The sequence below is a fragment of the Streptomyces auratus genome, assembly GCF_050433025.1.
Lineage (GTDB): Bacteria > Actinomycetota > Actinomycetes > Streptomycetales > Streptomycetaceae > Streptomyces > Streptomyces sioyaensis.
In genome coordinates this window covers 3,369,784-3,427,454 of sequence record NZ_JBNGCB010000003.1, presented here as the reverse complement: position 1 = coordinate 3,427,454, position 57,671 = coordinate 3,369,784, and the positions used below count along the sequence as shown (strand labels likewise).

Below are 57,671 nucleotides of genomic sequence, written 5' to 3'. Positions count from 1 at the left end.
CTGCTGCGCGAGGCGGGTGTCCCCGTCGTCACCGCGGGCGGCGCCGCGGGAACGGACGGGCTCAACGCCGTACGGGCCACAGCGGAAGGCCTGCGCGCGGCGCACCGGATATCCCGCGTCGCCGTGGGGTGAGAACGTGCGGGAGTGGGGCACGCGAACGGAGCGGACTCCGCTCCCCCACACTCCCGGACGGGTCGGACTCAGCCGCTCTGTTCGAGGGCCATGAACCCGGTGGAGAACTTGTCCAGCAGGTCCTCGCGATGCTGCACGCGGAGCTTGCGGTAGATGCGCGTCAGGTGCTGCTCCACCGTGCTGGCGGTGATGAACAGTTTCCCGGAGATCTCCCGATTCGTGTGTCCCAGGATCGCCAGGACCGCCACGCGCCGTTCGGCGGAACTCAGTTCGGCGAGCTCCGGGTGGTGGCAGACCGGCTGCATGTCCCGTCCGGGCCCATGGGCGTCCGCGGTGACAAGCGCGAGCAATCGGCCCGCCTCGCACTGCTCGGCCATGCGCCGGGCCCGCTTCGACGTGGTCCGGGCGAGGTTCAGTCGCGAGGTCTCCCGGTAGGCGGCGGCGAGTTCGGTCAGCGTGTAGGCGAGCTGCAGCCTGCTGCCATCGCGTTCCAGTGTGTCCGCGGAGTTCTTCAGCAGGGAGAGCCGCCGGGCGTCGTCCTCGGTGGTCTTGGCGAGGAGGCGCAGCGTGGTCCCGTGGACGGACGTCTCCTCCTTGGGCAGCTGTTGCAGCTGTTGCCGAAGAGCGTCCCGGGCACCCGCCACGTCCCCGAGGGCCAGATACGCCTCCGCCATCCCGCAGCGCCAGGGCACCATCAGATGGGTCTGGCTGGCGCGCGCGGGCGTCTCGATCCACAGGGAGGCACTCATGTCCCTGCACGACTCGAAGTCGGCCAGCGCCGCGTGCAGCCGATCGGTCGCCAGGTGATACCTGCCGCGAGCGTAGACGTACTTCAGACCGCCACATCCCTGGTACGCCGCCGGGGGAATGGGCCGGTCGAGTACCTCCGCGGCCTCCTGCGTCCTGCCCATCTCCGTCAGGGTCTGGACCAGCAGCGCGGCGATACTGGCGATCGGCGCACCCCATTCGTGCCAGGGCTTGCGCGCGAGCGCTTTCTGGATCCACCGGTACGCGGAGCCGAGGTCACCGAGCTCCAACGAGATCTTCGCCTGCACGACCGACACCAGGGCCTCCCACAGCGGCGACGGATGCGCTTCGAGCGCCTCCGACAGCTGGGTGAACCACGGCCGCGCGGCGCGCAGTGAGCCCAGGCTCTCCAGCACGGTGTAGGCGAACAACAGGGTTTCCACCGCCGAGGACTGGACCCGGATGCCCTGGAGTATCTGCTCGGCCCAGAAGATCGCCTGGGCCCGGTCTCCCTCATTGGCCGGGGCATGGATCTTGCGCAGACCGGTGAGCAGAGAATGCACGTCGGCACCCGGCCCATAACGCTCGTCGGCCTCACTCGACGAGGACAATTCCAGCGTCGCCCAGTCCATCGGCATGCCGCTCCACAGGCTGTAGAGCGCTTCCGCGAGACCGACCTCGGCCGGATAGGGGGACCGCGGAGCCTTCTCACGCATCAGGGGCATCAGCTCTGCGGCCAGCTCCGTCAGACCGTGCCACAGTGCCGCTCGCACCAGGAACGCCAGGTCCGTGGCGTTCAGGACACCGCGGAAGGCAGCGCGGCCCAGCGTCGGCAGCAGGGAGGCCACCAGCCCGGGGTCGGTCAGCCAGGTGGTGCGCAGCAGCATCATCTCCACGGCGGAGCGCTCTTCGGGGCCGACGGCGGAGCCCTTGGCCAGCTTGAGCAGCCTGCCGGCCACGTCCGTACTGCCACTCTTCAGGGCCTGGGTGACCAGGCCCAGGACGAGTGGCAGATCCCATGGCGCGCCGATCATCCCCACCGCGGTGAGATGCTCCACGACCTGTGTCAGGGGCGCGCTGTCCTCGAAAAGCACATGTGCTGCCCGCAGATGCAGCTCTCCGCGCGCGGTGAAGCTCTCGTCCTGGAGCAGCGCCCGGCGCATGTCGGGCCGCAGGCAGTCGCCGGCCAGCATGCCGAGGTCGTTGAGCGCGCCGAAGATCCTGCTGGCCCTGGTGATGCCGATCCCGAGCAGTCGGGCCAACCGTGGCAGGGAGGCGAAGTCGCCGAGGACGGCCACCGCGTGGGCGCCGCTGAGCATGCCGGGCATGTCCGTGTCGCTGATCATGCCCCGGACGCAGTCGTGGAAGGCCGTGTCGACGGTCAGTTCCTTCGGCATCGGATCGGCCGACGTGAGCCACGTCCGCAGCAGAGCGTCGACGAGGAGCAGGTTGCCGCCGGTCAGGTCATGGAGGTCATCGGCCACGCGGTTCACTGCCGAGCACGGGAAGGACCCGCGGAATTGCGGGAGGTGCTCGGTGAGGGACCGGGCGATCTGCTTGCGTCCCAGGAGCCGCATCCGGACCAGGCTGGTGTACGGCAGTCGCAGGATGTCCGTGCGCAGGTCGTCGCAGAACGAGAGGGCGCATCCTGTTCGCTCGGCCATGGCCAGCCGGATGGGCGTCCCCTTCAGCCGTCGCGCCACGAAGCGCAGGAACAACTGCGAGGGGCCGTCGACGTAGTTGATGTCGTCGACGACTATGAGCAGGGGACGTCTCGCCGCGATCTTCAACAGTCGGGCGTACACCCACTCAAAGGTCAGGTCGGACGGGGTCCGTGGACCATCCGCGACGGACGACGAGGGGCCGGCGCCGTTCGGCTGGTCCCCGCCCTCCTCGGCCGCGTCCAACTGGTCCAGGATCTGCTGCAGGACCCCGAACGGGGAACCGTACTCGTTCAGCCAGCCCGTCGCCCACAGGCTCAGCGCTCCGGAGTCTGCTTCCGATGCGCAGATCCGGTTGAGCGTGGTGGTCTTCCCTACGCACTTCGGCCCACGAAGGAAGAGGAGTCCCCCATTTTTGTGCCAGTTCTTGAACTCCGGGGCCGCATGGTTCGACAGGACTAATTCAAGGATGTCGCTCACGGGGGTCCTCTCGCAAGACACAACTGCAAGTCAGCAGCGCACTATTGGCTTGGATGCGCGTGATGATGTATGCGCATCGAGGAATGAACATCCGACATTGACGACGGACCGTATCAACCGACCTGTCGCCCCTGGAATGCCTCAATGGCTGGATACCGAGGTCGAGTTCGGAAATGTCGCCCCCCCGAGCCGTCAACCTGTGGTTCGTACTCTGCCGTTCGCCGCCCTCCACCCGGTCGGACACCACCCGGTGCCCGCACCTGTGACCCTTGCCGACCCGCGCCGGCACACGGCTCACGGACGGAGCGTCACGGGCGTCGGAGGCGTCCGGCCGACATGGCGCCTACGGTGCGAGGAGGTGGCGGCACCCCGCCCCGCTCCTGCGCCCTTCGACTCCCCCTCGCGGACCCGGCCGTCGGCACCTCCAGGTCCGGGAGCGTGTGCGAGGATGGCGCGTTCCGGACGACGCGGCTCCCCCGACGGCTCCGGTCCGAACCGCTCCACCAGTTCGCCCGAGGTGCCCGAAAACTGACAGCACGTCGGTCCGCCGGCCGCACCGGTGGAGCGCCGGCATCAGCCGACCGCTCAGCCGCTCACCCAGCGGGCACTCGGCGACGACAGGTGAGCAGCCGGCGTTCTCTCAGACCACCGAGCGGCGACATCGCCCCGTCCACGCCTGTCTGAGAAGTGCCCTGTACGCGTAAGTGCACGTCAACCTCATTTCTCTCTTCCCCCGCCTTTCATCGTTCCTGACGGCCGGTCGGCCGCGGAGACCTCACCACGCAAGCGGTGGCGAGAATTCACCGCGGGTGCGGCGGTGACGGGAACGGAGCCACGCTGAGCCCAGTGTCAGCACGCCCACTCTCCATCCCCCTCTGCTCATCGCTACGGATTCGGCTGGAATTCTGGAGATCTGCGTCGCCACGGAGGACTCGGAAAGAAAGGATGTCCGGATACTGGCGGCATCCGAACTTCTGTGGATGACTGACTTCCTCGGATCCGGAATGGACCGGACGGACGGTTCGGCGGATCTCGCTCTGTCACATTGCATGGACGCCCGGTCCGGAGTCCAGCTTCCCAGAAGATCTTTGCCCTTTTGAACATGCCGGCGCTCCCCGCGAGGGAGAGGCACGGCAGGCGGCAGCGGACGACCGTAGTGTCGCCCCGCGGGCCTGAGCGGCGAGCGACCGGGCGGCCGGAAGGCCCGCACCAGGGCGGCGGCCAGGACCCGGGTATGACCGGGAAATTCCTACGTCGCAACAAGGAAGACCTCACCGAAGACTAACCCACCCCCCTCCATGCCGAGTTGGACCGGATGGGGACCTACGGACGGCAGATCCAGACAGGCCGGCAGGCCGAAGAGCGCCTGCGCTCCCACCATGAAACCACTCGGCGGAGCCTACGGAAGGCACACCCCCACTCATTTCGAAGGCCCGGTTTACTCACCCCTAATATTTAGGTTTCCCCCCTATTTCCCCGCACCACCCCCCTGTTTTCGCCAGCGCGCGAGGTGCGCCATTCGCGGGCTGATTATAGTCAAGTCAGCCTGTACCGGTGTTCCCCATCAGGCATTCCGGGAGCAGGGCTGATTCATGGCACTTCGGGATGTTCTTCGAGGCGAGTGCCGGCTGGTTAACCGTCGAGGCCGCTCCGCCCGTTTCTCTGCATTCCCTACGTTCCCTTCCCGACACTCTGGAGGCTGTGGTGGGTAGCTCCGTCACGCAGACACGCAATCCCGCCAGGCAGCAGCCCGAATGGGCCGACCCCTTCCAGGCGGAGCGGGTACGGACGATCCTCGCCGAGCGGCCTCCTCTGGTGAGGGCTGAGGACGTCCGCGGACTCGGTGACCAGTTGGCGGGGGTGGCGCGAGGAGAGGCTCACGTCCTCCAGGCCGGTGACTGCGCGGAGCACCCCGACGAATGCACGGCGGGACATGTCTCGCGCAAGTCCGCCCTGCTTCACCTGCTCGGCGACACCCTGCAGGCCGCGACCGGCAAACCGGTTGTGCGCGTGGGGCGCATCGCCGGCCAGTTCGCCAAGCCCCGCTCGCACCCGGTCGAACCGGTCGATGGTGTCGACCTGCCCGTCTATCGCGGACACATGGTCAACGCCCCCACTCGCGACCTCGCCGCCCGCCGCCACGACCCCCTGCGGATGCTGATGGCCTACCGGGCGGCTCACGACGTCATGGAGCATCTCGGCTGGCGCGGCCCCGCCGGCGACTCACACCACCCCGGTACCGGTACCTCCCTTCCGACCTGGACCAGCCACGAAGCACTTGTCCTGGACTACGAATTCCCCCTGGTCCGTGACCTGGACGACGGACAACGTCTCCTCGGCTCCACCCATTGGCCCTGGATCGGCAAGCGCACCCATCAGCTCGACGGTGCCCATATCGACCTGATCTCCGAGGTGCTCAACCCCGTTGCGGTGAAGGTCGGTCCCACGACCACCCCGGCCGACCTCACCGCGCTGTGTGCCCGCCTCGACCCACAGCGCCGTCCGGGCCGCCTCACGCTCATCGCCCGCATGGGGGCCGATGCGGCACGCTCCTGCCTCGCCCCGCTCGTCCGGACCGTCCACCGTGCCGGCCACCCGGTGATCTGGCTGTGCGACCCCATGCACGGCAACACCGTCACCGCCCCCGACGGCCACAAGACCCGCTTGCTGCCCACCATGGCGGAGGAAGTGCAGGCCTTCTGCCGGGCCGTCACCTTCGCCGGTGGCATCGCCGGCGGACTCCACCTGGAGGCCACACCCGACGACGTCACCGAATGCGCCCCCGACTTCCGCGCCCTCGACTCCCCCACCGTCAGCCGTACCACGCTGTGCGACCCGCGCCTCAACCCTGAACAGGCCGTCTCACTCGTCTCCCGGTGGCGCCAAGACCCGTGAACACGTACGGCGGGCAAGGCCTTCACCTTGCCGAGCCCCCGGGACCGTAGGTGCCGCTCGGTCGTGAGCAGTGGTTTCCGCGGAACGCTGGAATCCGCGTCTGATGCGCGATCGCGCGGGTTGGTCGGCGATCGGAAGGCTGCTGTGTCGGCGGCGCGGAAGCCCAGGCGTGCGGATGGGCGTGCGACGGCGAGTCCTTCATACCCCGCTGATCCCACGGCGGTGCCCTGCTCGGCGAAAGCGAGGCGGGGGCGATGTCGGCGGCGGTCACGGCCGAGGCTCCGTCTGCGGTGGGTCGGGCATGCCCGGGGCCGCCGTGACGGGGCGTCTGGTTTCCTTCGCACGAACGGCCGTGACGAACCGAAGCCCTCAGCATCGGCGGATCGCCCGCTTTACGCGCGGAGCCGAGGTCGACCGCCCGCTTGTGCACCGTCCACGTCGCCCACCCGGACGACCGGGCCGGTTCAGCGTGCGGGAACGCTCACCAACGCACCGGCAGACTGCGTACACCCCGGACTCTGATGCCCGGCAGCCAGTCGAGACCGGCCGGATCGACGTCGAGCGCCAGGTCGGGACAGCGGCGCAGCAGGGTCAGGATCGCGACCCGGCTCTCCATCCGTGCCAGCCCGGCACCCAGGCAGAAGTGGATGCCGTGGCCGAAGGCGACGTGGCCACTGCGGGTGCCGGTCCTACCGCGGTGGATGTCGAACGTGTCGGGTCGCTCGAACTGCGCAGGGTCACGCCCCGCCGCCGCGATGCTGACCAGAACCGTCTCCCCTGGCGGGATCTTCGTGGCGCCGTAGCTGACGGCCTCAAGGGTGAACCGCTTGGTCGACGTCTCCACCGGGCCGTCGTAGCGCAGCATCTCCTCGACCGCCTGGTCGATCAGTCCCTCCGGGTCGGTACGCAGCGCCGCCAGTTGTTCGGGGTGTGCCAGGAGCGCGCGTACGCCGTTGGTGATCAGGTTGGCCGTGGTCTCGTGGCCCGCAACGATCAGGATGAACACCATCGAGTGCAGCTCGGCGGCCGACAGGCGGTCGTTGTCCTCCGCGGTTGTCCGCAACAGCGAGGAGATCAGGTCGCCGGTGGGCGTAGAGCGGCGCTTGTCCTCGATCATGTTCTTCAGGTAGTCCGTCAGGGCCATCCCGGCCTGCGCGAATCCCCGGCTCTTCCACCAGGCGATGGTGTCCGGTTCGGCCGGCACCAGAACCCGCTCCGTCCAGCCGCGGAAGTCCTCCCGGTCGGCGAACGGGACCCCGAGCAGTTCGCAGAGCACGGTGATCGGCAGCGGGGACCCCAGCGACGGGACCAGGTCGGCTCGCCGCCGCCCGGCCACCATCTCGTCGAGGAGACCGTCGGTGATCTCCTGGACGCGCGGGCGCATCGCCTCCACCCGGCGCGCGGTGAACTCCCGCGAGACGAGCCGTCGCAGCCGCGTATGGTCCGGCGGATCGGTGATCAGGACGTGCCGCTCGTCCTCGCTCGGCGGTTCGAGGGACTTGGCCAGACGTGGATCGGCCAGGGCCGCCCGGGCCTCGTCGTGGCCGACGATCAGCCAGAACCGGTCCCCGTCGGCCAAGACGATCTCGTGCACCGGCCCGGCCTCGCGCAGCCGGGCGTAGTAGGGGTACGGATCGGTGAAGAAACCGGGGCCGTACGCGCTCAGGTCGACGGTCACCATACGGAGGACGCCGTCTCTTCGTGCTCGGGGCGACCGGCCGGATGTTCCAGGCCGGTGAGGTAGTCGAGGCCGGCCAGCGGCTGGTCGGTGAAGAACCGCAGCACCAGGTCGGCCCAGTCGGCATTGCGTTCCAGGAAGGACACGTGGCAGGTCTCGCGAATGGTCGTGAACGCCGCGCCGTCGATGTCGGCGGCCATCCTCCGCGCCAGGTCGGGGGGAGCGAGGTCGTCGTGCTCCCCGGTCACGCACAGGGCGGGTATCCCGGAGATCCGGCCCGGTAGCGTCGCCGGATGGTCGACCAACCGCTGGGCGACGGCGAGGTACCGCACCATTTCAGCCTCCGACGCCGTGCTCAGATGGTCGAGCAGAGCGCGCCGGACGGCCTCCCGATTGCGTACGGTCCGGGTCGGGTCCCCGTTCACGCACAGTTCCACCATCGTGCGGCCGAATTCGTCCGCCCGGCGCAGCCCCAGCCAGTGTTCGAGTTCGGCGGCCCCGCGACGTGCGGTGTCGCCCCACGCCGCGCCGGTGAGCATCAGCCGCGCGAGCCGCTCCGGGTACTCCTGGGCGAACCGGTGCGTGGGCGCGGCGCCCAGGCTGACGCCGAGCAGATTGATGCGGGGCAGATCCAGTTCGTCGAGCAGATAGGCCAGCGCGCCGGCGTCGAAGTCGTACCCGACGGTCCGCGGCACCGGATCGGGCGAGTACGAGCCCGGCGGCTCCATGCAGATGACGGTGGCCGAGTCGTGCCAGTACTTGTCGTAGCGATGGTAGCTGCGGATGTTCTGGAACGCCCCGCACAAGACGACTATCGGCTCGGTGACCGGTGTCGGGCACTCAACGATCCGGCAGGCGAATTCGTAGCCCTGGTACGAGAATTGCCTGACCTCTTCGGCCGCAAAGCTGTCGGCCATGGTTGCGTTCTCCGATCCGCCGGTGGCCCGGCACGGTGAGGGAATTGCCGGCCCGCGGGCGGGTCCACGCCAACCTGCTCGACCGTCTTCCGGGCGTACGTCGGCAGGTGGACCAACGGATGCCGGTCGGCCAGTGGAATACGGGGTGATGGGGGGCGAGGCCGGATCATGCGGTGACTTCTTCGACAGTTTCGGCCGACGGTGCGCGCGGTTTGCGGCCGAATACGGTCAGCACCAGTGCGACGACGACGAGCGCCGCACCGGCGGCGACGGGCAGCGCAGGCCCGGAGAAGTCGAGCAGCACCCCGGTCAGTGCCGCACTCAGCGCGCCGCCGCCCGCGGTTGCCGTCGCCATCCAGCCGAACGCCTCCGCCCTGCGGTCCTCCGGGGACGCCTCGGCGATCTGCTCGTAGGTGGCCGCCAGAGTCGGCGCGATGGCCGTCCCGCCGAGGAACAGCACCACGACGACCAGCCAGAGGGGCACCGTGCCCAGAACCGGCGGGAGCAGGACAGCGAGAGCGGCCATCCCGACAGCCATCCCGGCCACCCGCAGCGCCCGGGGCAGTTCCCGGGCAAAGGTGCTCAGTGCGAACCCGCCGGCCAGCGAGCCGGCCGTCCAACAGGCGGTCAGCACCCCGGCCAAGGCGGGACGGCCGATGTTCTGCGTCCAGGCCACCACCGACAGGTTGACGGCGAAGATCGCGGCCGTGACCAGCATCGAGATGGCGACCACCCGGACGAAGGGCCCCTCGGTCAGCAGGGACCGCTGGGCGAGCCGCTCGCCGCGCTGCGGCAACGGCTCACCGCCCACGCCGGCGCGGCCGAGCGCGGCGGCGAAGACGAGGGCCGAGACCAGGGCCAGCAGCCCCGTGACACCGACCGCCCAATACGGCCCGGCGACGGCGATGACCAGGGAGGCGAGCAGCGGCCCGGTGGTGGTGATCACCTCCGACGCGGTCGCCTCAGCCGTGTAGAGCGTGGAGGTCAGCTCCGAGCCGACGATCTTGGGCCACACCGCCCGGCTGATCTGTGACACCGGCACGGCACTGAGCCCGGTCACCAGCGCGACGACCACGACCACCGGCCACCATGACGCGGGCGCCCTCGCCGCGAGCGTCACGATCACGGCCAAGCCCGTCGTGTAGCCGACGCCCGTGATCACCAGCAGCCGGACGGTCGAACCGCGGTCCGCCGCCCGTCCGCGCAGGGGCCCGGCCGCGCCCTGTCCCAGGGTCAGTGCGCAGCCGACCAGGCCGACGACGACGTACGAGTTGCTCCAGCGCACCAGCATCAGCGACAGCGCGATCGGTAGAGCCGACACGTTGAGCCGGCCCAGCATCGACCAGAGGAACAGCTGGGGCAGACCGGGAACCCTCATCAGGTCCTTGACGCCGCTCATCGGTTGAGCCACGTGGAGTCCTTCCTGGAGGGTCAACGTGGGGGCCCCTGACTCAACCAGAGCCAGCGACGGGGCCAAAACCCCTACGAGCCCCTAGTAGGGCTTGGTCGGGTTGGTGTGGCGGCGGCGTGTCTTCTTGATCGGTGGTGTCGTCGATCGGGTGTGCTGGGTGGGGAGTTGGCCGCAGTCCGGTGTGATCTGGAGGACTTCGCGGCGGAGATGTTCGAGCCGTTCGGGCGGGTGGATCAGCGCCGGTGGGGTGCGGTCTATCTGCGGGGGCTGCTGCTGGGGGTGCCTGTTCACCGGGACCGTGCATCTGGACCAAGTCCGGCTGGAGGGCACCTGCTCCTTCAACCAGGTCCCGTCCGGCACGCACTGGCGTCGCTGGCACCCTGTGCGGTTCACCCAGCGCCGCACCCTCGCTGAAGAGCACCACTGGCGCGCGAGCCAACCGACAGCAGTCCGGGGCTGGAACGTGTCGGTGTTCGGCGCCGGACACGAGCTTCCCTGCGGAGTGGGACGGGGAAACCCGGCGAGCAATTCGATGTCCTCGCCCAGCTCGTACGCGCGGACGCCCCTTCGTGCGTCGGCGGTTCTCCCGGGAGCGTTCCTGCCGGCGTACGTGTCCGGACAGACGGCCAGCCGGACGCACGCACGGACCGCCGGGGCCGCGGGCCACAGCGTAGACCCGCCCGGTGGCGGGCAGAGTTCGACGAGGTCATGGCTCGATTGCGGGCAGGTTCAGACGGGTTGAGCCCCGGGCTGCGTCACGTGCGGACCTGCTCGGGCTGCTGTCGGGCGTCGAGCGGAGAAGTTGCCGGCAATGGGCCGAGCAGGCGGGCGTTGCAGCACTTCGAGGAGGTGCTGCAGAAACTGACGGAGCGGGAGGGATGTCAGGCACGGGCGCTGGAGCGGCTAGTTTGTGTGCAGGACTGGTACTCAGGCTCGTGGTGGCAGGGGTACACGGGGGACGAGAGGTCGGGAAGAGTGTCGCTGCGCGAAGGTGATCCAGCCGAGATCGGTGGTTATCCACTTGAGGCCCGGCTCGGCTCGGGTGGCATGGGCACGGTCTTTCTGGCCCGTACGAGTTCAGGGCGACCTGTCGCGATCAAACTGATCCACCCGCAGTTCGCGGCGGACGACGAGTTCCGCACCCGCTTCCGGCAGGAGGTGGCGGCGGCGAGGCGGGTGAGCGGCGCGTTCACCGCCGCCGTGGTCGACGCTGCCCCTGAGGCCGAGCAGCCGTGGATGGCGACGAGCTATATCCAGGGGCACACGCTCTCCCGGCGCATCGCCACGAAGGGCCCGCTGAGCGGAGCGGAGCTGAGGAGGCTCGGCATCGGGCTGGCGGAGGCGCTGCGGGACATCCACCGGGTGGGGGTCGTCCACCGTGACCTGAAGCCCTCGAACGTCGTGCTCTCACCCGAGGGCCCACGCGTCATCGACTTCGGCATTTCGCGCGCCGTGGACCAGCAGACGCTGACGGTGACAGGGCGGGTCATCGGTACGCCGCCCTTCATGTCCCCGGAGCAGTTGCAGGCGCCGCGTGATGTGGGACCGCGGTCCGATGTCTTCTCGCTGGGGACGCTGCTGGCGTACGCGGCGACGGGCCACGGGCCCTTCGACGCGGAGAGCCCATACATCGTTGCGTATCAGGTGGTGCACGGGGTGCCGTCGCTGGAGGACGTGCCGGTGGCCTTGCGCACGGTCGTCGAGTTGTGCCTGGCCAAGGAGCCCGATGCGCGCCCCTCGGCGGACGAACTCCTCGTGCTGTTACGGGACCTGCCGGCCGACCTCGGCCAGACCGACGCGAGGGAAGTTGGTGCGGGCCGCACCCGCGACATGATCACCCAGCATCACTTCGCGGCGCCGGCCACCCCGGCGCCGACTGCCCCGACCGCCACCCCGGCCGGTCCCGGTACGGGGAGCGTCGACACCTCCCTCGGCCGCCGACCGCGTGGCCGATGGCGTCCCGCGCTCGCGGCTGCGGTCGCGGTCACGGTGGCAGCGATCGGTGGAGGAGTCGCGGCACTGACGGCGGGCGGCTTTGGGGGGAACAGCGGCGGCGACCAGGGCAACAGCCTTGCGGCCCCGGTTGCCGCACTTCCGGACGGCTTCAAGCCGTGGCACCGGACCGTGCCGGGCGGTCGCGAGGACCTACCCGACGAGCTGCGTTGCGTCGCGCACGGCGACGCGCTGTTCTGCGGGGGCGGCGGTGTTGTCGCGGCCCGTATCAGGGCCAAGGACGGCTCGCGGGTGTGGACGGCGAAGAGCCCCGGCGTCCCCGTCAATGGCATGTACCTGGTGGGCGCCACCGACGACACGGTGCTCGGTTACCGCTTCGCCGCCCAGGGCGCCCCGCAGGACCCTCGCAGCGAGGTGGTGGCCATCGACGCGAACAGCGGCCGGGAGCTGTGGTCCGTGCCGTCCGGCGCCCAGTCGACGGCCGTCACGGGTCGGACTCAGGACGCCATTGTGATCGGCTCCGACGTCGTGACGGTCGACGCTTCCCACTCCCGCTTCGAGGCCCGCAATGCGCACAGCGGTCAGGTCACATGGAGGTCGCCATTCCCTGCGGGTAAGCAGTGCGCTCCCGTCCCGGTGGGCCCCCAGCTCGTCGCGATGTGCGCGACGGATGCGGAGGTGGATGCCTTGGCGGTGCGCCACCCCACCCTGTACCCGGTCGACCGCGCCTCGGGGACACTGGGCAGGCCCATCACGGTCAACGGCCCCGCCGTGCCGATGGGCGTCGCCAACGGCAGGCTCGTACTCCTGCACGTGCACATGGGGGGAACGGAGCTGGACCGCTTCAACGGGGTGGCACGGGTCGACCCGGCCTCGCAGAAGGTCACGTACTCCCGCCTGGCCACGACGTACACGGGGACGCCCGGCATGGCGGGCAGCACCGTCTACGTGAGCGGGCAGACCGGTCTCGTCACGGCACTCGACCCCGCGACCGGCCGGAAGAAGTGGTCGCGGCAGACTGGCGTGGAGGGCGCGTCGGGTCCTGTCGCGGGAGCCGACGCACTGTATTTCAGCTCGGCCACCGGACGGGTGGTCGCGCTGTCGCCGCACGATGGCAAACCCCTGTGGACAACAGATCCGCAGGCCGATGGGTTGACGGGCGAGCAGGGCGCAACCCCGCGGGTGACTCTTTCGGGGCGTGCGGTGATCGTGGCCGCGGCCAAGAACACTCTCTTCGCTTTCGACGCGCAGAAGCCGCCAAAGTCGGGCTGACCCCGGTGGCTGGACCGCGGCTGCCACATCGCCAGGCAGTACCGCGGGGACCTCCGCCGCTGGCACCACGTACCAAGATCCGGGCCAGGTGCGGACCAACTCGGCTTCAGATCGGGCATTTTGACCCGTTGCAGCACCACTATGAGCGCTGTACCACCAGCAGACGAAGAATCTGTTGGTGAGCTACTCGGCGAAGAAGCTGGGGTTCTTCTAGACGCAAAGAAAGGGCGCCTGACCAGGGCAGATGCCCGGCAGGCGCCCTTGTCGGGATGCACCTGGGCCGCCAGACGAAATTTGGCCTTACTCCCGGTTCCTCCCACCCCTGGCCCACGTCTGACCAGCTCTTCCGGGGCATTTCCGGGCCAACTCCGCCCTCAGGGACCCGCTGGCGCGTCCTCGCACTCGTCCCACCGCTGCATGGAGTCCTCGATCAGGCGGTTCGCATGATGGCGTGCTTCGGCGAGGAACTTGGCGTAGTAGCGGAAAAGAACCTGGATGCTCTGCCCGGCCCTACGCGCGCACTCGGCCGGGTCGACCCCGGAGGCCAGCCAAAAGGAGATGCCCGCATGACGCAGGTCGTAAGGCCGCTGCACCAGTTCAAGGGCAAGCTCATCGAGGGTGAGCGCGGCCTCACGTGCTCGGCGCCACGTTATGCCGTACGCCGAGGCATCGATGTAGTTCCCCGCCGCGTTACGAAACACGCGTCCATCCGGTGCCACGCCAAAGCGTTCTAGGTGTTCGCGGAGCATGCGGACGAGGACAGGCGGAATCGGGACCGGTCGTGTGGCCTTGGCCGCACGTCGCTTCAAGGAGTGGATCTCATGAACGGCGCCGTTGTCGGTCCACTCCTTTCCCGCTGTCACGACACCGCCCTTGAGGTTCAGCAGGCCCCAGCCAGCGGCAGGAAGGCGGCACTGGGACTTCTGCAGGTAAATGACTTCGGCGGGGCGCATCGCCGCGTAGTACATGCAGCCGAAGAAGGCATACAGATGTGGGCCTCGACCAGAGAGCGCGTTGACTGCGGCGAGCAGCCGGGCGACCTGGGCAGGGTTCGGAACGCATTCCGGATCGACTTCGTCGGCAACCGCGGGAGGAGTCCAGCGCAGTCCGGCAAGTGGGTTTTGCCCGAAGTAACCTCGCTCGACGGCAACACCGAACACTTCGTTGATGGCCGCCTTCTTCCACTTCACGGTCTTCGCCGCTGCGGCGCTCCCGTCGACCTTGCGGCACAAAGCATCAAGCCCTCGGCGCAGTACGTCGGGCTCCTCGAGCTCGCTGACCGGTAGGGAGTGCCGTTCCAGCCAGTCCAGTGCCGCCTTCCATTCCTCCCGCGGATCGGAGTTCCACGCCTTCTTGTTGAAGGCCCACGAATAGAGGGCACGGCGCAGTACTCGCGGCGGCCTGTAACCGGCTCCCGGGTCCACGAGGGCCGGCGTAATAGTGGCCAGAGCATCGGCGAGTGTCCGGCGAGTATTTCCAGGGGTGCGGTCCCAACGCTGCTCGATGTACTCGCGCGCTAGGACATACCACGTGGTCCGCTGCTTCAGAGCACGCAGCTCGGATGCCGGCAGGCCGGTCCGGGTATCAAACGGCTCACCGTCGCGAGCCGCTGTCATCAACTTGGCGCGTCGGCTCTCTGCAAGCCCCTTAGTGAGGAAGGACTCAGACTTTTCTCGGCCGTTGACCGTCCAGCGTATTTCAAATCCCTTGCGGCGGTCTTGACGCTCGCGTATTTCCCAGAAGCGAACCTTGTAGCTCATCGCCATGCAGGCGTATCCCTTTCACACGCTTCCCACCACGCGTCCAAGTCGGCGCGGCGACAGCGTAGTTCTCCATTGGGCAACTTGATCATCCGTGGCGCCATACCTCGGGCCCGAAGGCGATAGAACGCGGACGGGCTCATACGGATCTCTGCAAGAACCTCGGCAAGTTTGAGCGCAGGGGGGCGTGGCATCGAAGTCTTTCTCAAGTGACGTGTGAAGAACGCGTCAAGCGCAGCGGTCAGCAGCCCCTCGCGCCCCTTCACGTGGGACGGACAGGCACCCCGTCCTTGACAAGCGAGGAAACACCTACCGCGTCCGCTACGGCTCCACCACCAAGCACAGCCGCTGCGAACACCACAATGTTCTTCACGATCGCCGGTTTGGCCAACCGGCGATCGTGGTCTATGTTCCGCTTGCATCTCGCTGGGAGGTTCCTCGACCGCCAGCCACGGCACCAAACGGTAGGACCTCAATTGCTCGATCCCCTTCTGGCCTGCGACCAGTAGCTCTTACTCGCAGAGGTACTGGAGCCTCGCGGCAACAAAACGCCCGACCGACCGGTTCTGCCATCACACGGCTTACCGATCCGGTTTGCCTGGCCGCAAGGCAAGAACGCGGTGGTCGAGGCGGTACCCCCGCTGCGCCAAGTCCTGTCCGAAAATGCCAGTCGCGCAGACGCACAAACAGACAGCCGACGAGAGCGCCTGTAGTTGGATTGGATGGTCACGGCCCACGCGTTACCTACGCCCAGGTTGAAGAGAGTCGCTGCGGTAGCTGGACGGATCGGAGCGCGTGCATCGGCAGAAGAGAATCCTCATCGGGTCACCCGGTAAGCCGCTCACCGGCCTTATGTTTCCGAGGTGTTGTACGTTGACATAGCCCCGGAGAGGGTTCCAGTCTTTCGAGATTCTTTCGCGTCTGCCGTGGGCGGAATACCAACACGGAACCGGATGTGGGCAGCACAATCCACCGTAGCGGAGCCGCGGACCGGACTCAGAGCGCCGCCCGCCTCGTCCCAGTTGGCTGCGGCTCTTGACGCCAGGCCGCTGTACGTCATCGCTCTCCTCCGATCGCGGGGATGGGCGAAGTTGGCCGCGTTCTCGAGTGCCGGCGCGGCGCGCTCCAACGGGCTGTTCAAAGCAGATCCCGTCAACTGGTATTGGTCCGGCCCGTCGGCGCCTGGACGGCGCGCTCCTCCGCGCTGGAGGCTGAGTCATCACGACCCATCAGCACGCTCACGAGCGCACGAGGGAACTACCGGATGGGGCGACCGAAGGCCCTACATCACCGCTGGGTGGGCTGCCGCTCGTGGCGCAGGATCGTGTGCACGACGGAGTCGCGCCACTGCCCGCCCTTCTGAATGTGCTCGCGGATCGTGTAATCCTCTCGCATGCCAGCCGTGATCATCGTCTTGGCAGACGCGGAGTTGTGCGGGGCTCGGGCGCCCCAGATTCGGTGCAGCTTCAGCTCGTCGAAGCCTACTTCGAGCAAGAGCTGCACAGTTTCGGCTCCGTAGCCAACCCCCCAGGTCTCCGGACGCAGGGCGAAGCCGATCGTGGCGGCCTGATGCTGGTGCGGGTCGAGGGCGAGGCGAGCGAACCCGATCAGTCCGGCCGTGTCCCGTTCGATGACGGCCAGCGCGTACTCGTCTCGCGGAGTCGCCGTGGCTGCGGCGATCGACCGAGCGACGATCAGCCCGACTTGGTCACGCGAGCGCGGCTCGAAAGACAGGTGCTCGGTCGCTTCCGCGCTGCCGTAGATCGCGTGAACCGCATCCACGTCGTCGACAGTGAGCTCACGGAGCTCCAGACGTGGGCCGCGACGACTGATCGGGTACATGGTTGTGGACTCTACCGGTGCTCAGCTCGGCAGAGCAGGGCGCGCGGGCCGGTACATCTCGATCTCCGCGCGCAGGTCGCGGGCTACGGCCGCGTCGTGGACAGGGCCACGGTACAAGGCAGCGCGGACGCGGTCGGTCGAGACGACGATGCCGTTGTTGCGGTGGCTGGGCGCAAGCTCCAGGACGGGACGGACGGCTTCGGCAGCACCGTCCAGGTCGTCGCCGTACAGACGCACCAGGGCAAGATTGCACTGGGCTCCGGCCTGGTCTCCGAATGCCCAGTTCGGATCGGAAGGGTCGCTGAATCCATCGACGGCTTCCTGAGCGGCACGGGCGACACGGGCATCCCCGTGACCAAGCAGGACGTCAGCCTCGACGGCGTAGTACCGCTGCTTGATCTCCGGGTAGGTGAAGAGACCGCCAAGCGCGTCCAGTTCGTCTGGCACGACCTGTTCGCGCAGGGCGAGGGCCCGCTGGTTGGCCGTGCGGACGGTGTCTTCGACGCCGAGCAAGGCGGCGGCGCGGGCTTGGAGTCCGTACAGCCACGGGGTCACGGTGCCCCGCAGAGCCTCCGCTGCTGCTGCGCCCTGCTGGGCGTAGTGAAGTGCGTCTTCGGGGCGATTGGCCCAGTAGGCGATGAGGGACTTCAGGCCGTCGGCCAGGGCTGTGAGGCCGGTGTGCTCGGCCTGGCGGGCGAGGAAGCTCGCGGTGCGAGCCTGCATCATGGCAGCCTTGGGGTCGCCGATGTCGTGGGAGCCCTTGGCCATCATGAAGCTCAGCACGCCGGCCATGAACAGCAAGTCACGGGCCTGGGAGGGCCTGGCTCGGCCGCTTTCCAGGAGCCGGAAGGCTTCCTCCTGGCTTTGTGCCAGGTCGTCCCAGATTTCCGACAGCGGGACCTTGGGGTATGCCTCCGCGAGCCGGGACACCTCGTCACCGAGGAATCCGAGGGTGTCCTCGCCTACCAGCTCGCGTTCCGCCCCCATGGCGAAATCCATTGCACGCCTTGCAGCCATTACGCCCGTCCTTCTCATATCGCGCAGATCCACGCCGGTTTCGGCATGGGTAGCGGCCGTACCAAACTGCGAGGCCGGTTCCTGGGGCCCCGGGTCTTCTGGCACCGGTGTCCACAACTGCTTGATGGTGTGGCCGAGCAGGTGCACCAGGACTCGTCGCGCATCGACATTGGGTTGGCGATCGCCGTAGTACCACCCTTGGAAGGTCCGCTTGGCCGGCTCCAGCCTCGCCAGGGATTCAGGGCCCTCACGCTCTGCAACTTCCCGCGCTGCCTGCTGGAAACGAGGCAGGAACACGTCGTAGTCGTGCCACTCGCGCTCGTCGAGCAGGTGCCGGAGCAGTGTGCGCATGGTGCTCCCCTTCTCCCTGACGTTCAGTACGTCACCACCGCTGACGGTAGAGCGCCGTCTGGTTCAACCTGCCCCGGATCGACGGTACTTAGCGAAGCCGGCACTGATCTGGCGAATGAGCGGCGAAAGTCCGGCGACCGGCGTTCCGATCCGGCGAAAGTCCGGCGTCGAAATGGGGCTAGGTATGACCAGGTTCCGCTTGCCAGGCTCGTAACGCTCCTCGCTGAGAGTGCACAAGCGGCCACCGAGGTGGCATCTGCACTGCTCCGGCAGGCATCAGGAGGAGACTCCCCCACCCTGTCCACCTGGGAGGCACACAATGAGCCCCGCCACAGCCGTCGCGCGGGCCGCTGCAGACACACTGCCGCAGTCCTCGACCTCGCGTTCCTTCGAGGTGTCCTTCGCCCCAGCTCCGGCCTGCGTCGCCTGCATGCGCCGCATCACCGCCGCCTTCCTGGATTTGTGGAACGTGCCCGGGCCGCTGGCCGAGAACATCGTGCTCGCCGTCTCCGAGCTGGTCACTAACGCCGTCGAGCACGGCAAAGGAGGTGTCGGGCTGCGGGTCCGGTACCCCGACAACGAGCTGCGCATCGAGGTCACCGACGGCAACCCGACACCGGCCAAGATGCGCCGCGCCGCCGACAACGACGCGTCGGGCCGCGGCCTGCTCCTCGTCACCGTCCTCGCGCACGAGTGGGGCGTCAGCGACGGCGGCACGACGACGTGGTGCGTCTTCCGTGCCCCCGCTGGGAGGTCATGATGGTCGCTTTCGGCATCGCAGCCACCACCGAGTTGCGGGGGCGACCGGTTTCCAAAAGGGACGTGGGGAAGCGCAGACTTGCCCATTTCCTCTCCCGCTCCCTCGCTGACGAGGGTATCCCCGACGACTTGATCGCCACCCTTGAAGAAATCCTCAGCGGCCGACCTGGCGTCGCCACCCCGGCCCGGCAGGTCGACGGCCTCTTAGTCAAGCTCGGCTTGCCTGCACCACGCCGACGGCCACCTGAGGTCGCTCCACTGAGCCCGGAGGATGCGGCGCGGATCGCCGACCGGTTCCGCCGGTCCACGCGCCTGCTTATGCAGGTCGCCCCGCACCGCGTCGCGTTCTACCCCACTGAGGAGCTGCGCCTCCTGATCGCCTTGCGCAACGAACGGCCGTCTCCAGGCGAGGCGCTGTCGCACCTGCGTCGATACGCCCTCGCGATCGTGGCTCTGCTCGACCTGATGGGAGACGACGAGGAATGACGACTCTGCTGGAGGTCATCACGGCCGCGGTGCACGGGGATGAGCATCAGATGGTGCGCGAGGATGCCCGGCAGGTGATTCTCGCGGCGCGCGAATGCCTGGATGGTGTCGACACCGCGCTCTATGCCAGCGTTCATGTGCCGGCAGTGGAGGCGATGATCGCCAATCTCCTGCCGATCTGCACAGGACGCGCCGGGCAATCCTCATCGGCTCTGGCCGCAGTCGAACATGCCCGCGTTCTCATCGATGGCACCCACGTCAGCAAGAGCTACCCGGCACGACAGCGGCTGCGCGTCCTCCTCCACTCTGCGCACCGCCTCCTGACGATCAGCCAGGCCAAGCCCCGTCGCCTTCGGTGGAGGCGACGCCTCAACTCCTCCTGGCGCCGGTGGATGGCCGGCAGCCGCGAGGGACCAGACCGGCACCCCCACCCCAGGTGCCCGGGGCTGCTGGCCAGCCTGCCACGACCTGCCCTGAAGTGGGTCGGCCGGAAGCGACAGCCCAGCTCACCCCGACGGCGTAACCAGACCCCCGATCCCGGAGTTCTCCCATGTGCCAGCATCAGCCCCCGTGCCCGTCAGCCGACGCCACTGATCGGGACGCCGCGCACCTGGTGGCGCACCACCCGGAGCAGGGCTGGTTTGTTAACTGCACCTTCTGGCACTCGTTGGGCGAGACGACATTCGTCTGCTCAAGGAGGCCCGCGTGACGGGGAGCCTGCACCACCAGCTGATCGAGGGGCGGACCGACGTGCCTCGGATCGGCTCGGTGATCCAGCTGGAGACTCAGCACCCGCCGTACATGGTGATGGACGAGGCTGGGGATCCTGTCGATCCGGTAGTGCCCTACCTGCGGGATCTATCGCTCAGCGACAACAGCCCCTGACGGGGAGAAGTTACGCATACGACCTGCTGCGGTGGTTTCGCATCCTTTGGTTCCTCGGCGTCCCGTGGGAGAAAGCGGTGGAGGCGGAGGTAGCCGCCATAGTGGGATGGCTGCGCACGGCAGCGAATCCTCAGCGCCGCCGGAGCAACCCGGCTTCGCCCCCGCCTGGCTCAGTCAACCCACGCACCGGCAAGCGGTACCTTCAGGTTGGCTACCAGCCCACCACGATCAACCATTCAGCAGCTTCTACGACTTCCACCAGGAGCACGGCCGCGGACCGGTTCTCAACCCGGTGCCGCAGTCCGCCGCCCGCAGGCAGGCTCTTGCCCATCACAGTCCGGATGAGCCGGGCGGCCCTTCCGCCGCGCCCGGCTGAGGCAGCGGGTGCCCAAGGGCGACCCGCGGGCGATCCCGGACGCAATGTGGGACGAATTCTTTGCGGCGATGAACCACGACCGAGACAGGGCCGCTGTGCTGCTCTATGTCTCCAGCGGGGCCCGCGCCGCCGAGCTGCTTGGGATCACGCCGGAGGACATCGACTGGCAAGGGCAGATCGTCTACGTCACCTCCAAGGGCACCAAGCTGCGCGAGCCGATCCCCGTCAGCTCACAGTCCCTGGTGGTGCTTGCCGCCTATCTCGACTCGGCCGGGCTGCCGCCGGCCCATGATCCGGTGTTCCGGGCCCGGTGTGGGCCGGAGAAGCCGCTCAGCTACTGGGCGATGCGCCGTGTCATCCAGCGGGCCAACGCCAATCTGAAGACCAACTGGGCATTACATGACCTGCGGCATACGGCAGCCGAGCGCATGGCCAACGACCCGAACCTGACACTGGTCGAAGTGCGAGCCGTGCTCCGCCACAGCGACCTTGCCACCACCGGGCGCTATCTGCGGGCCCGTGTCGAGGACCTCTTCGATGCCCTGCAAGCCCACTACAACCGGCCGCGCGTCCGACCGAGCATCGCCCCGGGCTACGACCCCGAGGACTTCAAGGTGGTGTTCGGTGGCTGACATCTCGACGGCTCAGGACACCTACACCAGCCGCAACCGGCGCACGAACTACCGCGAGGAGCCGTTCATCCCGGCTCCCGCCTCCCGCTTCGACACCTCGATCAAGGCCGCCCCGGCGCCTCCGCCCAAGGTCCACCCGGGGCCGTTCGGCGACCTGTCCCGGGCCCCGATCACGGAGGTCTGCCGATTGGTGAAGCGGGACGTCCGGCCGTCGAACTGCCCCCGCCGTCTGCGAGGGCTGGAGCGGCTGCTCGGGCACCTCCAGCAGCATGCCGGCGACACCTGGCAGCAGCGATGGAAGGCCGCCGGCTTCGACGCCGACCATGCCCCGTCCGTCACGGGCTTGCGAGCCAACAGATTCCAGGACTACCCGAGCCCCTTCCGCAAGATCCATAACGATCGCTATCTGGACGAGTTCTTCGAGACGGTCGAGGCGGCCAAGCACTTCCGGGACGTCCACAAGTCCAAGGCGAGGTTCGATGTCGTGGCCGCGCTGACCACGCAGGGTATTGCCCTGAAGGACCTGACGCCTTCGGCCCTGCTGCACTACTCGGTGGAGTGCCGGCGCTTGGGCGTCGTCCCCAGCTCCACCGGACGCACTGGCCGGTTCGCCGCCCTCGGGGCCTGGCAGGTGCTGCACGCCATGGAGCACTTCCCGCTGGGGACGCCGCCAACGTTGCGCGCGTTCATCTACACCGGCCAGCGAACCGTCACCCAGCTTGTCGACCGCTATTCGATCAGCCACCAAGGCGTCCGCCAGCTCCTGATCGACTACCTCACCCGGCGGCAGCCGGAGATGGACTACGTCTCACTCGAAGCGCTGTCCCGCCGCCTGGCGAGCCAGTTCTGGGCGAAGATCGAGAAGATCAACCCAGGCCAGCAAGACTTCGTGATCGGCCCGGACCTTTACGACCAGTGGCGGGCTGAGATCCAGGTCTGGGACAAGCATCGGACCAAGCAGCGCATGGACACCTCCGGCATCCTCCTCGCGGTCCGTTCGTTCTACATGGACCTGCACACCTGGTCGATCGGCGAGCCCGAGCAGGCCGTGAAAACCTGCCTGCAAAACCGACAGCGCCTCGGCGGCGTAGGCAGCCGTGTCGGGCAGGAACATGGAGCTGGCGTAGGTGGGCACCCGGTCGCGCGCAGGTCCGAGCAGCTTGTACACCGGTAGTCCAGCCTGCTTGCCAACGATGTCCCAGCAGGCGTTGTCGTAGGGCCCGTAGGCGTAGATCGGGACGTGGTTCCATTTGCGGTTGAACTTGCGGAACTCCTGCCAGTTGCGTTCCCGGTCGAATGGGTCGCGTCCGAGGAAGAACGGCTTCACGGTGGGGAGCACGGCGCCGTTAGCGACGGCATTCAAGCCGCCGAAGCCGAAGGATGTGCCCATGAAGCCGTCGTGCGTACGCAGTGTCACCACGAGGAAGTCCGGTGTGGATCCACCGGGAAGCGTCGCGGCGAGGACCGGGTCCGCAGCGTCAGCACGGCAGGCGCGGATCTCGATGTGCTTGATCTGGGGCATGGCGCTCCAATAGCAGCACGGCCGGCCACGGCGGTCTGGCAGGCCGGGATCGGCGAGGTGACGCCCACGCCGGCCCATTGAAGAGGATACGAAATATAGAACCTCCGACTTCATGTACGATTTTAGCGGAGGCTTCCGCAGCGTCAAGGCCGCCGCCGTGGGAAACCCGATGCGTCCTGCCGAGAAGGGCATTGTCACCGCCGGCTTTCTTGCCGACCGGCACGGAGGGATGCCGGCGCAGGGCGCGGCAGGTGCCAGCAGCCGGCCTGCATTCAGGTGCGCTGCCCGGCGCCGCGCAGGCGGATGCGGCCGGGGTGCCGCAGGCTTCGCAGTGTGCCGGAGGCAGTCTCGGCCGGGGCGCTCAGGGCGGTGGCACGGTCGACGAACTCGCCGTCGAATGCGCCGCCTTCGAAACGGTTGGCGACTTTGTCCCGCTCAGCCTCCGCGAGGTCGGGGAGTTCATGCTCCAGCGCGGTGTGACCGTCTCCTCCGAGACAGTGCGGCTGCGGTGTCTGAAGTTCGGGCAGAGCTACGCCAACGCGCTACGCCGCCGGCAGCCCGGGCCTGGCGGCACGTGGCACCCGGACGAGGTCGGCAGGGCCGGTGGACAAGCAGCGAGCCGGGCACCGCGGCCATCCGCCTGCATGCTTCCACCGCATCGCGGCCACGCGATCTGCTCAAGATATTGACACCAAGTGTCGTGCATGTAACATCCGGCATCAAACACGATCCGCGGAGGATACACCGTGGGAAAGCGAAGCAGCACTGCGTTAACGCGTCATGAACTGGTTGGTGCAGGCTCCGGCAGCCCTGACGGGCTTGGTTACCGCCTTGGCAGCCCCGTAGCGCATCGACGAGCCCAGTAGAACCTCTGGGTCGACCTCGGAGCCCTTGTCTCCGGCACCCCGCCGCTCAACCCCGGCAGGAGCGATGGCCAAGCTGCCGCTCTACGCCCCAACGTGGCCCTCGCAGGTCTGATCGCCACGATCTCCGTATCTCCCTTCTCTCAGCGCCCTGGTCAAGAGTCTGCTCGAAGCGCCCTCAAGGGCCGATCACGAGCGCGATTCTGTGCGGCGGCATCACCGGCCTTGTGTATCGAATGTCCGTGCGGGGCGCAGCTGCCCCGCACAGCGGTCCACGGTGGCGGGATCGTCGCCACCCACCTGTGTATGGCGGTCCCGAACACCACGTCCTGCGAGTCCTTCACCCTGGCCAATCCCGTGCAGCGAGAAGCGGCCGTCGACTCTTGGGGTCTCGTTCCACGCGTGCACGGCACCGGGATCGGCCACGAGGGACGCGGGAACGCGTCGGTGCTCCCCCCCCCCGCCGGACGCGGACGCTTCATCGCCTGAGCCATTGCATGCACCACCCCGCACACCCGCTCCACAATTCAGCAGCACAGGAGAGTGATCCACATGACAAGACGCAAGGTTCCGCGGGCTCGCCGGGCGATAGCCCGGCTGTCCGCGGTACTGATCGGGCTGACGGCATGCTGGGGTCTGCAACCCACCCCGGCGACCGCGGCTGTGCAGGCGACGTACTACGCCTCACCCAACGGCAGCGGCACGACCTGTACGCAGGCGGCCCCCTGCACCCTGGCGCAGGCGAAATCGACTGTCCGGTCGCTGACAGCGGCCATGACCGGAGACCTCGTCGTCGAGTTGGCGGGCGGGACCTACGACCTCAGCTCCACCCTCACCTTCGATGCATCCGACTCGGGCAAGAACGGCTACGACGTCATCTACCGGGCGAAGGCAGGCCAGAACGTCGTACTCAGCGGCGGCACCGCCATCACCGGGTGGAGCGAGACCGACGCCACCAAGCACATCTACACGGCCGCTATGCCGGCCGCCCTCACCAACACCCGGCAGCTCTGGGTCAACGGCCAGCGCGCCGACCTCGCCAGCGCAGCGGCCAGCTCCGTCTTCGGCGCGATGACGAATGACACAACAAATAAGGTATTCACCTTCACCGGTAACGGGACCGACAGCTGGGCACACCCCGAAACGGCCAACCTCGTTTACTCGGGAGTCGGCAATCCGTGGAGGCATTCGGTCTGCCCGATTGAATCGATCTCCAACAAGACTGTCGCCGCGAAGAAGCCCTGCCAAGACAACGCGTACAATGGCAGTAACTGGGGCGCCCTCGGTTTGCCCACGGCCGTGGAGAACCACAAAGAGCTGCTGAGCTCGAAGGGCCAGTTCGCCATCGACCCGGTCGCCCGCGAGATCTACTACATCCCGCGCGACGGTCAGAACATGACCACCGCCACGGCCGTCGCAGGCAAGCTGGACACCCTCGTGAACCTGGCAGGGACCCCGACCAGCCCTGTGCAGCACATCCAGTTCACCGGCCTCGGTTTCAAGTACGCCACCTGGCTCCTGGACAACTATGGCCTGGTGGACGCGCAGGCCAACGTGCGCTTCACGAACAACGCGGCGGACAGGACGTCTACGAGTACGACGTTCGGCAAGGATAACGTTGGCTTGCTCCCGGCGAACGTCACCTGCCACTCCTGCGAAAACGTCACGTTCGGCGGGAACACCTTTGAGCACCTCGGCGGCAGTGGGCTCGGCTTTGACGGGGGCGGCAAGAACAACTCGGTGACCGGCAATGTGATCACCGATGTTTCAGGCAATGGCGTCCAGATCGGGGCCGGCGACATCTACAAGCAACCCGCCGCGATCGAATCCGACTACACGGTGAAGAACAACTACGTCCACAACGTGGCCAACGAATACATCAGCGGCGTCGGCATCCTGGCCACGTGGGTAAAAGGCACCCACATCGAGCACAACGACGTCTTCAACGTCCCCTACACCGGCATCTCCCTGGGCTGGGGCTGGGGCATTTACCCTGCGACCAGCACCATGGTCGACAACCACGTCGACAACAACCACATCCACAACGTGCAGACCTCAGCGATGAGGGACGGCGGCGCGATCTATGTCCTGGGGACTCAGGGGTCGTCCCCGCGCTCGACCATGAACGGCAACTACGTCGAGCAGGACTCCCAAGACTTCGCCTCGCTGTACCTGGACAACGGATCCAGCTACTGGGACGTGAAGAACAACGTCGTCGGCGGCTACACACCGCACTGGGCTTTTGTCCAGAACGGAGCTCCAGCCGCGCATGACAACGACGTGCAGAACAATTACGCCGGCTCTGACGCAGGGCGCTCCCACAACTCGACCGTGCCGGACAACCAGAGCACCCCGCCGGGCAACAACACCGTCGGCCTGACGACCTGGCCGACAGCGGCACTGAACATCATCTCCAACGCCGGACTCGAGCCCGCGTACGTCGGGCTCCTGAACGGTCTGGTACAGACGAACCTCGCGTACAAGACGACGGCCACCTCCTCCACCGACTACTCATCCGGCTATTCGGCCTCCAAGGCGAATGATGAGAGCGCCGGAACCCTGTGGAGCTCGACCTCCGTTGACGCCAATGCCTATTGGCAGACCGACCTCGGCGCCTCACACACCCTGTCGGTCGTGCAGATCCTCTTCCGCCAGGACTACGACTACGCGACCCATCGGCAGAACTTCGAAGTCTGGGTGTCGAACAACAGTGACATGTCGGGGAAGACCGTTGCATGCACCGTCGGCGGGACACCACTGGCCCACAGGAGCACCTACAACTGCCCGGTGTCCGCAGGGTCCTGGCGGTACGTCAGAGTGGCCAAGACCGACGGAACGTCGTTTGCCCTGGGGGAGGTAAGGGTGTTCGGCGCAGAGAACAACGTCGCCCAGGGCAAGACGGCGACGGCCTTTTCGACGTGGTCGCCCAGCTTCCCGGCATCCAGCGCCGTCGACGGCAACTCCGGCACCATCTTCGCCAGCCAAAACGGCGCGACCCAGTGGTGGCAGGTAGACCTGTCGCAGCAGTACACCCTGTCGCAGGCACAGATCGTCTTCCGCCAGGACGCCTACGACTACCCAACCGAGCGGCAGAACTTCGAAGTCTGGGTGTCGAACAACAGTGACATGTCGGGGAAGACCGTTGCATGCACCGTCGGCGGGACATCGCTACCCTACAAGAGCACCTACAGTTGCGCGCTGCCCGCAGGGCCCTGGAGGTACGTCAAAGTGACCAAGACCGACGCCACCGCGCTTGTCATGGCGGAGGTGAGGCTGTTCGGTCACTGAGCCGCCGCAGCGGCTGAGCGGGCGCAGGATGCTTCGTTGGCGACGACGAAGCATCCTGCGCCCACGCCCGGCGACGCGCGGCAGTCCCGGCGTCAAGCGGTCCGCCGAAACCGTCGACACCGAGCGCCAGGCGCCGCTGACCAAGTGCGGCGGTCAGCGGCACCGCGACGGTACCGGCGCCGCCGGATACGCAGCCAAGGCCGAGACCGTGCGGTTCGCCTGTCAGTACGGCGCCGACGGCCTCGAAGATCCTGGAAAGGGCCGCCTCACCCTGCGGATTGGCGTACTCCTCCCGCGCCAACCGCGCCTACACGCGCAGACGCAAAATCAAGGCGGTGATCCCGGAGAAGACCCACCAGGCCGCCAACCGCAAGAAGAAGGCGCCCGATCAGCCACGACGCCATGCTCTACAAAGCCCGCAACACCGTCGCGCGGCCATCGACAAGTTCCAGGAATGGCAGAGGCTGGCCACGCGCTACGACAAGACACCCGAGAGCTACGCCGCAGGACTGCACCTGCGCGGATCCATCCTGCGGCTGCGCAGCCTGCCAACACCCCGTGATCCGGACTCAGCTTGACGTTTATCCTCGGCGGGCTTGGTGTTCCTTGATCGACTCGGATCGTTTGACGGTCTTGCAGACGTCGTGGCGCTTGGCCCGGTGCTTGTTCTTCGAGCCGGGAGGCCGTCCCGGGCCCGGCTTGGGCGGTTTCGGTGCGGTGCCGGACGGGCCGCCGCCGCACGGACGTTGCGAAATCCCCGGCGGACGCGTGCGGGAGTGAGGCGGCAGGGCTTGGCGGGTCGCTCCCAGGGACGGCGAAGGTCCTCGGCGAGGGGGCGGGCCAGGCGGAGCTGAGTGTGGGCGGCGACGATGAGCCAGGTCCACAGATCGGCGCTGTCGGCGTGGCGGACCTTCGGGGCAGTCCAGCCGAGCGTCTGCTTCAGGAGCCTGAAGGTGTGCTCAAGATCGAATCTGCGGAGGAACGACTGCCACCAGCGTTCCACGTCCACCGGCGTCGCGGCGGTGGCTGAGCACCACAGCCAGAGCGGTTTCGGGTCGCGGTCGCCCGGCAGACGCTCGACCTTCAGACGCGCCAACGTGCTGTGCAGGACGGGCAGTTCCTTCTCGGCGTGGTCCAGCCATGGGCCGCGGTGGGTGAGTCTGGGATGCATCCGGTCCCAGGCCATCGCTCGGCCTTGCCATAGCGAGTGGTGTCCGTGCCGGTGGTGACGTCGGGCTGGTGCCAGCTGTCGGGCTTGGCGAAGGTGAGGACGCCGCCGTGCCGGCGGGGCCGCCCGCCCTTCGGGCCGGAACGCGCGGGGCCTGCGTCGCGGAGCATGACCCGGTCCGGGCGCGGGCGCCCGACCAGCACGACCGGCAGGTCGGCCAGGACGTGGGAGAGGTAGGTGACGTCGTAGCCGGCGTCCATGACGATCAGGATCTCGGGATCTCCTGGCTCCCACGCTCCAGGGGCAGTGGGGGGCTCCCGCCACGGTCATGTGCCCCTGCGGGTACCAATGGCCACTCGCACCCCGCCATAGCTCGGCTCGGCCGAGGCGTGGCTTTGAGGCGCCGTAGGCGTAGTCGCGCCTGGCTAATGGATATGCGGAGTCCGTCCCAGCCAGAAGGCGGCGACCGATGGCTGCTCGATACCGCTGGTGGACCCGTCGTGGGGCAGGAACTCGGTCGGCGCGATGTAGCCCTCGCCTGGCTTGAGGCGGATGCGTAGGCAGCGCAGAGGGCGGCCTTCAGCGACGTACCGGCGGATGTCCTCGGTGTGGGGGTAGTGGCGCTGAACGTCGGCGCCGAGGTCTTGGCAGATCTGTTGGATGTCTCTGTCGGCGAGCAGGAGGTAGCGCGGGCCGGGGCCGAGGTTGAGGCAGAGGCGTCGGCGGCTCTCGTGGCGCCGGGAGTACGGGAGCCGCTCGAATTGGTCGACGTGCATGCCGATGCGGAGGCCGTTGGCGGAGTCCTGTGTGGTGGTGTCCGAGTCCGCAGGGCTGGCAGTGCAGCCCAGGAGTTCGGTGGGCCAGCCGCGGGGCAGCGAGTCGAGGCGGGCGGCGGCGTCCATGCGGCCGTCCTCGTCGTCCGTGGCGAAATGTGGAAGGGGCCGATGTATCAGCTCGATCTGGACGCTGTCCGGGGTGGCGTCGTCGGCTTGTAGGCATTCGGCATCGTCGCGGGTGAGGGGCTGCCAGGGCCCGTGTGGGACGACGGATCCGTCGTCGTATCCCTCCTCGTCGCTGGTCAGCCGGACGGAGGCGACCCAGCACCGGCCGACGAGTTTCTCGGACTCACTGAACGCGAGCCGTATACCCATAACCGCCCCTTTGGTTGCTTCTATTCCGGGATGTTCTCTCCGTAGGTGACATTCAGCTCGGCTGCAAGGGCCTCGGCGAGCTGGAGCGTCTGGGCGTGGTCGATGACGACCTTCTGGAGTGAGGAGAGGCCACGGAGCTGTGAGAGGTCGTTGCCCCGGAGGTCGAGGCCGCCGTATTTACCGCCGTCGAACTCGGTCAGCCGAAGGTCGCAGTCGTCGATCAGGGCGGTACGCAGATCGGCGGCGACGAACGTGGTCTCGCGCAGCGAGCACTTGGAGAAGATTACGGATCCGGCGGCCTTGATACGGGTGAAGGTGCTGTAGTCGAGCTTGCAGTTCTCGAACAGGACGTTGTCGAGCGTGACCTCTTCGAGTACAGCGCCCATCAGCTTGCAGTCGCGGAAGACGGCACGGGAGACCTTGCTGTCGGACCACTGCAGGGAGGAAAGGTCGCAGCCGGAGATTTCGACGGAGTCCACGCGGAGCTTGTCGAAGCGGGTGCGTTGGGTCTTGAGCCCGGTGATCCGGCCGTGCATCAGGTGAGTGTCGGCAAGGTCGAGGTCACGCAGCTCGGCGTCGGCGTAGTTGAACTCTGCCACCCGTCCGCGGCCCCCCTCCAGCGAGGTGACGTTGGAGAGGTAGAGGCCCGGCTCGTTCAGGGCGGGAAGCGTGACGCTCGTGCGGCGGATCCTGCGGGTGTCCATCAACAGCCTTTCAGCGCGGTCGTTCGGTCGCCGCCGCTGCTGGCACGCCGGGGAAGGGCGCACCAGCAGCGGCACGGCTTACCTCTTGTTCCAGTTATCCCAGGTTGGGCGGTTATCAAACGGTGCCGGACTCTTCGCCCAGTTATCCCATGTAGGTCGGTTGTCCCATGTTGCTTCAACGACCCTCTGGGGTTGGGCGTCCTGCGTGGCTGTCAACTCCATCACGATGGGGGCGTCGGAGGTGGCGAGTCTTTCCAGGAACGTCATGCAGTTGCCTCCTTCGTTGCGAGGGTGGACAGGGCCGTGACCAGGGCCTGCCGTGAGGTCCGGCAGTAGTTGGTTTCGGTGGTGGTGAGGCTGCCGTTTTCGAAAAAGCGGTTGGAAGCCTGAGCGCCGCGGCAGAAGTCGAAGAATTCGCATTCGGCCTGGCAGCGGTCCAGGCCGGTGAGGAAGTCGCGCACGTAGCGCAGCCGGCAGGCGCCGCGGAGGATCTCGGTCAGGGGCTGGTCGAGGATGCTGCCGGCCACGAAGTTGCCGTATTCGGGCGCCTGGGCGTCCGCGAGTTCGGGTGAGAGCAAGACCACGTCACCCTTCCAGGAGATGGTGGGGGTGGGGTCGAGGCGGCGCTGGTCCCAGTCGGCCCTCTGCCCGGTGCGGATCAGCTGGAGGTACTCGGCCAGACGCTCGACTTCCCGCACGGTGAAGGTGCCGCCATGCTCCCGGGTCCAGGCGAGGGTACGGCGCCAGAAATCCTCGGCCTGGACGGGGGTGGGGGCCTCCCGGTCGGTGTTGACTCCTTCGATCTCCTCGATGTTGAAGCCCACCGAGTGGCACCCCAGGGTGGCCAGGAACTCCAGCAGCTCCTCCGGCATCGTGATGCCGTCGGTGCCGACCACGGAGATCACGGAAAAGGGGATGCCGTGCTCGCGCAGGTGCTTGATGCCGCGCAACGTCCGGTCGAAGGCCGGCTTGCCCCGAAGGTCGACGCGGGCGCTGTTCACGACGGCCGGGCCGTCGATGCTCACCCCGACGCGGACGTCGTATGCGGCCAGAAGGTCGCACCAGGTATCGGTGAGGAGCGTCGCGTTGGTCTGCACATAGTGGTGGATTCGCCCCTCGCGGCGCAGCGCCTCGAACGGCGCGAGCAGGGCGGCGAACTTCTGCTGCCCCACTGCGAGCGGTTCGCCGCCGTGCCAGACGATGCCGATCGGGTGATCGATGTCCTCGAACTGGGCCACCTGCTGCGCCAAGGCGTCGGCTACCTCCTCGGGCATCTGGTGTGTGAGTTTGCGGAAGGGCAGGTAGCAGTACCGGCAGTCCAGGTTGCACCAGGTCGTGGGCTGCACCACGACGGTGTGTGGGGAGGCGAAACGCTGCTGGTACCGGGAACGCCACTGGAGCGAATGAGAGAGCATCGTGGTCCTCTCTGCAACGGACAGGGGCATCGCCACCCCGGCGCAAAGGGCCGGCGAGCGGGATGCGACCACCATCCAGCCCACCGTGACGTGCGGACGATGACATCTCGCTGTCACTGCCGATGACATGTCATCGGCCGCGCAATGACACTGATCAGAAGTCGCCGTATTTGCATGTGAGTTCAAGCAGAGCCCGTGGGCTATCGTGGCGGACGTGTCTCGCTCGATTCTGATCCACGACGGCCGCACCTCCCGCGATGTCGGTCTGGTGTACATCTGCTCGGGCTACCTCGTCGAGCAGGGCAAAGTCCTGCTCGTGCACCACAACCGCTTCGACAAATGGGTGCCGCCCGGCGGCCATATCGAGCCCGGCGAGTCCTTCGCCGGTACGGCGGTGCGTGAGTTCAAGGAGGAGACGGGGCTGTTGGTGGAGGCGATCTCCAGCCAGCCGGAGATCCACCCCGCGGATGGGAACGCCACCCCCGAGCCTGTGCCGTTCTACGTCGACGTGGAACGCGAAGGGTTCGCCACCCCCGCGCTGGTCCAGTTCTTCTTCATCCAGCGCCAGCCCGGCACCCAGGGGCAGGCAGTCGAAGCGCAGCTCGAAGAGGTGCACGGGGCCGCGTGGTTCGGCCTGGAGGACCTGGATGACCTCAAGACCTTCGACCAGGTCCGCTCCCTGGCTCGGTTCGCGCTGCTCAACTACCCGGTGGTCAGCGAACGTGCCGAGTAGACGGCTGCTCTATCGACCCGCGAGCCGGTAGCCGCCGGCGCCGTCCACCGTGGCGGCGAGCAGCAGCCGGATCGGAGCACTCCCGAAAGCGGCGGACACCGCGTGGTTCAGTCGCTGGACGTACTTGGGAACCGAGGACGGGGCAACGTAGAGCGCTCCCGCGATCCGCTCGGTCGACAGCCAGCCGTCGGGAGCCTCGTACACGATCTTGACCAGGTCGAAGAGGCGCTCAGACACCTCGCACTCCACCGTTCCCTCGCTGGAGCGGGCTTTGGCAAGGATCATCCGGCCCGAACCGAGTGCCACGCTCTCGACGACCACTTCGGCCGAAGCGTCGCTGGCCCCCTCTGGGGTGCTGTCGTCGAAGCCCATACGGGTCAGGTGGCGCAGTGCTTCCTCGTAGGCCGACACCGTGTAGTACGCGGCCCGGATGGTGGCACGCTTGCCGGAGGCTCCCGGCTCGTTCCATAGTCCGGCCTGCGGATCCCACAGGTCATTCATCAACTCCCACGCCTTGGCGAGCCGGGGGTCACCTGGATTGGCGCCGGCCCGGATGGTGGCCTGCGTGCACAGCGCGTAGGCCATGTGTTCCCATGCGGTGCCCTGCACGTCCTTGTCGTCCTCGACGAAGATCTCCCAGCGGTGACGGTTGCGCAGCAGCCACAGACCCGCGTCGGCTACCACCTCGCGCAGCCGCTTCACCTGCCCCGCGCCATGTACGCCTCCGGTCTCCCGCGGGTCGTCCCGGTAGGCGGGCGCGCCGTCGGGCCCTGTTCCCGAACAGACGGCTGACAGGGCGAGCAGGCACAGCGCAGTCTTGCTGGGGCTCGGATCTGTATCGACGTACGTGCGCCACCCCCATGCCCCGCTGGAGCGCCGGTGGTAGAGCAAGCCGCGGACACCGTGCTCGATCAGCGGCTCAACGCGCTTCAGCAGGCTGCTGGTCTCCACCCCGCCGGGCAGGAGGAGTCGGGGACCCAGGTCGTGGAGCGTACCTCTGAGCTGAGCGAGCCCGTGAACGGTGAGGGCGGTCTGGTGCAGCGAGGTGTCGTCAAGCCCCAGCACTTCCGGCCAGCCGTGGTCGACATGGTGATCCTCAAGCCATCCGACACACCAGGCCGCGACTTCTGCGACACCGGCGCGGTGGAAGAACCGCGGGTGGGACAGCAGTCCGGCCAGACCGAAGGCGATGAACCGGGTGTGCTCACCACGGCCGCCCTTGTGACGGGGCTGACAATGCTCCGAGATGGCGCAGGTCAGGAAATCGAGCGCCCGACGTGCCGGCTGGCCGGCGATACCAGCGGCGCGCAGGATCGGCAGAACCTCGCTGGTATTGACGATCGACGAGACCGACGTGAGCGTTAGGCCCCATCCCCCGTCGTAGCCCTGGTTTTGCAGAAGTGTCCGGGCAGCCTGGCCCGCTCTTCCCTCGAATGCCGCGAGCCCCACACGCGCCGACTTCATGGTCCCCCTCCGCCGTCGGATACGGATCGCCCGGCCGAATTTACCCAACTCACCTGCCAGGGAAGCACGTTCGAGGGGTCGCCTTAAGGGCGCCCGCCAAGCGCCCCACCGAGAGCCTCGCCATGGGCCTCCTGGTCACCGGCGGCGGGACGCCGGACGCCGAGGCGCTCAGCTCATCAGCGTCAGTACGTCACCGGGGTCAGTACATCACCGTGATCCGCCGGGCCGGCCCGTCCATTCGCACCGTGCCGCCGTAGCGGATCACCACCTGGGGATCGGTGTGGCCCAGGTCCACGTCGAAGACCGCCATCGTCTGCGGGGCGTACGCCGCCAACGCGCGCAGGACCGCCTCGCGCTGCTCGACGACGTAACGGCGCTTGGCCTCCGGGCCGTTCGGCCGGTCGAAGGACCAAGCCTTGGCGCGCCCCATCAGCAGGGCGGGGAAGCGGGCGAGCAGCCCGCGCTCGCCCATGCTGCGCAGGATGTGGAAGACCTCCTCCGCCGCGGGCAGCTCCTCCGAGGTCTCCAGGAACAGGACGCCGCCGTCGTACGCGGCCGGGTCGCGTTCAACCTCGCGGTCGGCCATCAGCAGCCAGGACAGGATTTCGATGTTGCCGCCCCAGGAGGGGCCCTCGACGACCCGCTCGGGCCGGTGCCAGATCCACCCGTCGGCGGGCTCCGAGTCCCGCTCGACGCGGAAAGTCTCGGGGTCCCCGCCCAGTCGCGGTCCGTGTCCCCGAAGCGCTCGGCGGCCCGGAGCTCGTAGGGGCCGGACGTGAACAGTGCCGCGCGCACCGAATCCGCGGACATCGGGTGGAGGGCGTAGGGGCGGCCGAGCTCGGTCATCAGGCAGGCTCCGTGATAGCCGACCAGGCCGAGATTGCGCAGGAACATCAGCAGGTTGGTGTTATCACTGGTCCCGAAGAACGGCTTGGGGTGGGCGCGGATCAACTCCCGGTCCAGCAGCGGCAGCACGGTGATCTGATCGCTACCGCCGATGCTGGCCATCACCGCCTTGACGGTCGGATCGGCGAACGCCGCGTGGATGTCGTCGGCCCGCTCCTGGGGCGTGGACCCCATCCGCCGCGTGGCCGGATACTCCACGGGCTCCAGCCCGAAGTCCTCCCGCAGCCGCCGGAGCCCCAGCTCGTAGGGAAGCGGAAGCACTCCCGGCAGACCGGACGACGGCGAGATCACCGCGATCCGGTCACCGGGCACGGGCTTGGGCGGATACACAGACGTCTTCATACACAGGAGGCTAAGGCGCCAACTTGGCTTCCCTCACCTGCATTTCACCACGTCGTGATCCAATTAAGGCGCTCTCGCCGTCTCCCACCTGGCAGAGGTGAACGCCGACCTCGCCCTCTCACCCTGCCGTCGAACGAGTGGGCCCACCGAGAGGGAGGCGTGACCGAAACCTCAGACAGCGATCGTCAGCTCCACGCCAGCATCAGTGGCGCATGTGGTGACTGCCGACAGATCCGCTATCACCACGTCGGCATCAAGGGCACTGGCGGCGTGGGTCGTTGTGACAGCCACCGTTGCCATCCCCGCCGCACGCGCAGACGCAAGTCCCACCGGGGCATCTTCGAATGCCACGCAGCGCTTGGGATCGACACCCAGGCGCTGCGCCGCGAGAAGAAATGGCTCCGGGTCGGGCTTGTGATGGGTGATGTCATCCACCGTAACGACGTGAACCGCGCGCACTCCTGCGGCTGCTAGGCGCGCGTCGGCGACCCTGCGCGTGCCGGAAGTAACCACCGCCCAGCGGTCTACTGGCAACGACGCCAATAGCTCCCGTGAACCGGGGACGGGGACAACCCCTCCGGCGATGGCGTCGTCGACCTCCGCCTGTTCGAGAAGAGCCACTGCCGAAGCCACTTCTTCGGCCGGCAGAAGGTCGGCCACGATGGCTGCGGCTGGCCTGCCGTGGGGCTGGACCTCCATGATCTCCGCGATTGTGAGGCCATGAGCGTCCGCCCATTGCGACCAGCAACGGAAAACCGACTTCATAGACGAAACGAGCGTTTCGTCACTGTCAAACAAGAGCGCATCGGCCGAAAACTTCATGGTGCTTGAAGATACCGCGCCACTCATCCCCCCTCGACACCGCCAACTAGCCCAACAGGGCACTCCTCCCACATCGGACTTTAGAGCGGCAAATCCACCACAGGGGCAAGTAGATGACGCGTAAACCAAGTGAGGCGTGGAGCACATTTTCAGCCACCGGGATGACCCGCGACGGGCCGCGGATTCACCAACTCCCCCCAGAAGAGCGGCAGTCCAACCCCGGACTGCTCGCGACGCAGCAGGGATCCCAGCGGGTGCGTTCACTCGCGTGCTCTATGATCATCCACGCATCCCGAGGCGGAATGCTGCATTCCGCTTTCGACTTCAAGGCGAACAGGGAGTTCAACCTTGGAAGCCCAGGGGTTGCGTTGCTCTAGTCCGTCGAAAGGTGCAGTGATGGGTCCCTTGCGCCGGACCAGCGAGATGCGTCTGCTGCGCAAGCGATGCGAACGTCAGCTGGCTGACCTGCCCATCCCCTCCCCTTTCAGCCTCACGGGCCTCGTTGCCGAGATCGAAGCGGCGCGCGGATGTCAGATCCACCTCGTTCCCGTGTCGGATGCACACGGAGATATGCGGACGGCTTGCGGGCTGCGCGTCACCGTAGAGCGTTTGAACTCGACATTCATCCTCTACAGGCCACGCCCCACCCCCAACCAGACTGAGCACGTCATCATCCACGAGATTGCTCACCTCTGGTTCGGCCATGGCAAATCCCTGACCCCGGAAGAGGAAAATCAGCTCCTCCCTCCTCTATTCCAAGCGTTCCTCGCCGACGTGCGAGGGGACAGTCCGGTGGTCCAAGCGCGAGCGCACTACGAAAGCCACGAGGAACGCCAGGCAGAGTTTTCCGCCTCCCTCATCAAGCGCCTGGCGCGACGGCAAGCAGCACCTGGCACCGATCTCATCAGCGTGATGGAGGCCAGCCTCACGCACCCGATAGCACCGCCGCGTAGGCGCCTGCCGTAGGGGGCTTCCTTGGATTCCCTGATCCTCGCCGTTTCCGTTGCGATGACTGCAGTAGCGCTATGGCGTCTGCCTGGTGCCCGCTATGGCGATCCCCTCCGACGCACATTGTGGGGCTGCAGTGCCGGCTTTGCCGTCACACTATGGATCCGATTCCCTCCGATCAAGGAGGCATTGGGGCAAGTTGGCATAGTCGACTTCGATGCCCTGGTGAAGTATCTGGTATCGATCGCAGCTTGCCTGTCTATGCTCAACTACTCCGTTACCAGCTATCTACTCGTGCTTGCTGGGGACGATGCCCCGAGGCATATCGCCATCTCGCGGAAGGTAGCCCGAATCGCACGGCGCTCGATTCCCGCTGTCGTTCCCGTGATGATCTTGCTGTTTTTCCTCGCCGTTGACCGGAGGCACACCAGTAGCGACTTCGCTGCCGACCACGCCGGCGAGTGGGGGGCTGCGGCCTTCATGGCGTGCTACTACCTCTACCTTGGCGCGTCCGCTTGGACCGTCGCGTACCAGTGGACGCACGTCAGCCGCAGTGCCGACTCCCTCGTGTTGCGCACCGGATTGGCGCTGGGCGCTGCCTCAACCTGGCTCTACACCCTGTACGCGGTGCTACGCCTGACGTACATGTGGATCGCGATGCTCGCACCCACCCCTGCCAACGTCGACCACATCGTTGAAAACCTGGGCAGCGCATTTAACGTGTTGGCGGCAACTCTGTTCGCTCTTGGGGCCAGCCTGCCCACCACCCATGTCGCAGCCGATCGTTGGCGCACATGGCGCTCCCTGTGGCGAATGCATTCCCTTCGGTGCGACTTGACTAAAGCGTTCCCCGAGGTCACCTTTCAGCCTGCTGGTACCCGCCTTCGGGAGATGACCCGTTGGTCTCCCCCGCTGGATGTGCGACAGGACGGGTGGATCCAGGAAATCGGCGACGCCGTCGACCTCTTGCGCCATCACGCGACACCCGAACTCTGGCCAGCCGCGGAAGAGGCTGCACGCAGGCATCGTGACGCTGAACCGGCCGCGGAGGCTCACTGGATCAAAGCCGCGCTCACCTCAGCCACCCGCGGCTGTCGCTCCAAGGTGCCGGCAGAGCCCCTGCCGGAAAAGCCTTTCGGCACCGCCAGCGGCGAGGCTGCCTGGCTCCATCGAGTACAGGCCGTCTACGCCAGGATCCGCCCGCACGAGACGGAAGAGCTGGTTGCCGAGGCCGGCCTGCCCTGCTGGCGTCAGCTGGGCAGGTGCGAGGCTCACTCGCCCTAACCAGCATCAGGAGCTACACCGTCAGCTGGCCGGGATTCGATCGGGCAGGGGTAGCCGCCAGGGCCAGCAGCCAGCCGAAGCCATCATCGTCCAGGACGATCTTGCAGGTCTTCGTTTCAGGCGATCCGGGGGTCAGGCTGCGGCCGTTGTTTGGACACCTGAGCCCAGTCGGCTCCAGCGCCGACCAACGAGCTTAACGCTCGCCTTCTTCGGGGCGGTGTGCGTTCTCGTGGCGTACAAGGACCTCGCTGAGCGTCGCCAACATGGCGGCCGAGACTCCCTTGCTGGCGCCGCGGGCGGCCACGCTGACGCCGTCACTGCGCATGAGGCTCAGGAATTCCAGCCGGTCCAGAATCTGCCGTTCGACCTCTTCCCCAGGCGCGAAGTACCACGGCTGGACGTTGAATGCCGCCCCCAGCCCCGCGAGCAGGCTGTCGGACGGCAGGCCGGCCTGAACTTCAGCGGACCCCCGACTATCGGTCCGCAGTGCCTCGATACCCGCCGCGTCCACGGCAGCGAAGCCTGCTGCGGCATTGACAGCGTCCGCGATTTCACCGTCCGATAGCGGCTTCCGCTGAAGCAAGGCCGTGATCTTCTCACCGAGGCTCTGAGGCGGCCGATCTTCTGGGTTGGGGGCGCTGGATTTACCGAAGGACCTCTCCTGCGCCTTCTCCAGCTCTTCACGGCTCACCCCGTAGAGGTCAGCAAGGGGCTCGACATAGTCGGCGTTAAGCGGCCGTGTTCCTGCTTCAGCATTGGACAGGGGAAGACGACTGATGCCGAGGGCCCGCGCCGCCTCTGCCTGGGTGAATCCGGCATCGCAGCGCAGATCCTTCAGATCCGGCGGCCCGAGCCGTGGGAAGAGCACATCAAGGTCTTGCCCCAAAGCCTCGGCAAGGGCCGGCAAGCGCTCGGGGGAGGGTGCGGTGTCGGACCGTTCCCAGCCACCGATCGCATCCTTGCTCACATCGAGTAGCCGCGCCAGCTCGGGGCGCTGAAATCCCGCGGTTCGCCGTGCCGCCAGCACGCGCCGGCCATCGAATTGGCGAACCGACACTGCACTCTCCTGACTCTGGATCGCGGCCATCGACGGGCACAGCCTACCCGCGCTTGATGCACAAGCCCACCTAGCGTAGGTTTTGTGCATCGCGGCAGGTGGGGGCTGCTCTGGCATCCGTCTTGGCGCTTTTCTCCTCAGCCTACTGGCTGATCGCACCCGCCGGCCGGACCGAGCCCATCGACCATGAACGGAAGAGCGCACGCATGCATTCCGCTTCCCCTGCTCACTCTCTGCAACTAGTACAGAGATTAAGAGCCAACTCTGGATCTTGACGCAGGTCCGTGCCATGTTCGTTGTCCCCGGGCGGCCCGCCCGGCGGTGCGAAGGTGAGGAGCACGGCAGGTACCGACAGACGTCGTAGGTCCGCATACAGCGGCGGCGCCCGAGAGCGGGAACTCCCGGACGCCGGACGCTTAACGGCATAGCCCGCCCCGGCAAGGGCGGAGATTGCCCACCATCACCACGCTGATCCCATTCCACCGGGCGCTTCAGCGTGGCAACACGCAAGGGATTGTTGCATGCCTCCTGCCCTGCGCAAAAGGCCATCCGGCCTCGCCCGCGCGGCATCCACCTTCGCCTCGGCGCCACTTTGCTGCGCAGCGGAGCACACCACCACGGATTCGGCCAGCCGCCGGTCCCGCGTCATGAGCGGGAGCGGCCGATGAGCAGCGAAGCCCGCGAGTGGGTGTGGGAGAACAGCTCCAGCAAGGGAGCTGGGCGCCTGGTCATGCTGTCGATCGCCGACCGAGTGACCGACGAGCAGTGCATCGCCTGGGCCTCCTTGACGAGCCTGGAGGAGCGCGCCAATGCCTCACGGTCCACGGTCCGCGACGCCCTCGACCGGCTGCTCGCCAGCGGTGAGCTGGAACAGCTGGACGACCTCGTCGGCCCCCAGCGCAGCACGGTCTACCGCCTGCCCCTCGCCGCGAAGGCGATAGCGCAGGCCACGAGGGAGCAGGCCAGCGACGACGCGTCGATGGACGAGCCCGAGGCCGAGCCGACGCTGCGGATCTCGCCCCTGAGGCGGTACGGAATCCGCCCCCGCGAGGTACCGGAATCCCCCGGCACGGTCCGGAATCCGGCAGGTCCGGAATCCGGTACCTCGCGACGGAAACCGGCACATCGGCGTGCCGGAAACCGGCACAGCGGTGTACCGGAATCCGGTCCCCAGAACCGTAGTGAACCGAAGGTGAACCGTAGGTACAGCAGTAGGGGTACCGCCGTCACCCCGGCCAGCGAGTGGCAGGTCGACCCAGACACCCACACCTGGGCCCGCCAGCAAGGCCACCTCGACCGCCTCGGCCAGGAGGGCCTCGCCGCCGCCGACGCGAAGTGGCGTGCCCACCGCGCCGACTTCAAGCCCCGGTCGGCGGGTGCCTGGGCTGCCGACTGGCGCTCCTGGATCGCCAGAGAGCGCGCCCCAGGCGGCCCGCAGCTCTACGCCGCGCCCGGCAGCGGCCCCGCCCAGCCGAGCGGGATGACCCGCGCCGAAGCCCACACCGCAGCCCTGCTCGCCGCCCTCGACGAGCCGACCGGATCGGAGTAGCCATGGACCGCCGCGAACTCGCCGCCCTGCTGGCCTACATCGGCCGACTCGACCCCCGCACCATCCGCACCGACAAGGGCGAGGCCCGCGACCAGATCGCCACGTGGCACGAGCTGCTCGGCGACGTGCCGATGACCACGCCCCACGGCTGGGATGCCCGCGCCGCCGCCCGGCAGCACATCAGGGTCTCGCCCTACCAGGTCCTGCCTGCGGACATCGCCCGCCCGTGGGAGAGCTACCGGCGCGACCGGCTGGCCCGGCACACCGACCCAACGCCGGGGGCTGATCCTGACGACCAGGCGGCCTGGACCGCCGAGCTGGTCGGCACCCGGCGCGCGGTGGCGGCCGGCAGCGCTCAGCCCGCGCAGTACCGGGCAATCACCAGCAGCCAGCTCGCTCCCGAGCTGAAGGCACGGCTGCGGAACAACGGCTCCTGCATACCGCCAGAGGTCCGAGTCGCGCTCGCGCCCTACCGGCCCGCTCGTGCGGCGCGCGAGGCGGCGGTCGCCCAGGGCCAGCCCGATGCCCTCGGCGTCATGTGCGAGTGGTGCCGGGCCCAGATCGGCGAGCCATGCCGTCGCCGCCGGGTCGCCCCCGACGGCGGCGCGCGCGGAACCGCACCACGAGTCACCCCCCACCCTGGTCGTCTCGACCTCGCCGCCGCCCGGCAGGCCCAGGAGACCGAGCAGGGCCAGCCCGCCCTGGCGTGACCGACCGCGTCGGTGCACCCCATCCGGTGCCCCAACGTGACACCACCATCACCCGGCTGCGGCGCACGCCCTGCGCCGCAGCCGGCCCCCGACACCGCGTCCATCCGCCCCCCGGCACCCGACCGGCCGACGCGGCAGCACATCGGAGCCTCCCTTGCGCCACATCACCACCCACGACGCGCCGGCCACCGGCCTGCGCGGCATAGGCGACACCAGCTGGCACACCCGCGGAGCGTGCCACGGCATGGACGTCGAGGACGCCGACGCCGTTTTCTTCCCGCTCCCCCGGGACCACGAAGCCATCGCCGAGGCGAAGGAACTCTGCGGCTGGTGCCCGGTACGCCGCGACTGCCTCAACTACGCCCTGGAGAACGACCTCAAGGAGGGCGTATGGGGCGGGCTGACCGAAGCCGAGCGGCGCCCCTGGCATGACGGACTGCCTCAACGCCTCGACTACAGCCGCGTGATCGCCTTCTTCAACGGACGCGACGTGCACCTGACCGAGTCCGAGCGCCAGGTCGTCATCAACCACGCCTACGTCCGGGGCTGGCACACCGACCGGCTCGCCGCCGCCCTGCAGATCGGCCACAAGCACGCCCGTGACCTACTGCGACAGGCAGCCCTCAAGGTCTTCGACCGCGACCGAAACCTCGGCGTGCCCCGCCGCAAGAAGAAGCGGACGCCAAGCACCCGGACGACCAGGCGGCCCATTTACCCACCAAACCCGCCACGAAGCAGCCCGTGTCCGGCCCAGTGACCTCGCCCTCGACGGGCGCCCCTCTCGGAAAGGCGGCATGACCCTGACCCTCGGCATCGCCCAGGACCCATCCCTCCTCCTCGCCATCGGCATCCCCGTCGCCGCCATCGCCCTAGCCCTGACGGGCTGGGCAGCCCGCCGCCGGAAAGCACGTACGCCGAATCGTTTCGGCAGCCCGGCAGCCGTCAGGGTCGCCGCTCTCGCTGCGGTCGGCTGCACCGCCTACTCTGCCGACACGAGCTGGCGATTCGCCGCCGACTTCTTGGACATGGCCGGCGTCGGCGAGCGAATCGGCATGTTTGCGGCAGGTGAACTCGCTCTGTTCGCCACCGCATTGATGGCCCGGCAGAATCTGGCGGTCCAGGGGGCACCCGGGCTGCCCGGGACACTGGTCTGGGTCATCACCGGCGTGCAGGTGGTCCCTGCCTATGCCGAGAGCGGCCCCATCGGCGGTACGGTCCGCGCCTTCGTCGGCCCGATCATGGCGGCGATGCTCTGGCATCAGGCGATGGGGATCGAACTGCGTCTGCGCACCCCAGGCGCCGCCTCCCACGGTCTACTCGCCGTCCTGGGGCGGGAGGCACGCGAACGGCTGCTGTCCCGCCTTGGCATCGCCGCGCGAGATCGCGACGCTGCGCAGATCACCGCAGACCGCGCCACGGCACGCGCCGTCGCCCTCGTCGTCCGCCTCGCCGAACGCACCCCCAAGCAGCAGCAAGGCTGGCGAGGCCGAGGACTCACGCGGCGGCTGTCGAAGGCAATCGGACGGACAGGAGTCGGCACCGACCCCCGCCAGCGCGCCGAGCTACTCGACCAGCTCGCCGCCCGCCGGCACGCACTCGCGCTCGCCACGGTCCCGCTGCCCTCCCCCTGGTCCCCGCTCCACGACCAAAAACCCGCCGTCACGGTCCCCTCACCGAAGGTCCAGCGCACCACGGTCCCCACCGGCAGCCAGCCCAGTGACACCGTATCGATCGGTGACCGGGGACCACGCGGGGACCGCGCCCACCGGGGACCGGGGACCGGGGACCGGGGACCACACGGGGACCGGGGACCACACGGGGACCGGGGACCAAGTCGGGACCGGGGACCACGCCGGGACCGCGCCCACCAGGGACCGGGAACCGGGGACCAACACCGGGACCGGAGACCAGGCCGGGACCGGGGACCACACCGGGACCGCGCCCACCAGGGACCCGGGACCGGGGACCAACACCGGGACCGGAGACCAGGCCGGGACCGGGGACCACACCGGGACCGCGCCCACCAGGGACCCGGGACCGGGGACCAACACCGGGACCGGAGACCAGGGACACAAGGTGCCCCTCCGGCGGAAGCCGACCCCCAGGACCACAACCCGTGGTAGCCGGTCCCGCAGTCCGCAGACGCAGCGTCCTCCGCGCGGGCCGGAGCAAACCGTGGAGCAACTCGTCCAGCAGCTCCGCCCCCACGTCCCGCCCCTGCTCGACCGGGACGGCAACGAGACCGTAACCCGGGTCCAGCTGCGGGAGATCCTCCGGCGCGAGGGCCTCGTGGGTGGCCGGAATGACCGACTGAGCCTCGTCCTGCAGCAACTGCGCAGCGAGACGAGCACGACGACAAGGAGCACCACCCGATGAAGACCTGCCCCCGATTCGCTGCCCTCGGCGATGAGTACGAGCGGGAGATCGGGTTCCTGAACGCTCACTCAATGCGCCATGCCGGACGGCCGGCGGCCAAGTCCAGCGCGAAGCATGCGGCATCGGCGAAGGAGCGGATGGCCCGGGCTCTCAGCGGCCACGTCGAGCGCTGCCCCGAGTGCGGCTGAACCTTCAAAGCAGCAGCTCAAAGCCCTGGACGGCTAAGGGTGGCCCGGCTCCACGCCGGGCCACCGCCCCTTTCCACAAAGGAGATCGCCATGACACACGCAACCGCTCCCGAACAGTTCGAAGACCGCTTGGTCCGGGCGTTCCTGCACACCTTCCTGCGGTACGGACTGATCCATTCCGCAGTCGACGGTCCCGAAGGGCAGTGGTTCGTCCAGATCGGCCCCGATCACCAGATCCATCACCTGACCGACACGGAGGATGCCTTCGACTTCGTCCTCGAAATCCTGGAGATCGTCGACGCCACACAGGGCGGTGAACAGTGACGAACCCGAACCAGTCCCCCTCGCCCCCGGAACCGTCTCGGGACCTTAACTCGGTCTCGGGGGGAGCAAGTTATCCCCCAAGACCGTCTTCCCCGTCGGGGAAGACGGCCTCGGGGCAACCCGCCCCCAAGGTGGCGGGACCGGACCAGCACCGGGGGGCGCAGGTCCGGGCGGCAGCGACCGAGGGCGGATCGCAGCCGCAGGAGCAGCCGTCGCGACGCAAGCGCCGCGACGCCACGAAGGCCGTGCGCAAACGCCCGCCGAAGTCCGGCGACGACAAGCGCGTGCACGTGATCTATGTCCGTCTCAATGACACCGAGAAGACGGTGCTCAGCGCTGCCGCCACCGCGACGCGAACTAGCCTGCCCGCCTTTCTCGCCCGGAGCGGTCTCGCCGCCGCGCACGACCTCGACAACACGGCTGCCGCCATCGCTGGCCATCGCGAGCTGGTCGCTGAACTGTTCGCCGCGCGCCGGCATCTCGGCCAGGTTGGCAACAACCTCCATCAGACCGCGAAGGCACTCAACTCAGCCGCCTGGCCTGCCGAACTCGATGCCGTCCTCGCAGCCACCCACCGCGCCGTGCAGCGCGTCCAGGATGCGACCGATCAGCTCCTCCAGCAGAACTGAGACCGCAACCCATGATCCCCAGGAAGCACAAGCGCGGGAAGCGCACCATCGGAATCCTCTATTACCTGTACGGGCCCGGCAAGTTCGAGGAGCACATCGACCCGCACCTGGTGGCCTCCTGGGACCACTGCGCACCCGACCCCGGCCGGGATGACACTGCCACCCTCAAGCAGCTCCAACAGCTCCTGGACCAGCCGGTCGAGAACCTCGACCAGGCGGAACGACCGGAGCGGCACGTGTGGCACCTGTCCGTCCGCAACGGTCCCGACGACCGGATCCTGAGTGAAGAGGAGTGGGGGGACGTAGCCCGCCGTATGGTCGCTGCCGCGGGCATCGATCCCCCCCGAGGAGGGGGCTGGGTGCCGGTGGGTGGCCGTCCGGCACGCCGACGAGCACATCCACATCGTCGCCACCGTCGTACGCGAGGACGGCTACCGCCCCGACATCAACAACGACGCCAGGCGCGTCCAGGACGAAGCCCGACGCCTGGAAGCCGAGTTGGGCCTGCGCCGTCTCAACACGGGCGACGGCACCGCAGCGAAGCGCCCCACCAGCGCAGAGCGTCACAAGGCCGAGCGGCAGGGCCGCGAGCGCACCGCGCGGGAGGAGCTGCGCGAGACGCTGCGCCGCGCGGTCGCCGGCGCGGCGAGCGAGACAGAGTTCTTCGACCGGCTGGCCGCCGCCGGCCTTCTGATCCGCAAGCGCGTAGCCCCCTCCGGCGACCTGCTCGGCTACAAGGTCGCCCTGCCCGACGACCTCAACAAGGACGGCGAGCCCGTGTTCTACCCCGGCGCGCGCCTCGCCCCCGACCTGTCCCTGCCACGAATCCGGGAACGCTGGTCCGCCGACCACCCCGACGAGGCTCCCTTGCCGGATACTTCTGGCCGCGCGGCCCCGGACAAGCCCTCTGCCGCGCGTCGCCGGACCGCATCGGCCGCCTGGACAGCGATCACGAGCGTCGAGCACGGCGACGATGCGGTCGCCGCAGCGCACATCGCGGCGACCGGCGAGGTACTGGACGCGCTCGCGAAGACCTCCGCCGCCCACACACGCCGTGAACTGCGCGACGCCGCCTTCGCGTTCGAACGAGCCTCCCGCTCTCACATCCGTGCCGAACGCGGGCACGACCGGGCGCTGCGGCAAGCTGCCCGCGACCTCGTCCACGGTGGCCCCGCCCTCGGCCGTGGCGAGGACGGCGCCACGACCGCGATGGCGATCGACATGCTGGTCTTCCTCATCACCGCCGCCATGCACTGGCACGCCAAGAAGGGCCACGCTCAGCAGGCCGAAGCCGCCCGCCAGGCCGCCGAGCACCTGCGTGCCGCCTACCAGGCCGCCGCTGCCCACCCCCTTGGCACGCTCTACCAGCGCGGCAGGCGCCTGGGCAGCCCTCTGGTGCAGCGACAGACGTCCGCGCTGCGCGAAGCGCTGCCGGAGCTGGCGGAACAGATCCTGGCCGAGCCCGGCTGGTACGCGCTCGCTGCCACCCTCGCCGACGCCGAAGCCGCCGGCCACGACCCGGCAAGCCTCCTCGCCGACGCCGCCGGACGACGGGAACTCGACACCGCAGACTCCGTCGCGGACGTACTCGTGTGGCGGCTGCGGCGGACTGCGGACCTGCCCGCCGACACCAGTGACACGGCGAACGACGCGCACACGGGGCACTCGCTAAACCCGGCAGGACAGCGGACACCGGGACGGCCCGGGCCCCGGCGCGGATGACCGTGACTGTGGACTTTGTGAATTGAAGCAGGTCAGGAATCTGAGGCACGATCATGAAGCGAGCAGGACACGACAAGGGAGGACGCCCACGTGTTTCACCGGATACGCCGCCGCCGTGCGGAGACACACGAGATGCGGCGCCTGCATGACCAGTCATGGGCGCAGCTGGAGGGCCTGGTGCCCCCGGAGCCCGAACAAATGCCGGCCGAACCACAGCCCTCCGAGCCGGCGTCGGTCGTGGACGACTTCCTCCCGCCGGAGCTGCGCATCCCGAGCCACAACCAGCTCGACGGCCGGATGATGCCCTGGGCCCAGCCGATCGTCCTCGACGACGAGATGATCACCTGCGCCGAGTGCAGTGCGTACCGGGACTGGCTCATCCTCTCCACCCGCGACCAGATCTGGCTGCGCTGCCGCCAGGGGCACCAGCAGCAGGAAACGCGACTCGACACGGCCTGGTACAACCGCCATGCTGGCCCCGCGGACGCGACACATGCGACGTTCGAGGACTGCCTGCGGCACCTCGGCCACTGACCCCCACTCCTACGACCCGGGCCCACGAGCCCGTACTGACCACCGTCACCTAGCACAAGGGGTCAGTTCCACCATGCGCGTTCGCATCGTCGCCGCCCTCGGCGTCACCGCCGCTGCTCTCCTCGCACTGCCCGCCTGCTCGGCCAACAGCACCGGGGCCAAGCCGACCGCTCCCTCCCCGCCCGCGGAGGTCAGCCGGCCCATGCTGGACATGGTGCGCCGTTGCCGTCGACCGCGCTGAAGACACGTCTGCTCGACGAAAGCGAGCTCGGTAGCGGCTACGCCCGCCAGCCCGAGCGTCCCACCCAGCACGACGACGTCTCCGTTCTCGGCTGTCCCGCCTTGAACGACATGAGCGGTGCTGCGGCCATGGGCGGCTCGCTCGACTTCCCGCACAAGGCGAAGGCCACCTTCACCTTCACAGCCAGCAGCAACTCGGAGATCTCCGAGAGCTGTACAGCGACACCTCGGGGAAGCTCTCGACCGGCACCGGCCGGATCTTCGACACCATGACCGGCTGCCCGCAGTACCAGGTCCTCGTCGGCAGCACCAAGGTCGACGTGACGACACAGAGGATGACCGCGCCCCAGCTCGGTGACGAGCGCTGGAGTCAGCTCATCACCCTTTCCGCCGATGGGCGCGACACCGTGGTGAAGCAGACCACGATCCGTGACGGCATCGTGCTGGTCATCGTCTCCGGTTCGCCAGCCCTCGTCGACCAGCACGTCGACGAGGCCCTCGCCAAGGCGGCAGCAACCCGCTGAAGTGCCGTATGCCGGAGCCCCCGACCGTCTGGTCGGGGGCACCGGCGTGTCATCAGGCACCTGGACGGTCATGCCGTCGCCCCGATGGCCTGGCCCGGGTCAGTGCTCCCGAAAAACTCGCAAGCCTGGCCCTCTCTCAAGGTGGCCGGGCTTGCGAGCGTCTGACCGGGTAGTGAGCGGACAGCGTGGGGGTCTGTGATGCGGGCGGGGTCCGTGGGCGCCATTCCCACGTGGGGGCTCAAGGCCCGGGGTTGGTTTCGGGCGTACCACGGTCCGCTCGCCTCTCTCGCTCTGGCCGAGAGCGGGGGCCTGAACCGCCGCGGGAAAATGCTGTGTTGAAACGGGGACGGCACGCCGTCCCCGTCTCAGCTGGCCGGGGCACGCAGGAGCCGCTCGCGCGTGCTCTCGGGCAGGACTCGGCGCAGGACTGGTGCGGTCGAGCTGAGGCCGTTGGCGAACACGGCGACAAGGTCGTGCGGCTGAAGGACGCGGCCCACAGGATGGGTGCGCCCAGCACGGGCTCGGCCCACGCCTGCCACCCGGCCGGCCTCGCCTCGTCGGTCTGAGCCGTCAGGGCGCGCGGGTCGGCGTCCTGGATGAGAGGTGGCATCTCGCCGAAGCTGAGGTGCGAGGCGAAGGTCGGGTCGATCGCTCCCGCGTGGGGCTGGTCGATGTCGCGGAGCCAGCCGTGTGCGGTGACCGCATCGAGGACCAACTCGACGCTGCCGAGCGGGACATCGGGCTGATCGCCGGCATCGAGCGCGATGAGGAAGTCGGCGAGGACTTCCCCCGGGACGTCGGGGGTGAAGTAGGCGGTCCACTGCGCGAGCGGGCTGCTCGCGTCCGGGCGAGCGGAGATCTGCCAGGCGATCGGCAGCTCCCCCAGGTGGAATGGCTCGTCTGCCAGAACCCATTGGGCCCAGCGGAGAGTGTCGGGGCTGATGTGCAGGACGGTGCTGCGCAGGACCTGGCGGTCTTCCTGTGCCTCGTCCGGCTCCTGCCGTCCGCGGACGATCGTCAGGCTCGTCCAGCCGAGGCCGGCGAGCGTGTCGGCGACGGTGTCGTAGAGACGCCCGTCGTCACCGGCCAGGTGCCGGGGGCCGACCCAGTACGCGGGCTGAGCCTTGTTCGGGGTGGACGGGTCGAGCGGAAACTCGGGGTGCAGGTGCGCCTCCGAAGGCTAGGTGCGGGGTTCTACTTGCCGCCGCCCGCAGTGCGGCGGGAGCGGCGTGGGGGCGGCTGGACGGGAGACTGCCAGGCCAGCTCAACGGCGACATCAGGTGGCAGATGGCCGAGCTGTGTGTCCGCGTCCCGCCCTTCAGCGATGTAGACGACGGGCCGTCCGGTCTCGTCCACGGCCTGGATGACCTGCGCGAGTCGGTGCGCCATCGGGAAGAACGGGTTCATCGCCTGCCGCACCGGAGCGCTCCGATCGCAGGCGGACAAGAGGTCGATGAGGTCTCCGACGGTCATCTCCGTGTGGCTCACGGGCAGCCTCCTTGGTTGAGTGATCGCGATGGGTGGCAGCCTGTGCTGCCGCCGGGATTCGGAGAGCAGCCTTCGGTGTAGGACTTCGACTCGGCCCTGCGGTGTTAGAGGCGCCGGGAAGTCTCCAGCGCGCGGGCCACGGCGGCGGCGACGATGTCGGCCGGCGTCTCGCGGTCGAAGGACACCTCGTAGCCGCGGGCATTCGCGTTTCCGGTGACGGCGAGCTTCCATCCCTCGCCTTCCCGGCCGAGACGGCCGTTGGGGTACCAGCCAAGGTAGAAGCGGCCGTCTGCGCTCGCCAGGTGCACGTCGCCACGGTCGTCCACGACGAAGTGGAAATCGTCAGCGGCGAAGAGGTCCATCACCTCGCTGGGCTGGCCCGGGCCGAGCGACCATTCACGGAGCCGCAGAGCATCGCTCGTGGTGGAGAATCCGGGGCGGCTCGCAGGCGCCACAGTCACGGCATCACCTCTCTGACCTGGGGCTTTTCCGGAAGGTTGTCTACGTTGACATGCCCCCGCACACGTTGGCCAGTCTTTCCGTGATCTTTCCTGTCTGCCCCCGGCGAACTGAGAAATGGGGGCTCGCTGTGGGATCTCCACACTGGCTTACAGCCTCAGCGCCCACTTCAAATGCGATCCGAAACGACCTTGAGACCCGCTGTTCAGTGCGTCCACTCATTCGGGGCGGCTTGGGGACTTGCCCATCCCCAGGGGTGCGAGCCATTGAGGGTGGCCCCAGGCCGTCCGGCGGGGTAGAAGCCGGTGATGCGATAGCGAAGGTGGTTGTACTGGACGTTGAAGCCCATAACCCACCGCTCGGCCAGGTCGTCCACGACGATCAGTCTTGGGTCGGTGCGTGCGGTGGGCCGGTGCAGCGGCATGGCCACCGGTACCGGGCATTCACCGATCCGGGACTCGGCGTGGAAAGCCCTGGCTGTCAGCATGTGCCCCACGAGCACGCCGGTCGGGTGGTACTCGGCTGGCACATGCTGGAGGAGACCGTCCAGCTCGATGACCACGGAACGGTGGTGCCTGCCCACCTGTCCGTGGGGTGGCTCCGAGGTCATCAGGCCACCGTCAGGTTTCCAGCGAGCGGGATGTCGTAGCGCATCCAGGAACGCATGGCCGCCGCGGTATGAGCCCGGCCGGTACCCAGAGCCCGGTGTCCGTCAAAGGCCCAGCCCGTCACTTCCAGGAAGCTGCCGCGGCCTGTGCTGAGGCTGACCGCCCGTCCTGAACCGCCAGATCACGCCCTCGAACTGGTGAGGTGCGGGCTTACCCCAGGGGATAACGAAAACTGTGGATATCCGGGCAGCTTTCATTGCACAGGACTTGACTGGCGGAACTCCCGGGTCCACGCTCGGTCAATCGTACATGAAGTCGGAGGTCTGATACCCGTGACCGCCCATGGCTTGCGAGCGTAGCGCTCGCCTCGCCTGGTCCCTCTTGGCCGGACGTGGTGAGCGCTGCAGGAGGATCACGACGTAGATCACTCGCCACATGCGCGATTGGCATCACGGCATTTGATTTCCTCTGGTTCCTGCGTGGCTTGAGCTCCGCCTCATCCCGCAGCCTTCTGTCCTGTCAGTGTTTGGCAGCAAAGGATCGACGAAAATGGCCCGAAGACTTTCACTCTGCCGGCGAGGGCTTGCCCTGGCGACCACGCTAGCGGTGTCGGTAGCAGCGTCCGTGGTGTTCCACACAGCCGTGGCGAACGCCGCGGTCCAGGAAACGCTTTACGTCTCCCCGTCAGGAAGCGGTACTGCCTGCTCATCTTCCAGCCCGTGCGCGATCGCACAAGCCAAGACGAACGTCCGGGCATTGACCTCGGGCATGACCGGCGACATCGTCGTGAATCTCAGCGGCGGTACGTATGACCTGTCCGCTCCCCTTTCGTTCGGGAAGGACGACTCCGGGAAAAACGGGTTCAACGTCAGGTGGCAGGCCGCTTCCGGCGCTCATGTGGTGCTGAGCGGGGCGAAGACTGTGACCGGATGGACCGAGTCCGACTCAACCAAGCACATCTGGAAGGCGCAGGTGGCGTCGGGGGTGAATACGCGCCAGATATACGTCAATGGTCAGAGGGCAACTCTCGCGCGTGGCGGGTACCATCCGCAAGGGTTCACGCAGACAGCCACCGGTTACACCACAACTACCGCCGCGTCCATGGCCGGGTGGAAAAACCCGAGTCAGATCGAGTTCAGTTACCATGCCAGGTGGACGTATTCCCGATGCCCGGTGGCGTCGGTCTCGGGTACGGCGGTCACCATGGCGCAGCCTTGTTGGAAGAACCAGACCAACTTGCCCTTCCTGAACGATGTGACGCCCTACTGGGTCGAGAACGCGTACGAGTTGCTCGACGATTCGGGTGAGTGGTATCTCGACCGAACCGGCACCGTCGATGGCAGCCAGAAGGAAACCCTGTACTACAAGCCGAAGCCGGGCGAGAGCATGACCGGCTCGAACGCCGTCACCGTCACCTACCCTGCCGTGCAACAACTGCTCAATGTGGCGGGAAGCGACGCGGCAAACGAAGTGCACAACCTGCAATTCGTGGGGCTGACCTTCGCCGATTCCACGTGGACCACCCCGTTCGTGCCGGCAGCGAACGGTGATGTGGACGGCTTCGTCGAGCAACAGGCAAACTTCACCATCACTGGCTTGTTGGGATCGCAGTACCGCTACTCCGACTACACCCAAACCCCCGCAGCCGTGGACATCACGTATGCCCATCACATCCTGTTCCAGGGAAACACCATCACCCGCGTCGGTGATGCGGGGCTCAACGTCGGACACAGCTCACACGACGTCACGATCCTGGGAAACAAGATCTACGACGTCTCCGCAAGCGGCGTCCAGGTCGGCGGGATAAGCAAGCAGGATCAGCGTCCCAGCTCCGCGACGGTCATCGACGATGCAGCGTCCGGAATCACGTACAACGGATCATCGTGGGCAGCGCAGCAGGGGATCTCCGACCAGCACAGCGGTACCCAGTACGCGGCAACCGCCAATGGGGATTCGTTCAGTTACACCTTCACGGGCACCGGAATTGACTTCATCTCCACCATGGCGTCCAACCGGGGAAAATTCACCTACCAGATCGACAGCGGAACCAAGCAGGAGGGTACCTGCCATGGCGGTTCCACGGCGAAGCCGCAGAACTGTGCCAGCATTCGTGGTCTCTCCAACGCCAGCCACACCCTCACCGTCACCAAGACCGACGGAGACTACCTCAGCCTCGATGCGCTCAAATACTACGGCGACGACGCATCGGTTTACGCGATCACCGTGCAGGACAACTACATTCACAACATCGCGGAGGAGTTCCAGGGCGGAGTCCCGATCTTCGGCGGCTTCGTCAACGGTCTTGACATCGCGCACAACGAAGTGAGCGACATCCCCTACAGCGGCATCTCCGTGGGCTGGGGATGGACGTACTTGGACAACGGGGGCATTGGTGACGGCACTGGGTCGGCGACCGGACCAGGCACAAAATCGACGACCGTGCAGCTGACCACCCCAACCGTCGCCGGCAATAACCGGATCAGGAATAACTACGTACACCACTACGAACTTGCCGGCCATGACGGCGGCGCGTCCTACACTCTGGGCTCTCAGCCGAACTCGGTCCAGGAAAACAACTACTACGCCGACGCTCCCGAGGCCGCGCCTGGCTCGGTAGCCGCGATAGCCCACGACAACGGCACACAGGGCTACACCGACAAAAACAACGTGCTGCACAGAAGCATCCAATGGCTCGCCATCAACGAAGACCCCAGCGCCGCCTCACGCAACAACACGGTAACCGGCAACTGGTCGAACGCCAACGGTGCGCCCTGTCAACAGGGTCTTGTCAACGACGTCTGCGACAGCACCAACAACACCACCATCGTCGGGGACGCGTGGCCCAGCGCTGCACAGGACGTGATCAAGGCTGCCGGACTCGAAACCGACGTTACCGACAGTCTCGGGGTCCCCCACAACTGGGCCACCGAGCTCCACGGTCCCGACTCCACCACGGACCTGGCCCTCAAGGCGACCGCATCGTCGAGCAGCAATTACAACTCGTCGACCCTCGTGGACGACAACTCCAGCGCGGTAACCTACGCCGGGTCATGGGTCGAACAGCCGTACACCGGCCTCTACGGCGGTAAGCAGCGCGTCACCACGGCGAACAACGACTCATTCACCTACACGTTCACTGGCTTTGGGATCGACTTCATCTCCACCATGGCCACCAATCGAGGCAGCTTCACATACACCATCGACGGCAAACAAGAGCTCTCGGGCACTTGCTACGCCGCTACCGAAGCCAACCAGAAGGCTTGCGCGAGCATCCGCGGATTGGCCTACGGATCGCACACGATCAAAGTCACCAAGACCGGAGGGCAATACCTGACCCTCGACGCGCTCAACGTCATCGGACACGACGCCTCGAATGCCATCGACGCCAACAGCCAGACACGATGGGCAGCTGCTAACAGCGACACCATGCCAACGCTGACGTTGACGTTCGACCAGGCCATCACCACCAACCGCATCGTGCTCCGCGAAGCACAGCAATACGGTGGCGCCATCCAGACGTACAAGATCGAATCCTGGGACGGCTCAGCCTGGAAAGAGATCGCCACCGACGCCTACCCCGGAGTCGTACGAACACTGCGGTTCCCCGCAGAGACGACGACAAAGCTCAAACTCACCGTAACGACCCGCTCCAGCACTCCAACCGTGCAGGGGTTCGAGGTCTACAACGACTGAGTAATTGTCCAGAGCTTTGGATCAGGCGGGCCATGCCGGGCAGTGCCAGGCGTGGCCCGCCTGATCCATGAGGAAGGGCCTGGCGTGGGGGTGCCTGAAGGTGGCACTCGCCGACGGCCCGCTAACGAGCTCGTGCATGGTTGGCGGTGAGGCATCGAGGGCTTCGGTGGGGCTCTGTGTTCACACCTGCTGAGCCGAGGTCAGGTCCGTAGTCTGCTGGTGGGACAGCAGGCCGGCGACGGCCTGGATGGTGTCGCTCATGTGCTCGCGACGGCCGAGGTGGCGGGCCAATGCCCGCCAGTTCTTCAGGTGCGCGATGCCGTGCTCGTCCCGGATGCGTCGCGAGGAGTGTGCCTTGCGCTGTCGTTCGTACATCTCCTCGTACCAGCCAGGCGCGTTCTTCTTGAACTTGCGGTGCGGCGGTGTCACCACGCGCCCGCCGGTCTGCGCGCCCAGACCCTGGTAGCCGGCATCGGCGAGGATCTCCACCGCGGGCCCGTCGGCCAAGAGCTTGACCAGCCCTAACTGGCGAGCGTGCGTGATGTCCGCGCAACTTCCGGGCTTGGTCGGGCTGCAGAACAGCACACGGCCGTCCTCGTCCGTGACCACCATGGTCTTGACCGCGTTCTGCTTGCTCTTGCCGGAGATGAACTTGTCCCGGTCCTTGCGTCCCACGGCCGGCCGCCGGACCCGGATCTCGGAGCCGTCGATGATGCCCGTTCCGCCACTTGCGCCGAGATGGTCGACGACCTCGGCCAGCGTCCGCAGCCGGATGCCGGGGGTGACGGTGCACCCCCGCTCGGCGAGCAGGGGCCGCACCTCGCCGACGGCCCGGGTGACGGTGGAGCGGTCCACGCCGAACCAGCAGGCCAGCACGTCGTGAGTGGTCCCATGGCGGAGATGGACGAGCGTGACCAGGAGCCGGTCGACGAACACCAGCCGGTGCTTCGCACCGGCGCCCACGGCCCGCTTCCGTGTCCGGGACACAAGCTTGGCCTGGTGACGTTCATGCCACAACGGGCCCACCTCGGCGACGAGTTCAGCGATCACATCGGCCGACAGGCGCGTGATCCTCCGATCGCTGATGATCCCTGCCCTAGTCGCGTTCCCAATCACACATCCATGATCAACGATCGAGAGTCGACACCGCACCGCCAACCATGCACGAGCTCGTTAGGCTCCACAGAAGGAAAGCCCTTCTGGCCTGCGGAAACGCAGGCCAGAAGGGCTCTTTTGTTGCTTCTGGTGGGCACGAGGTGGGCACATCTCTTCGATTACGGTCTTCCGCATGGCCTACATCGAGACCAAGGAACGCAAGGACGGGGACTCCCTACGTCGTCCGCTGGCGTGCAGGTGGAGCCCGGACCGGAAAGCGGGAGTCAGAGCCCTTCGATGATCTGACCTCGGCTGAGCGGTTCCGTGACCTCGTGAAGGGCCAAGGCGAGCACTGGCCGCCGGGCTGGATCAAGGGTCACGCTTTTGTTGCGGACCGGCGCCGCCAGGAGACGATGTTCGAGCCCTTCGCGCTTGCCTACGTGGACCGGCTCACCGGTATCCAGGGCGACACCCGCAGTAAGTACAAGAAGGAAATACGCGAGAACATGGCGCCCTGGTTCGGGCCGTACTCCGTGGAGGACGGCGAGGGCAGCATCGTCCGGACGATGGTGCAGGACTGGGTGAACGACCTGGAGGCCGGACGACTCGCCCCGCTCGACCCCCGCGACCGGAAGCCCCGTACGAAGTACGCGCCGAAGACCGTCCAGAACAAGCACGGCCTCCTTTCCGCGATCTTGCAGTCTGCTGTCGATGCGGAACCGTCGCTGCGTGCGTCCAACCCGTGTGCCAAGACGCGACTCCCCCGGCTCGACGCTGCTGAAGACGAGGTGGAGACAGTCTTCCTCGAACGCGAGGAATGGGCCTGGATTCACGAGTGCCTCAAGGACGACGCCAAGGAACTCGGCGAGACCATCGCGGAGACAGGCTTCCGCTGGGGCGAGGCCACCGCGCTCCAGCCCCGCGACCTCCGCCACCGGAACGGCAGGCCCGCTATCCGCGTCCAGAGAGCCTGTAAGAAGGACGAGGACGGCAAGTCCATTCTCGGCCCGCGCAAGACTTGGAAGTCCCGCCGGACGGTCGTCATCACCCACAAGCTGGACTGGATGCTCCGGCGCCGCGCTAAGGGCTTGGCTCCGGACGCCCTCCTGTTCACCGGACCGGAGGGCGGCAAGTGGGACCCCGGCACCTTCCGCCGGCTTCGCCGGGTGCCCGCGATCAAGCTGGCCGCGGAGAAGTACGGGCTCATCAAGCGACCGCGCATCCATGACCTTCGCCACTCCCACGCGTCGTGGCTCATCGCTGCAAAGGTGCCCCTGCCCGCCATCCAGGGGCGGCTTGGCCACGAGTCCATCACCACCACCGTGGACCGGTACGGCCACCTCCTGGACGCGCTGGACGACGAGGTCATGGCCGCCGTCGAATGGGCCATGGACCCGACCGCCCCGCTGCCTGGCTTCCTTGAGCGCTCCGGACTCGCGTCCGCGACGGACGGCCTCCCTCACATGCCTCGCCAGCACTCCGGCCTGGCCCAACAGACCTGGAAGGACGCAAGCGACATGGCGCAAGACGGTACGGAGTACGACATCGCGCCGGTCATCGTCGTCACGCTGGATGGCCGCGAGGCGCCCTTCGCTGACCGCCAGCACGTCCAAGACGTCGCTGACCAGTGGAACGACGACCACGCGGATGCGATCGAAGCCATGCGCGCGAATGGCTGCCCCGAGGACAAGATCACCAGACGCGGCGCCATCGGCCCCGATGAACGCGAGCGATGGACTGGGGGCGGGGGCGTCTGGACCCGCATGCCAGACCGCGAATTCGTACACTCCGCCCTGGCTTCGTACGGCCCTGACGGTGACCTCAACTACGAACCGCTTCCCGTGACCAGCCGATGGACGTGGGAGTTCGAGCCTGACGGCTTCACCATGCGGGGCGCCGAGTTCCGCACTGAGTTCCGGCCCGACGGGAGCACCGAGGCCCACGCTCGTGGGATCAACAAGCTCGCCGTGAAGAGGGCGTTCGAGCAGGCCCGGATGGACGCTCTGAAGGTCTGCTCGCAGAACCCGAACCTCGACTCAGCGGACGCCACGGCATGACGGGGCTGTCGTAGGCTGAAGCCGACATCACGAAGCCGATGTATGGGTCAGGCCCGCTCCTCCCGAGGAGCGGGCCTTTCTCATGGCGCAGCCGATCAGGTGGGCGGATGCCGGTCAGTCGAGCCGCATAGCGCTCGGGCCTGGCGGCGCAGACTTGGTCGGAACCTCAGTGGTACCGGTAGGCCGTCGCGCGGAGTTTGTTCCTGAGAGCGGCGGCCACAGTCTCAGCCTGACTGTCCAGGCCGACGCGAGGCCCGCCGGGGCAGATTGAGGGTGCTTCATGCCTATATGCGCGTCATGCCAGAATTCAGTTCATGGACGCGAACGAATGGAAGAGGAGCATCACTGGCGGCCACTGCCCGTCGTGACTTCGACAAGCAGGGCCTCCTGGCGCTCGGCGAGACTTCAACGCCTTCCGAATCGCCACCAGGCCCTGTTCTCACGAATGAACCACTCCCATGGTCATCCGATCAGGACCCTTGTTCGATCCCCAAGCTCGGTGATCGGTCTGAATACGGCTTCTGCGAATCAGGCGGGGTGTACCCGTGATCCGG

Annotated in this window: 45 protein-coding genes and 9 pseudogenes (1 of these 54 running past the window's edge); 29 read left to right on the top strand and 25 right to left on the bottom strand. The window is 67.5% G+C overall.

Annotation, left to right across the window (positions count from 1 at the left end):
- Window positions 1-132, top strand: partial view of an oxidoreductase gene (locus BKA18_RS34760; RefSeq protein WP_366044890.1) — the end only. Its footprint begins 1,947 nt before the window's first position; the window shows 132 of its 2,079 coding nt (coding positions 1,948-2,079); its start codon lies off the left edge, out of view; it ends in the stop codon at window positions 130-132.
- 68 nt (window positions 133-200) lie between these two features.
- On the opposite strand, the gene BKA18_RS34755 is transcribed toward BKA18_RS34760, so the two are convergent.
- Window positions 201-3,020: a helix-turn-helix transcriptional regulator gene (locus tag BKA18_RS34755; RefSeq protein WP_366044889.1), complete on the bottom strand. Its 2,820-nt coding sequence runs from the start codon at window positions 3,018-3,020 to the stop codon at window positions 201-203.
- Between the two features lie 343 nt (window positions 3,021-3,363).
- Window positions 3,364-3,627, bottom strand: a pseudogene (locus tag BKA18_RS34750) (hypothetical protein); the annotation flags it as partial.
- Between the two features lie 1,097 nt (window positions 3,628-4,724).
- Here BKA18_RS34750 and BKA18_RS34745 point away from each other — a divergent pair.
- Entirely contained in the window at window positions 4,725-5,915 is a 1,191-nt protein-coding gene (locus BKA18_RS34745) for a 3-deoxy-7-phosphoheptulonate synthase (protein WP_366044888.1), read from the top strand.
- A 481-nt stretch (window positions 5,916-6,396) separates the two neighbouring features.
- Here the strand turns inward: BKA18_RS34745 and BKA18_RS34740 are convergent, their stop codons facing one another.
- From BKA18_RS34740 to BKA18_RS34730, 3 genes are all read right to left on the bottom strand, one after another.
- Window positions 6,397-7,596, bottom strand: coding sequence for a cytochrome P450 family protein (locus tag BKA18_RS34740; RefSeq protein ID WP_366044887.1), 1,200 nt, complete (start codon window positions 7,594-7,596; stop codon window positions 6,397-6,399).
- On the bottom strand, window positions 7,590-8,510 hold the full coding sequence (locus BKA18_RS34735; RefSeq protein ID WP_366044886.1) for an alpha/beta fold hydrolase: 921 nt from the start codon (window positions 8,508-8,510) through the stop codon (window positions 7,590-7,592). The genes BKA18_RS34740 and BKA18_RS34735 overlap by 7 nt, the downstream gene beginning before the upstream one ends.
- Before the next feature lie 166 nt (window positions 8,511-8,676).
- On the bottom strand, window positions 8,677-9,921 hold the full coding sequence (locus BKA18_RS34730) for an MFS transporter (protein ID WP_366044885.1): 1,245 nt from the start codon (window positions 9,919-9,921) through the stop codon (window positions 8,677-8,679).
- Window positions 9,922-10,071: 150 nt separating this feature from the next.
- Between BKA18_RS34730 and BKA18_RS34725 the strand changes: the two are divergent.
- Together BKA18_RS34725 and BKA18_RS34720 are read left to right on the top strand one after the other, a co-directional pair.
- Window positions 10,072-10,197: pseudogene (locus tag BKA18_RS34725) on the top strand (IS701 family transposase); the annotation flags it as partial.
- A 699-nt stretch (window positions 10,198-10,896) separates the two neighbouring features.
- Window positions 10,897-13,146 carry a protein kinase domain-containing protein gene (locus BKA18_RS34720; RefSeq protein ID WP_366045101.1) on the top strand — a complete coding sequence of 750 codons (2,250 nt, stop codon included), beginning with the start codon at window positions 10,897-10,899 and terminating at the stop codon, window positions 13,144-13,146.
- Between the two features lie 374 nt (window positions 13,147-13,520).
- On the opposite strand, the gene BKA18_RS34715 is transcribed toward BKA18_RS34720, so the two are convergent.
- From BKA18_RS34715 to BKA18_RS34700, 4 genes are all read right to left on the bottom strand, one after another.
- Window positions 13,521-14,912 (bottom strand): site-specific integrase, encoded by a 1,392-nt coding sequence (locus BKA18_RS34715; protein ID WP_366044884.1) that lies wholly within the window; start codon window positions 14,910-14,912, stop codon window positions 13,521-13,523.
- The gene (locus BKA18_RS34710) at window positions 14,903-15,100 is read right to left on the bottom strand and encodes a helix-turn-helix transcriptional regulator (protein WP_366045100.1); all 198 of its coding nucleotides are present in this window, start codon (window positions 15,098-15,100) and stop codon (window positions 14,903-14,905) included. Before BKA18_RS34710 ends, BKA18_RS34715 begins: the two co-directional genes overlap by 10 nt.
- A gap of 1,093 nt (window positions 15,101-16,193) precedes the next feature.
- Window positions 16,194-16,748, bottom strand: coding sequence for a GNAT family N-acetyltransferase (locus tag BKA18_RS34705; RefSeq protein WP_366044883.1), 555 nt, complete (start codon window positions 16,746-16,748; stop codon window positions 16,194-16,196).
- 21 nt (window positions 16,749-16,769) lie between these two features.
- Window positions 16,770-18,116 (bottom strand): NsdA family TPR-like regulatory protein, encoded by a 1,347-nt coding sequence (locus BKA18_RS34700; RefSeq protein WP_366044882.1) that lies wholly within the window; start codon window positions 18,114-18,116, stop codon window positions 16,770-16,772.
- Between the two features lie 319 nt (window positions 18,117-18,435).
- On the opposite strand from BKA18_RS34700, the gene BKA18_RS34695 reads away from it, so the two are divergent.
- The 6 genes and pseudogenes from BKA18_RS34695 to BKA18_RS34670 all read left to right on the top strand — a co-directional run bounded on the left by BKA18_RS34695 (window position 18,436) and on the right by BKA18_RS34670 (window position 22,428).
- A complete protein-coding gene (locus BKA18_RS34695; RefSeq protein ID WP_366044881.1) occupies window positions 18,436-18,876 on the top strand; it encodes an ATP-binding protein in 441 nt (146 codons plus the stop codon).
- Window positions 18,873-19,361, top strand: a complete 489-nt coding sequence (locus BKA18_RS34690) for a hypothetical protein (RefSeq protein ID WP_366044880.1) — start codon at window positions 18,873-18,875, stop codon at window positions 19,359-19,361. Before BKA18_RS34695 ends, BKA18_RS34690 begins: the two co-directional genes overlap by 4 nt.
- 550 nt (window positions 19,362-19,911) lie before the next feature.
- Window positions 19,912-20,013, top strand: a pseudogene (locus BKA18_RS34685) (DUF5999 family protein); the annotation flags it as partial.
- Window positions 20,014-20,066: 53 nt separating this feature from the next.
- Window positions 20,067-20,246 (top strand): hypothetical protein, encoded by a 180-nt coding sequence (locus tag BKA18_RS34680; RefSeq protein ID WP_366044879.1) that lies wholly within the window; start codon window positions 20,067-20,069, stop codon window positions 20,244-20,246.
- A gap of 444 nt (window positions 20,247-20,690) precedes the next feature.
- On the top strand, window positions 20,691-21,254 hold the full coding sequence (locus BKA18_RS34675) for a tyrosine-type recombinase/integrase (RefSeq protein ID WP_366044878.1): 564 nt from the start codon (window positions 20,691-20,693) through the stop codon (window positions 21,252-21,254).
- Window positions 21,247-22,428: a hypothetical protein gene (locus BKA18_RS34670; RefSeq protein ID WP_366045119.1), complete on the top strand. Its 1,182-nt coding sequence runs from the start codon at window positions 21,247-21,249 to the stop codon at window positions 22,426-22,428. Before BKA18_RS34675 ends, BKA18_RS34670 begins: the two co-directional genes overlap by 8 nt.
- 36 nt (window positions 22,429-22,464) lie before the next feature.
- Here BKA18_RS34670 and BKA18_RS34665 read toward each other — a convergent pair.
- A pseudogene (locus BKA18_RS34665) lies at window positions 22,465-22,644 on the bottom strand (hypothetical protein); the annotation flags it as partial.
- Window positions 22,645-24,191: 1,547 nt separating this feature from the next.
- On the opposite strand from BKA18_RS34665, the gene BKA18_RS34660 reads away from it, so the two are divergent.
- Both BKA18_RS34660 and BKA18_RS34655 read left to right on the top strand, forming a co-directional pair.
- Window positions 24,192-26,927 carry a galactose-binding domain-containing protein gene (locus BKA18_RS34660; RefSeq protein ID WP_429638743.1) on the top strand — a complete coding sequence of 912 codons (2,736 nt, stop codon included), beginning with the start codon at window positions 24,192-24,194 and terminating at the stop codon, window positions 26,925-26,927.
- Window positions 26,928-27,208: 281 nt separating this feature from the next.
- A pseudogene (locus BKA18_RS34655) lies at window positions 27,209-27,505 on the top strand (IS5-like element ISAs34 family transposase); the annotation flags it as partial.
- 3 nt (window positions 27,506-27,508) lie between these two features.
- Here BKA18_RS34655 and BKA18_RS34650 read toward each other — a convergent pair.
- The 5 genes and pseudogenes from BKA18_RS34650 to amcB all read right to left on the bottom strand — a co-directional run.
- Window positions 27,509-28,400: pseudogene (locus tag BKA18_RS34650) on the bottom strand (transposase); the annotation flags it as partial.
- A gap of 120 nt (window positions 28,401-28,520) precedes the next feature.
- Complete coding sequence (locus BKA18_RS34645) at window positions 28,521-29,246, bottom strand: hypothetical protein (protein ID WP_366048679.1); 726 nt, start codon at window positions 29,244-29,246, stop codon at window positions 28,521-28,523.
- A gap of 20 nt (window positions 29,247-29,266) precedes the next feature.
- On the bottom strand, window positions 29,267-29,950 hold the full coding sequence (locus BKA18_RS34640; protein WP_366048680.1) for a pentapeptide repeat-containing protein: 684 nt from the start codon (window positions 29,948-29,950) through the stop codon (window positions 29,267-29,269).
- Between the two features lie 78 nt (window positions 29,951-30,028).
- Window positions 30,029-30,217, bottom strand: a complete 189-nt coding sequence (gene amcA / locus BKA18_RS34635) for a multiple cyclophane-containing RiPP AmcA (protein WP_366048681.1) — start codon at window positions 30,215-30,217, stop codon at window positions 30,029-30,031.
- Window positions 30,214-31,365, bottom strand: coding sequence for a cyclophane-forming radical SAM peptide maturase AmcB (gene amcB, locus BKA18_RS34630; RefSeq protein ID WP_366048682.1), 1,152 nt, complete (start codon window positions 31,363-31,365; stop codon window positions 30,214-30,216). Before amcB ends, amcA begins: the two co-directional genes overlap by 4 nt.
- Before the next feature lie 214 nt (window positions 31,366-31,579).
- Between amcB and BKA18_RS34625 the strand changes: the two genes are divergently transcribed.
- Complete coding sequence (locus tag BKA18_RS34625) at window positions 31,580-32,098, top strand: NUDIX hydrolase (protein ID WP_366048683.1); 519 nt, start codon at window positions 31,580-31,582, stop codon at window positions 32,096-32,098.
- 9 nt (window positions 32,099-32,107) lie between these two features.
- Here the strand turns inward: BKA18_RS34625 and BKA18_RS34620 are convergent, their stop codons facing one another.
- From BKA18_RS34620 to BKA18_RS34610, 3 genes and pseudogenes are all read right to left on the bottom strand, one after another.
- On the bottom strand, window positions 32,108-33,562 hold the full coding sequence (locus tag BKA18_RS34620; protein WP_366048684.1) for a hypothetical protein: 1,455 nt from the start codon (window positions 33,560-33,562) through the stop codon (window positions 32,108-32,110).
- Between the two features lie 199 nt (window positions 33,563-33,761).
- Window positions 33,762-34,810, bottom strand: a pseudogene (locus tag BKA18_RS34615) (S66 family peptidase).
- A gap of 171 nt (window positions 34,811-34,981) precedes the next feature.
- Window positions 34,982-35,632 carry an HAD-IA family hydrolase gene (locus BKA18_RS34610; RefSeq protein WP_366048685.1) on the bottom strand — a complete coding sequence of 217 codons (651 nt, stop codon included), beginning with the start codon at window positions 35,630-35,632 and terminating at the stop codon, window positions 34,982-34,984.
- 396 nt (window positions 35,633-36,028) lie between these two features.
- On the opposite strand from BKA18_RS34610, the gene BKA18_RS34605 reads away from it, so the two are divergent.
- Together BKA18_RS34605 and BKA18_RS34600 are read left to right on the top strand one after the other, a co-directional pair.
- Window positions 36,029-36,598: a hypothetical protein gene (locus BKA18_RS34605; RefSeq protein WP_366048686.1), complete on the top strand. Its 570-nt coding sequence runs from the start codon at window positions 36,029-36,031 to the stop codon at window positions 36,596-36,598.
- A 9-nt stretch (window positions 36,599-36,607) separates the two neighbouring features.
- Entirely contained in the window at window positions 36,608-37,864 is a 1,257-nt protein-coding gene (locus BKA18_RS34600; protein ID WP_366048687.1) for an MAB_1171c family putative transporter, read from the top strand.
- 193 nt (window positions 37,865-38,057) lie between these two features.
- On the opposite strand, the gene BKA18_RS34595 is transcribed toward BKA18_RS34600, so the two are convergent.
- On the bottom strand, window positions 38,058-38,951 hold the full coding sequence (locus BKA18_RS34595; RefSeq protein ID WP_366048688.1) for a helix-turn-helix domain-containing protein: 894 nt from the start codon (window positions 38,949-38,951) through the stop codon (window positions 38,058-38,060).
- 634 nt (window positions 38,952-39,585) lie between these two features.
- Between BKA18_RS34595 and BKA18_RS34590 the strand changes: the two genes are divergently transcribed.
- The 3 genes from BKA18_RS34590 (at window position 39,586) to BKA18_RS34580 (ending at window position 41,937) form a co-directional block, all read left to right on the top strand.
- A complete protein-coding gene (locus BKA18_RS34590) occupies window positions 39,586-40,470 on the top strand; it encodes a helix-turn-helix domain-containing protein (protein ID WP_366048689.1) in 885 nt (294 codons plus the stop codon).
- A gap of 2 nt (window positions 40,471-40,472) precedes the next feature.
- Complete coding sequence (locus BKA18_RS34585) at window positions 40,473-41,180, top strand: zinc finger domain-containing protein (protein ID WP_366048690.1); 708 nt, start codon at window positions 40,473-40,475, stop codon at window positions 41,178-41,180.
- A 154-nt stretch (window positions 41,181-41,334) separates the two neighbouring features.
- Complete coding sequence (locus BKA18_RS34580; protein WP_429638742.1) at window positions 41,335-41,937, top strand: WhiB family transcriptional regulator; 603 nt, start codon at window positions 41,335-41,337, stop codon at window positions 41,935-41,937.
- Between the two features lie 556 nt (window positions 41,938-42,493).
- On the opposite strand, the gene BKA18_RS34575 is transcribed toward BKA18_RS34580, so the two are convergent.
- Entirely contained in the window at window positions 42,494-42,655 is a 162-nt protein-coding gene (locus BKA18_RS34575; RefSeq protein ID WP_429638741.1) for a hypothetical protein, read from the bottom strand.
- Between the two features lie 700 nt (window positions 42,656-43,355).
- Here BKA18_RS34575 and BKA18_RS34570 point away from each other — a divergent pair.
- The 9 genes and pseudogenes from BKA18_RS34570 (at window position 43,356) to BKA18_RS34530 (ending at window position 47,717) form a co-directional block, all read left to right on the top strand.
- On the top strand, window positions 43,356-43,556 hold the full coding sequence (locus BKA18_RS34570; protein ID WP_429638740.1) for a hypothetical protein: 201 nt from the start codon (window positions 43,356-43,358) through the stop codon (window positions 43,554-43,556).
- Entirely contained in the window at window positions 43,553-43,744 is a 192-nt protein-coding gene (locus tag BKA18_RS34565; RefSeq protein ID WP_366048693.1) for a hypothetical protein, read from the top strand. Before BKA18_RS34570 ends, BKA18_RS34565 begins: the two co-directional genes overlap by 4 nt.
- A 90-nt stretch (window positions 43,745-43,834) precedes the next feature.
- A complete protein-coding gene (locus BKA18_RS34560) occupies window positions 43,835-44,068 on the top strand; it encodes a hypothetical protein (protein WP_366048694.1) in 234 nt (77 codons plus the stop codon).
- A 131-nt stretch (window positions 44,069-44,199) separates the two neighbouring features.
- Entirely contained in the window at window positions 44,200-44,697 is a 498-nt protein-coding gene (locus tag BKA18_RS34555; protein WP_366048695.1) for a plasmid mobilization relaxosome protein MobC, read from the top strand.
- Window positions 44,698-44,708: 11 nt separating this feature from the next.
- Window positions 44,709-46,419 (top strand): annotated as a pseudogene (locus BKA18_RS34550) (relaxase/mobilization nuclease domain-containing protein).
- Window positions 46,420-46,551: 132 nt separating this feature from the next.
- The gene (locus tag BKA18_RS34545; RefSeq protein ID WP_429638739.1) at window positions 46,552-46,953 is read left to right on the top strand and encodes a hypothetical protein; all 402 of its coding nucleotides are present in this window, start codon (window positions 46,552-46,554) and stop codon (window positions 46,951-46,953) included.
- 73 nt (window positions 46,954-47,026) lie between these two features.
- Window positions 47,027-47,194 carry a hypothetical protein gene (locus tag BKA18_RS34540; RefSeq protein ID WP_366048697.1) on the top strand — a complete coding sequence of 56 codons (168 nt, stop codon included), beginning with the start codon at window positions 47,027-47,029 and terminating at the stop codon, window positions 47,192-47,194.
- Entirely contained in the window at window positions 47,176-47,466 is a 291-nt protein-coding gene (locus tag BKA18_RS34535; RefSeq protein ID WP_366048698.1) for a hypothetical protein, read from the top strand. Before BKA18_RS34540 ends, BKA18_RS34535 begins: the two co-directional genes overlap by 19 nt.
- Entirely contained in the window at window positions 47,463-47,717 is a 255-nt protein-coding gene (locus tag BKA18_RS34530; RefSeq protein ID WP_366048699.1) for a hypothetical protein, read from the top strand. The genes BKA18_RS34535 and BKA18_RS34530 overlap by 4 nt, the downstream gene beginning before the upstream one ends.
- Window positions 47,718-48,082: 365 nt before the next feature.
- Here BKA18_RS34530 and BKA18_RS34525 read toward each other — a convergent pair.
- The 4 genes and pseudogenes from BKA18_RS34525 to BKA18_RS34510 all read right to left on the bottom strand — a co-directional run bounded on the left by BKA18_RS34525 (window position 48,083) and on the right by BKA18_RS34510 (window position 50,274).
- Window positions 48,083-48,882: pseudogene (locus BKA18_RS34525) on the bottom strand (SPDY domain-containing protein).
- Window positions 48,883-48,911: 29 nt separating this feature from the next.
- Complete coding sequence (locus BKA18_RS34520) at window positions 48,912-49,205, bottom strand: hypothetical protein (protein ID WP_366048700.1); 294 nt, start codon at window positions 49,203-49,205, stop codon at window positions 48,912-48,914.
- A gap of 104 nt (window positions 49,206-49,309) precedes the next feature.
- Window positions 49,310-49,666, bottom strand: a complete 357-nt coding sequence (locus tag BKA18_RS34515) for an SPDY domain-containing protein (protein WP_366048701.1) — start codon at window positions 49,664-49,666, stop codon at window positions 49,310-49,312.
- A 203-nt stretch (window positions 49,667-49,869) separates the two neighbouring features.
- Complete coding sequence (locus BKA18_RS34510) at window positions 49,870-50,274, bottom strand: hypothetical protein (protein WP_366048702.1); 405 nt, start codon at window positions 50,272-50,274, stop codon at window positions 49,870-49,872.
- 622 nt (window positions 50,275-50,896) lie between these two features.
- Between BKA18_RS34510 and BKA18_RS34505 the strand changes: the two genes are divergently transcribed.
- Window positions 50,897-53,965: a discoidin domain-containing protein gene (locus tag BKA18_RS34505; RefSeq protein ID WP_366048703.1), complete on the top strand. Its 3,069-nt coding sequence runs from the start codon at window positions 50,897-50,899 to the stop codon at window positions 53,963-53,965.
- Window positions 53,966-54,145: 180 nt separating this feature from the next.
- Here the strand turns inward: BKA18_RS34505 and BKA18_RS34500 are convergent, their stop codons facing one another.
- Window positions 54,146-54,928 carry a transposase family protein gene (locus BKA18_RS34500; RefSeq protein ID WP_366048704.1) on the bottom strand — a complete coding sequence of 261 codons (783 nt, stop codon included), beginning with the start codon at window positions 54,926-54,928 and terminating at the stop codon, window positions 54,146-54,148.
- Window positions 54,929-55,392: 464 nt separating this feature from the next.
- Here BKA18_RS34500 and BKA18_RS34495 point away from each other — a divergent pair, with 464 nt between their 5' ends.
- Window positions 55,393-57,117 (top strand): tyrosine-type recombinase/integrase, encoded by a 1,725-nt coding sequence (locus BKA18_RS34495; RefSeq protein WP_366048705.1) that lies wholly within the window; start codon window positions 55,393-55,395, stop codon window positions 57,115-57,117.
- Window positions 57,118-57,671: the final 554 nt, after the last annotated feature.

Coding starts and splice junctions, on each gene's coding strand:
- BKA18_RS34605 (WP_366048686.1), top strand. CDS start 36,029: ATGGGTCCCTTGCGCCGGACCAGCGAGATGCGTCTGCTGCGCAAGCGA.
- BKA18_RS34700 (WP_366044882.1), bottom strand. CDS start 18,116: ATGCGCACACTGCTCCGGCACCTGCTCGACGAGCGCGAGTGGCACGAC.
- BKA18_RS34540 (WP_366048697.1), top strand. CDS start 47,027: ATGCGCGTTCGCATCGTCGCCGCCCTCGGCGTCACCGCCGCTGCTCTC.
- BKA18_RS34705 (WP_366044883.1), bottom strand. CDS start 16,748: ATGTACCCGATCAGTCGTCGCGGCCCACGTCTGGAGCTCCGTGAGCTC.
- BKA18_RS34620 (WP_366048684.1), bottom strand. CDS start 33,562: ATGAAGTCGGCGCGTGTGGGGCTCGCGGCATTCGAGGGAAGAGCGGGC.
- BKA18_RS34645 (WP_366048679.1), bottom strand. CDS start 29,246: ATGGGTATACGGCTCGCGTTCAGTGAGTCCGAGAAACTCGTCGGCCGG.
- amcB (WP_366048682.1), bottom strand. CDS start 31,365: ATGCTCTCTCATTCGCTCCAGTGGCGTTCCCGGTACCAGCAGCGTTTC.
- BKA18_RS34595 (WP_366048688.1), bottom strand. CDS start 38,951: ATGGCCGCGATCCAGAGTCAGGAGAGTGCAGTGTCGGTTCGCCAATTC.
- BKA18_RS34590 (WP_366048689.1), top strand. CDS start 39,586: ATGAGCAGCGAAGCCCGCGAGTGGGTGTGGGAGAACAGCTCCAGCAAG.
- BKA18_RS34565 (WP_366048693.1), top strand. CDS start 43,553: ATGAAGACCTGCCCCCGATTCGCTGCCCTCGGCGATGAGTACGAGCGG.
- BKA18_RS34660 (WP_429638743.1), top strand. CDS start 24,192: ATGACAAGACGCAAGGTTCCGCGGGCTCGCCGGGCGATAGCCCGGCTG.
- BKA18_RS34735 (WP_366044886.1), bottom strand. CDS start 8,510: ATGGCCGACAGCTTTGCGGCCGAAGAGGTCAGGCAATTCTCGTACCAG.
- BKA18_RS34510 (WP_366048702.1), bottom strand. CDS start 50,274: ATGACCTCGGAGCCACCCCACGGACAGGTGGGCAGGCACCACCGTTCC.
- BKA18_RS34710 (WP_366045100.1), bottom strand. CDS start 15,100: ATGCCACGCCCCCCTGCGCTCAAACTTGCCGAGGTTCTTGCAGAGATC.
- BKA18_RS34715 (WP_366044884.1), bottom strand. CDS start 14,912: ATGGCGATGAGCTACAAGGTTCGCTTCTGGGAAATACGCGAGCGTCAA.
- BKA18_RS34560 (WP_366048694.1), top strand. CDS start 43,835: ATGACACACGCAACCGCTCCCGAACAGTTCGAAGACCGCTTGGTCCGG.
- BKA18_RS34690 (WP_366044880.1), top strand. CDS start 18,873: ATGATGGTCGCTTTCGGCATCGCAGCCACCACCGAGTTGCGGGGGCGA.
- BKA18_RS34585 (WP_366048690.1), top strand. CDS start 40,473: ATGGACCGCCGCGAACTCGCCGCCCTGCTGGCCTACATCGGCCGACTC.
- BKA18_RS34695 (WP_366044881.1), top strand. CDS start 18,436: ATGAGCCCCGCCACAGCCGTCGCGCGGGCCGCTGCAGACACACTGCCG.
- BKA18_RS34640 (WP_366048680.1), bottom strand. CDS start 29,950: ATGGACACCCGCAGGATCCGCCGCACGAGCGTCACGCTTCCCGCCCTG.
- BKA18_RS34675 (WP_366044878.1), top strand. CDS start 20,691: ATGAACCACGACCGAGACAGGGCCGCTGTGCTGCTCTATGTCTCCAGC.
- amcA (WP_366048681.1), bottom strand. CDS start 30,217: ATGACGTTCCTGGAAAGACTCGCCACCTCCGACGCCCCCATCGTGATG.
- BKA18_RS34545 (WP_429638739.1), top strand. CDS start 46,552: ATGCGGCGCCTGCATGACCAGTCATGGGCGCAGCTGGAGGGCCTGGTG.
- BKA18_RS34740 (WP_366044887.1), bottom strand. CDS start 7,596: ATGGTGACCGTCGACCTGAGCGCGTACGGCCCCGGTTTCTTCACCGAT.
- BKA18_RS34610 (WP_366048685.1), bottom strand. CDS start 35,632: ATGAAGTTTTCGGCCGATGCGCTCTTGTTTGACAGTGACGAAACGCTC.
- BKA18_RS34530 (WP_366048699.1), top strand. CDS start 47,463: ATGACCGGCTGCCCGCAGTACCAGGTCCTCGTCGGCAGCACCAAGGTC.